Raw genomic sequence first — 57,671 nt, forward strand, 5'->3', positions numbered from 1 at the left:
AAGGCGTTGCTGCCGCCGGCCTTGGCGAGGATGTCGTTGTAGATGCCCTTGGCGACGACCGAGCTGAAGTCGTTGCCGCCCATGACCATGTTGGAGAACAGGACCATGACCTTGGGCTGCTTCTCGCCGTTCACCTTGGCGGAGACGTCGGCGATGTGCTTCTCCGAGGCAGCGATCAGCTTCTCGGCCTGGGCGCTCTTGTCGAAGATCTTGCCCATGTCGCGCAGCAGCGTGTAGCTGTCGGCGATGGTCATCTTCGTCGTGTCCTGGTCGCAGCCCTGCGGGGACACGTAGGTGTGCGCGCCGACCTGCTTCAGCTGCTCGCGGGTGGCGAAGCCGTTCTTCTCGTCGAAGCCGTACGCCGTCGTGGACAGCACCAGGTCCGGGCGCAGCCCGATCATCGCCTCGCGCGGGATGTCGTAGGCGTCGTTGAGCTTGACGTCACCGGTGGGCAGTGCCTTGATGGCGGCGGCGCGGCCGGAGACCTCCGACATGCCGTAGCTCTGCTGGTTGGCGACGATCTTGTCCTGGACACCGAGGGCGAGCAGCGTGGAGACCTCGGCGACCGAGGCGCCGTTCATGACGACGACCCTGCTGGGCTCCTTGGTGAACTTGTCGGACTCCCCGCAGTTCTCGAGCGTCACCGGGTAACCGGACTTCGCGGCAGCCGCCGACGCCTTGTCACCGCTTGCTCCGTCCTGGTCGGTCGAGGAGTCGGCGCAGGCCGCCGTGACCAGACAGAGAGCGCCGGCCAAGGCGATGGCGACGGGCCGTTTCTTCGACATGCGTGCTCCTTGCAGCGGAATGTTCGTGACGCGACGGGCTCTGTCGCAGTAGTCGGGGGGCGGAGCCGGTGAGTTCCCGGAAATCCCCAACTACTTTGTGGGAGTTGCGAGATGGGCTTGTCGCCCGGCTGGAGCGGGCAGCGCGCCCGTGGTGACGCAGTGGTCGAGGTAGCGGAGGACGAGGTCCCGGTCGGCGGGCGGGCAGGTGATGCCGCTGCCGTGCAGGCCGGTCACGACGTTGTCGGATCGGATGCGTCCCAGGCGCAGGTCGGGGGCGGCGGCATCGCCCGGGTCCGCGTCCCGGGAGTCGAAGAAGGCGAGCGTGGTCGCCGCCACGCCGGGGTCAGCGCGCGAGCGCGGGAGCTCCGCACGCCACTGGGCCAGAGGCATGCGGCGCAGCGGATAGCCGTACTCCTCCAGCCAGTCGTACACGTCACCCAGCCGCACCGGTGTCGTGGCCGCGTGGTTGAACACCGGCGCGGTCGGCCGGCGTGAGCCGAGGGAGAGGTGTACGACGGCCTCGGCGACGTGGTCGACCGGTGTCCAGGTCTCCTCCTCGAACAGCTCCGGGACGATGCCGGCGGGGACCCCGGCACGCAGCACGCTCCACAGGAAGTCCCGCTCGTTCACATAACCCGTGGTGCGCGGGCCGACGATCCGGCCGAGCCGGTGCACGGTGACGGGCAGACCCCGCTCGGCGGCCTGCTCCATCAGGCGCTCGGCCGCCCACTTCGACTGCTGGTAGCCGTACCGCAGTCCCGGATGGGGCGGGAGGAACGCCTCCGGTACTTCGGAGGCGAGGGCGAGCGGCGGGGCGACGGAGAGGGTCGAGACGAAGTGCAGGGGGATCGAGCGCAGGGCCGCCAGGCGCAGCAGCTCTCTGGTCGACTCGGTGTTGGCGGCGCGGAGGGTGGCGTACTCGCGCAGGATGCTGACGGTCGCCCCGTTGTGGAAGATCGCGCCGCAGGTGCGGGCCAGTTCGGCGAAGAGCGCCCCGTCCAGGCCGAGGCGGGGGCGGGCGAGGTCTGCGGGAAGGGCCGTGATGCGCTTCTTCGCCGCATCCGGGAGGTGGAGCAGATGAGCTTCCAGGGCCTGGTGGACGCGGGCTGTGGCCTCGTCGGAGTTCGGGGCCCGGACGGTGCAGACGACCTCCGCGTCCGTGCTCGTCAGGAGCCGGGCCAGCAGGTGGACGCCGACGAATCCGGTCGCGCCGGTGAGCAGGATCCGGGCCGGTGTGCCGCTCGGCCGGGGCCCGTCACCGGGGCGGATGTCCGCGTCGAGGACGGAGTCGGCGAGCAGGTTCTCGGGGAGGCCGGGCGGTGCCGGCCGTGCCTGCTGCTGCTGCTGCTGCTGCTGAAGGAAACGCGCGAGTTCGGCGGGGGTGGGGTGCTGGAAGAGCCAGGCGACCTTCACGTCCCGGCCCAGTTCGACGCCGAGGCGGTTGGCCACCTGGATGACCTGGAGGGACTGGGCTCCCAGGTCGAACACGTCGTCCCGCGCGGAGACGACGGCCACCCCGAGCACCCGTTGCCAGGCGGCGGCGATGCTGTGCTCCAGCGTGCTGGACACCGCGGTCCGAGGGCCGGGGGCCTTCGTCGCGAGCGCGTTCCGGTCGGTCTTCCCCGAGCTCGTGCGGGGCAGGCGGTCCAGGAACTCGATCGCCGACGGGATCATCGCCGCGGGCAGCGTCGACCGGAGGCGCTCCCTGATCCCGGCCACGGACGGAGCCGGTCCGTCCGGAACGACGTACGCGGCCGGCCGCCGCGTCCCGTCGTCCAGCACCTGTCCTACGACGGCGGCGTCACGGACTCCCGGGCAGGCGAGGAGGGCGCTCTCGACCTCGGCGGGGTGCACACGATGTCCGCTGACCTTGAACTCGGCGTCCGCGCGGCCCAGGTAGCGCAGTTGCCCGTCATCGCCGATGCGGACCAGGTCGCCGGTGCGGTAGGCGCGGGGCGCGCCGGGCAGGGCGTCGAGGGGCGCGAAACGGGAGGCGTCCGGCGGGTCTCCTCGGTAGCCGAGGGCCAGGTTGCCGCCCAGGAGGTGGAGTTCGCCGTCGACGACCGCCGCGCGGGTGCCGGGCAGCGGCAACCCGATCGGTACGTCTCCCGGGGCGAGAGCGGGGTCGTGGAGATCGGCGACCGTGGCGACCACGGTGGCCTCGGTCGGGCCGTAGGTGTTCAGCAGCCGCACGGACGGGCCGACGGCCTCGCGCCAGCGGTCGACCCGCTCGGGGAGGGCGGCCTCGCCGCCGATGACTACGGTCCGCACATCGGCGGGCAACGAGGCCGTGCCGGTCGAGACGGTGTAGGCGACTTCGTGCCAGTAGGCCGTGGGCAGGTCGAGGACGCTGATGCGCAGCCGGGCGCAGGCGTCCAGGAAACCGGGGACCGAGTCGGTCATGTCGTCGCTGCGGACGACGAGCGTGGCGCCCGCGCACAGGGCGAGGAAGATCTCCTCGACGCTGGTGTCGAAGTGCGGCGGGGCGAACTGCAGGACGCGGTCGCCGTGTTGGAGGCCGTAGCGGTGGGTGGCGCCAGCGACGAAGTGGGCGAGGGCTCGGTGGCCGATCTCGACGCCCTTGGGGCGGCCGGTGGAGCCCGAGGTGTGCAGGACGTAGGCGACGTCGTCCGGCGTGGGTACGGTCGGTTGGGCTGTGCCGGGCTCTGGTCGGTCCAGGGTCATTACGTCGGCGTAGGCGGGCGGCGTCAGGACGAGTCCGGGCCGGACGTCCTCCAGCAGCTCCGCCCTGCGCGCCGCCGGTGCCGACGGGTCGAGGGGGCAGTAGGCCGCCCCGGACAGCAGGACGCCGAGGATGGCGGTGACCGCGTCGATGCCGCGCGGCAGGGCCATGGCCACCAGGTCACCGGTGCCCACACCACGGGCGGCCAGTCGGCGGGCGAGGTCCCGCGCCGCGCCGAAGAGCTCCGCGTACGTGACGCTCCGCCCGTCGTGCTCGACGGCGACGGATCCGCCGCGCCGGGCCACGTGGTCGGCGATCAGGCCGAGGACCGGGCGCGCGGGACCCGGCAGCGGCCCGCCGTCCAGGACGGGGACGGGCTCGCGCGCACGCAGCTCGTCGAGAGGGCGGTCGGGGGCGGCGACGGCCTCCCGCAGCAGAGCGAGCAGTCCCTCCTGGAACGCGGCGGCATCCGCCTCGTCGTAGAGATCGGGGTTGGCGTCCACGGCGATGCGCAGGCCCGCGCCCTCGGAGCGGTCGTAGACGTTGACGGACAGATCTTCGACAGGACCCGCGGAGACGTTGTGGACCGTGCTGCGGTGTCCGGCGAAACGCAGGTCGTACTCGAACGGCATGATGTTGACGCCCGGCCCGGACAGCCGGCGCTGTCCGCCGACGAGCCGCAGGTCGCGGCGCAGTTGTTCGTAGCGGTAGCGCTGATGCGGCAGGCCGGCGCGGAGTTCGTGGGAGACCCTGGCGGCGAGATCGCGCAGGGTGTCCGACGCGGCGACCGGGACGCGCAGGGGCAGGATGTTGCGGACCGTGCAGGGCACGCGCAGCGAGACGGAGCCGAGGCGGCCCATGGCGGGCAGGCTGAGGACGATCTCCGGGGCGCCGGTCGCGTGGTGCAGGTGGGCCGCCGTGACCGCCAGCAGGACCTCGGCCCAGGTGACCTTGAGGTCGCGGGCGAGAGCGCGCAGGGTCTGTGTCTGTGCCGCGTCGAGGTCGACGACCCGGCGGTGGAAGGTGCGGGCGGGCAGGACCGCGCGGCCCGCCGGGGTCGCCGCGGGAGGGCGGTCCGCGTACCGGTCCGTCCAGTAGGCGCGGTCCTTGGCGAAGCCGGGCGACTCGCGGTAGGCGCGTTCCTCGTCCCGTACCGAGGCCAGGGTGCCGAAGCCGCTGTCCGCCACCGGCTCGCCCGTCGCCAGGGCCGTGTAGACCTCGGCGACCCGACGGGCGACCAGGGACAGGCCGAAGCCGTCGAGGGCGATGTGATGGACGCGGTGGTACCAGAGGTGTTCCTCCGGGGCGATCCGCAGCAGGGCGTGGCCGAAGAGGGGGCGGCGGGACAGGTCGACGGGGCGGGCCATGTCCTCGTCCATCCAGGCCAGGGCCGCCGCGTGCGGGTCGGGTTCGGCGGTGTGGTCCGCCGTGTGCAGGCGCCAGTCGCGGGCCGGGGCGTCCGTTTCCCAAGGGCGGCCCTCGTCGTCGACGACGTAGGCGACGTTCAGGGCCTCCGTCTCCGCGACGACGTGGTGCAGGGCCGCGTCGAAGACGTCCGCGTCGACCGGTCCGTGGATGTGCACGTACTCGGCCGTGTTGTACGCGGGGCTGTCCGCATCGAGCAACTGGCCGGTCCGGACGCCTTCCTGGGCAGCCAGCAGGGGACGGCGCACCGCCGTCACGTGGTTCCCTCCTGGCGCGCGGAGAGGAGTCGCCACCACTGGGCGAACGAGGTGCACTCGGCGAGTTCGACGAAGGTGATGTCCACGCCGGTGGCCCGCCACCGTTCCATGAGGGTGGTGATGCGCAGGGAGTCCAGTCCGGCGTAGAGGGGGTTGTCGTCGAGGTCGACCTCGTCGGGCTGCTGGTACAGGTACTCCGCCAGGTCCGCGCGGAAGCCCTCCAGCGTGAGGGGAGCAGGCATGTCGTTCTCTCTCGATCCGGCCTGATGGAGGGCTAGTTGACTTTGCGTGTGGCGTCGTTCCAGAAGCGGTCGCGCAGTTCGCGGCGCAGGATCTTTCCGCTGGGGTTGCGCGGGACACTGCCGACGAACTCGTAGCGGGCGGGCAGCTTGAAGCCCGCCAACTGCGGGACGAGGAAGGTGTGCAGGTCCCGGGGGCTGGGCCGCCGCTCGGGGTTCGGGACGATGAAGGCGTGCACGTACTCGCCCCAGCGTTCGTCGGGGGCCCCGACGACGACGGCCTCGCTCACGCCGGGGTGGCCCTCCAGCACGTTCTCGATCTCGGCCGGGTAGACGTTCTCGCCGGCGACGAGGATGGCGTCCTTGATGCGGTCGCGGATGAAGACGTAGCCGTCCTCGTCGACGTATCCGGCGTCCCCGGTGTGGATCCAGCCGTCGACGAGGGTCTCGGCGGTCTTGTCGGGGAGTCCCCAGTACTCGACCATGTGGGCGGGCGTGGCCAGGCACACCTCCCCGACCGCGCCCGTCGGAAGTTCGCGGCCGTCGCCGTCGATCACCTTGCTCCGGACGCCCGGATACGGCCGTCCCGCCGCCTGCATGAGGGAGCCGCCGGGGACATGGGCGGCCGGGGGCAGGCATACGGCCGTGTTGCCGGTCTCCGTGAGGCCGTAGATCTGGGCGAACTCGCAGTCCAGGACGGCCAGGCTCTCCTCCAGCAGAGCTTCGGAGATCGGGGAGCCGCCGTAGACGGTCTTGCGCAGGGTGGTGAAGTCCTTGGCGCCGACGCCGGGTTCGGTGAGCATCATGCGGAGCATGGCCGGGACGACGCAGGCGGTGGTGATGCCGAGGTCGCGGATGAGGCCGACGGCCTGGCGGGCGTCGAAGGCACGCATCGCGACGACGGTCGTACCGGCGTTGAAGTTCTGCGTGGCCCACCACAGTCCGCCGATGTGGAAGCCGGGGATGCCGACCAGCGCGATGTCCCCGGCCCGCCAGTCGATCCAGTCCAGCCCCTCGCTCGCCAGGGCGTCACGGATCGCGAAGAAGCTGCGGTGGGCGAGCACGACGCCCTTGGGCAGTCCGGTGGTGCCGCTGGTGTAGAGCTGGGCGACCGGTGTGTCCGGGGTGGCGCTTTCCGGCAGTTCGGTGTCGGGGTGGGGTGCCTTCCAGGTGGCGAGGGACTCTCCGAGTGCGACGACCGTCTCCGGGGGCGCGGTCGGCATCTTCTCCACGATCGGCCCGAACTCCTCCTCCAGGAACAGGAGTCGGGTGCCGGAGTCCTGGAGGATGTGGCTGGTCTCGGGTGCGGTGAGCCGCCAGTTGACGGGGACCAGGACGGTGCCGCTCTTGGCGCAGGCGAAGAGGATCTCGTAGTAGTGCTCGGACTCCTTGCCGAGGTAGGCGACCCGGTCGCCCGGTGCGAGTCCGGCGGCCCGGAGGGCGTGGGCGATGCGGTTGCTCTCGCGGTGCAGTTGCTCGTAGGTCAGGGTGCGGCCCTCGCACAGGACCGCGGGAGTGGCGGGCCGGTGCCGTGCGTGGAAACCGGTGGTCTGGACGAGTGTCCGGAGTTCCGGGTGGTGGAGCCTGTCCATGGTCATGGGTCTCTCGCCTCGTGTCAGGGGACGTTGACGAACGCCAGAGTCGCCTCGCCGTCGCAGCGGCCCGACTCGGCGTCCCAGTAGCGGAATGCGGTCTTGGCGTGCAGGAACGGGCCGCCGCCTGCCGGGGCGCGCCGCGTGACGGACCGGAACTCCATCTCCCCGGAGAAGGCACGGGGATTGACCGGACGTCGGAAATTCGATGCGAAACGGGCGATGAGAATATCCGGGAGCTGGTGCTTGAAGAAGTCGTCCAGCGTCCAGGACTCGAACCCCGTACCCAGCCCTTCCTGCACGGACTTGGCGACGAGGTAATACATCATCTGGTTGTAGCAGATGTTCACCTCGACGGAATTCAGATGGCCGGTGTCGTCGATGTAGCACGACTCCGGGATCGCGAACTCGCAGCGGGCGAAGGCGTGTCCGGCCTCGGTCTCCGTCACGACGGCCGAGAGCAGGTACTTGCAGTGCCGTTTGTAGGGCTCCAGTACACGGTCGAGCAGATCCTCGTCGGTCACGCCGCCTTGATCCCGTCGTGCAGCCTGCGTTCGTCGTGCACGGTGACGCGGAAGGAGACCGTCGGCTCGGGGGTTGTGGTGTGCCGGGCGCGGTGGATGAGGCTGCGGTTGTCCCAGACCAGCAGGTCACCCTGCTCGAAGCTCTGGAGGTGGATGCCGTCGTGCTCGAAGGTCTCGTCGAGCTGGCCGGTGGCGTCGAAGAGCCGCTTGAGCAGTTCCTCGTCGAGCGGGTTGCCGTCCCGGTCCTCGATGCCGACGGTGAAGCCCTCGCTGATGTAGAGGACCGTCTCGCCGGTCATGGGGTGGGTGAAGGTGGTCGGCTGGACGACGGCCGGCGCCTTCTGCTCGACCTCGTCGATGATCTCGGAGAGGGGTCGGTAGACGTCGTTCGGCCGTATTTTGAAGTACTTGCGCACCGAATGCCTACAGTGCGTCCCGGCGATTTCCCTCTTGAGGTCCTCGGGCAGCTTCTCGTAGGCCTTGCCCATGTCGATGAAGTAAGTGCCGCGGTTCTTCTCCGGGATGACCTGAGGGTAGATCAGGGTGAGACCGAAGGGGTTAGGCATGAACTGGTAGTCGGCGTGCCAGAACTTGCCCGTCTTCGGTACGCCGATCTGCTTTCCGTCCTTCGGCACGTTGGAGGAGACGAATATCTCCGGGACCTCCGGGTGCTTGTACATCGGTTCGTAGTACGTCTCCGGGCGGCCCAGGCGCCTGCCGAGGGCGAGGAACTCCTGGGGGGCGAGGTCCTGGCCCTTCAGGACGGCGATCTTCTTCGTGTAGACGGTGTGCTTGAGCGCCGCGATGTCGGCGTCGGACGCGGTGACGTGGTCGAAGCCCTCGACCGTCGCGCCGATCTCGCCGATCTCGCCGATCTCGCCGCCGGACCGTTCCTTGATCTGCATGGCGTACTGCCTTTCGTGACGTGCGGATGGGGCGAGGAGGTCAGACGGACGCCGGTCGGGCGTCGATGAGTCCGACGACGTCGGCGAGGGTGAGGTCGGGCTGGAGTTCGTCGTCGCCGACCGTCACGCCGAGGTCGCGCGCGATGCGGATGCTGATCTCGACCGTCGTCAGCGAGTCGACGTCCAGTTCGCCGAGGGTCGCCTCGGGGCGGATCCGGTCGGCCGGGGCATCGTGCAGCTTCGCGAGGATGTCGACGAGTCGCTCGTAGGTGGTGCTCATGACGTCGTCCGTTCTTGTCGAGAGAGCGAGGGCCAGGTGAGGAGGCAGGAGCCCCAGGTGAGGCCGCCTCCGAAAGCGGTGAGCAGCAGCCGGTCGCCGGACCGGACGGCCTGTCGGGCGGCCGCGTCGGCGAGGGCGAGCGGTATCGACGCGGCGCCCCGCGTCGCCGACGGACTCGACCTGGCTCACGCACCGCTCCCGGGGCAACCCGAGGTCGTCGGCCACCGAGCGCAGCATCCGCAGGTTGGCCTGGTGGGGTACGAAGTGGTCGACGGCGCCCGGCTCGTCGGGGTGCCCGGCGCGCAGGACGACGGCTCCGGCGCCGTCGCCGAAGATGATCGCGTTGGCCCGGTCCAGGGGTCCACGATCGTGGAGTAGGCGTCCGCGCCGATGAGCAGCACCCGTTCGGCCGGCCCGCACAGAACGGCGGCCGGAGGAGCGGAAGGACCGTCGGCAGTAGGAGACATGGGGGCACTCCAGGCATGACGGAGGACGGACCGGACGTGGGGGAGAAAGACACAAAGGGAGGGAGACACCTACGGACTTGTGGTGCCGCTGGTGCCACGGCGGAGCAGCAGCGCGAGCGCGCCGCAGCCGATACCGGCCGCTGCCGCGAAGACGGCCGTACGGATGCCGTCGAGCAGCCCCGGGCCGGAGGCGCTCTGCCCGACACCACCGGCGAGCGCGACCAGGACGGCGAGACCGACCGCGCCGCCCACCTGCAGGGTGGTCGACGCGAGGCCGGAGGCCACGCCCTGGTCACCGGGGGCCACCCCGGCCGACGCGGCGATCCACATCCCCGTCCACGCGGCGCCCTGACCGAGACTCAGCAACACGATCCCCGGCAGCAGCCAGGCGTACGAGCCGTCCGAGGTGAGCGCCAGGCCGAGCGCCGCCGCCCCGGCGGCGCCCAGTGCCATTCCGCCCACCAGCATGCGGCGCACACCGAAGGCGGCCACGGCCCGTTCACCGGCCTGAGTGCCGACGGCGACCACTACGGCGGGCACCAGGAACGCGAGACCGGTCGCGACCGCGCTGTATCCGTGGACGGTCTGGAAGTACAGGGTCAGGAAGTACGGCATCGAACTGAACGTGGCGCTGAACAGCGCGGTCATTCCCATGGCCACCAGCAGTCCCCGGTGGGCGAACAGCCGTGCCGGTACCAGCGGTTCACGGGATCGCCGCTCCACGACGGCGAAGAGCGCCAGCAGGCAGACGGCCAGCGCCGCGCTCGAGAGTGCCGCGGGGGTGGCCCAGCCCTCCGCCGGGCCCTGCACCAGCAGGAACACCAGCAGCGTGATCCCGCCCGTCGCGGTCAGCGCGCCCGTCACGTCGAAGCGCCGTGAGCGGTCCCACGGCCCGTCCGCCGGAAAGAGCAGCCACCCGGCCACCGCGAGGACTCCCGCGATCGGCACGTTGACGAAGAACACCGACGACCAGCCGAACGCCTCCACCAGAACCCCGCCGAGCAGGGACCCGAAGCACAGGCCGCCCGCTCCCGCCGCGCCCCACACCGCCAGGGCGCGGTTCCGTGCGGGGCCTTCCTCGTACAGGGTGTTGATCAGGGACAGCGTCGCCGGGAACAGCAGCGACCCGCCGATGCCCTGCACCGCCCTGACGGCGACCAGGACACCAGCACTCTCCGACAGGCCGCCCACCATCGACGACCCCGCGTACAGCAGCGCCGCGAGGACGAACATCCGGCGCCGGCCCAGCAGATCCGCTGCCCGGCCGCCCAGCAGCAGGAAGCCTCCGGTGGCCACGACGTACGCGCTGACCACCCACTGCAGGTCGTGGTCGGAGAAGCCCAGCCCGGCGCCTATGTCGGGCAGCGCGACGTACACGATGTTGTAGTCGAGCGAGATGACGAGCTGCCCGAGCGCCAGAACCAGCAGGGACATCATCCATCACCCCCCTCAGGGTCACAGGTATCCGGAATTCCATGGAAGAGAATTCCGGAAGGCCGATTATTTTCCGTCACGGTAGCAGTCCGATTGCGGCTTGGGAATGCCCGACTTCTCGCCCCGCATTACGGGTTGGCAGAACGCCTGGGCAGCACTTCCACCCGACAGTCGGAGACTGCCGGGATTGAAGTACCAGCGATGCCGGATAAAGCCGGATCGATTTCCGAGCTTTATCCGGGACTGCTGCTTTCCTGGACTATTTCCTTCCGGTCATCCCTCCCCCATGAGCCGGCGGATCTCGCGGATCTCAGTGATGAGGGCGACCAGCGCCCGGCGCTCCGGAACGGTCGTCTCGGGATGCCGGAGGTCGATGAGCAGGCAGGTTCGCGGCCGGGCGCCCTCGTCGCGGGCCTCGTGCTCGAAGGGGTGGTCGAAGAGCAGGCACTTTCCCTCTTCCCAGGAGCACGCCTCCCGGGCGACCGTGATGCCGCACCGTCGGAAATGTCCACGGCGAGATGCAGGTTGATGCTGAAGTTCCACAGGTCGCAGTGGGGGACAATGGCGGAGCCCGCCAACAGGGTGGAGAAATGGAATTCCAGGAGAGGCAGATCTTCTCCGTGTCGACGGCGAAGAGGGCGGCGGCCATCGCCACGGAGGACTGCAACAGACGTCTGCGTTTCACGTGTGCCGAACCACCTTCGCCCGAAGTTCCGCGCTCACCCCCGGCTGCCTCGCGTGGCGGTCTGCCGGGCGTCGAGCTGAGCTGTCGGACTGGTAGTCGGTCGAAGGTGGGCTTGAGTTCCCGATGTCTTCGGGTCAATTTCCTTTGCTGTGGCTGTAGTTGTGAACCCGGCCCGGTCCGGTCACCCGGCGGACGGTGTGGTCGTCACCCCTCTCCGGCGTACCCCCGCCCAGCCTCAGCCCGCCGCGATCCGCGCAGTTCCGTAGGCCGCGTTCGATCCGGGCTCCGCGGGAGTCCGTCCCCGCCACCGCAGGACGGAACCGGCCAGCTCGACATGGGCCGGGAACCAGCCGGGTCCGCGCCCCGACCACTGGCACATGGAACCGAGAAGCCTGCCGCGGGTACTACGCCGGACGCGGAACGCGCCGTTCACCAACGTCCTGTGGGCCGTCGCGCCGCCGTTGGGCGCTTCCTTCGGCGCGCTGGCCCTGCTGGTGGCCTACACCGCGACCGGCGCGGCAGGCGATCCGCCGCCGAGGATCAGAGTCGTCGACGCGCGCATCGTCGCGGCGGCCTCGGACCCCGGCTCCGGCTCCGGCTCCGCCACGGCGTACTTCGAGATCCGCAACACCGGCCCGTCGAAGGACACCCTGCTGTACGCGGACTCACCGGCACTGGGCATCAGCATGCTCCGCCGTACGGTGAGCCTGAACGGATCCGAACGCACGGACCGGGTCGGGGCCGTCGACGTTCCGGCGGGCGGCACGGTGCGCATGACACCGGGTGGACTCGAGGTCGCGATCCTGGATCCGCCCGTGCTGAAAGCCGGGCAGAAGGTGCCCTATCTGCTGTGGTTCCAGGAGAGCGGGAAGGTGTCCGTCCGGGCGACGGTGGCCGAGGCCGCGAGGTGAGCCTCGGTGGCGGCCAAGGCCGCGCGGACCCCGGGGAGGGGTGCCGGTGAGGCACCGGCACCCCTCCCGTCACGCGGCGACGGCAGCCGGAACCGGAGGCTCCTCGGCTTCGTCGAGAAGCGCGACGAGGGTCGCCCGGGCTCGTGCCACGCGCGAACGGATCGTCCCGACAGGGCAGCCGCCGGCCTCGGCCGCTGCCTCGTAGGGCAGTCCCGTCAACTGGGTGAGGACGAACGCCTCACGGCGCTCGGCGGGCAGCGCGTCCAGCAGGTCGAGCAGGGCCACGCCCTCGTCGAAGCCGGGCAAGCCGCTCGGCTGGGCCCGCTCGGCCCAGGCCGTCCAGTCGTCGACGTCGGCCGACCGCGGCCGGGTGGCGGCGTACCGCAGGCTGTCGACGAACGTGCGGCGTGCGATGGACAGCAGCCAGGTGCGCGCCGACGAGCGCCCCTCGAACCGGTGCAGGCTGCCGAGCGCCCGCAGGAACGTGTCCTGTGCGAGGTCGTCGGCCAGTTGGCGGTCGGCGGAGAGGTACGTGACGTAGCGGACGACGTCGGGACGCAGGGCACGCACGAAGCGGTCGACGGCGTCGGGATCGCCGGTGCGGGCGGCGAGGGCCCAGGCGGTGGCCGGGTCGTCGGGCGACGCCGTCGCACCGGGCTGGTCCGCCGTCATGTGTCCCGCGTCGCGCTTCCTGGACGACAGGGGGAGGACAGGAGTGATCACCTGATGTCCTTCTCGGGTGGTCCGGGACCGCTCCGGCGCGGCGGCACGCACGCGAGCGTGAGTGGGAGCACGCCGGGCGTGGGGTGCGCCGTTGCGGAAGTCCCGGGACGGGAGTGGGAGCGGGTCGTACGACGTGCACGACCCGTGCCCGAAGCCCCCCGGCACCGACTGACGCGGCGACCACGGGACGGCCTCGGGAAACCGGCTGTCTCAGACGACAGCGGTCCCGGCCGGAGGCCCCCGAGAGATGATCGTGTGCGTGAGCGTCAGCCGCGGCACGCGCTCCGAACGCTCGCGCGTCGGCCGCAGCCGGGGCCGACGCGGCGGGACGGGCAGGGCGGCGAGGGGCAGCCGAAGCGGAGCGGCCAGCCATCCGGCGACGGCCCGCAGAAGGCGGAACGCGGCCTGCTCGCCGTAGGCCAGCCACAGACCGCTCAGCAGCGCGGCCAGCGCGTGGGCGGCGAGCATGCCGAGCGACGACGTGCCGCCCGTGCCGTGCGCCAGGTGACCGAGGTGCCCCGCGTGCGCCGAGTGGCCCATGTCCATGGACCCCATGGATCCCACGGAGCCCATCGACACCATGGAACCCATGTCCATCGCGTCCATGGGCATGGGCATGGGCATGGAACCCATGGACATGCCGCCCATGTCCCGCGCCACGGAGCCCGTGCCGGCTCCCGACGGCGCCGACCGGGCCAGTGAGAAGGCGGAGTGGAGCGCGCCCTGCGCGACCACCGCGACGGACACCACCAGCGGGAGGCCGCGTTCACGGCCCGCCAGGGTCCACCCGACAGCGCTCGTGGCGGCGAACCCGGCGCCCATCGCCCACCACGCCACGGTGGAGCCGGACATCAGGACGTGTCCGAGGGCGGCGAGCAGCACACAGACGGCCGCGAACACCGCGGCCCGTACCGTGCGCGCACCCCACCCAGCAGTCATGACGGCCTCATCCTCGCATCCGGGCTCCGCCCGTCACCGGTGGGTACGCACCGGACCCGGACCCGCCACTCATCCCGAAGAGAGTGATACAGGACACAGCGCCCCACCGGAACTCGACGGACGGTCCGGCCGACCCCTACAGGTGAGGGCTCATGTGCCGTCCTGGCCCGGCCGGACCACCACCGCGAGGGTCTTCACGGCCCCGCTGTGCTCGAAGTGCAGCGTGAACGAGACGAGATCGCCCGACTGCCAGTCCGGCTTCGCCGGCACTATCACGTCGAGGCCGTCCGGAGACATGGCGAGGCTGCCTCCGGCCGGTACGGCGACAGAGGCCACCGTCTGGTCGGAGGCCGCGTTGCCGCCGGTCATGACGTGACGGCTCAGTGTGGGCGTGCCCTCGCCGGCCTCGGCGGACGTCACCTTCAGCAACCGGTCGGCCGAGCCCCCGCTGTTGGTGATCCGGAAGAAGGCCGCCGTGACCGGGGTGTCCCCGGAGGGCGCGAACACCTTGCCGTCGGTGACCTTGATCAGGGCCGGGCTGCCGGCGTTGCCGTAGGCGGTCCACGTGCTCAGCCCGCCGAGCGCGAGGCCGCACGCGGCGACGGGCGCGAGCGCGGCGAGCAGGGTGTCGGTGAGCCGACGGCCGGTCGGCCGCCAGAGGGGCTGTCCGGTCATCGGGCGTTCCTCCGAACGCGCGGCTGCGACGGCTGCCAGGCGCGCAGCCGCAGGCTGTTGGCGACCACCAGCACCGAGCTGGCCGACATCGCCGCCGCCGCGAGCATCGGGTTCAGCAGGCCCACCATGGCCAGCGGGACGGTGACGAGGTTGTACCCGAAGGCCCAGACGAGGTTGACGCGGATCGTGCCCAGCGTGCGCCGGGCGAGCAGGACCGCGTCCGCGAGGGCCTCGATGTCGCCGCGCACCAACGTCACATCGGCGGCACCGATGGCCACATCCGTACCGCTGCCCATGGCGATGCCCAGGTCGGCGCCGGCCAGCGCGGCGGCGTCGTTCACCCCGTCGCCGACCACCGCGACCCGGTACCCCTGCTCCTTCAACTCCCGTACGAGATCGGCCTTGCCCTCGGGCGTGCAGCGGGCGTGCACCTCCTCGATGCCCAGCGCCTGCGCCACGGCGCGGGCGGGCGCCGCACGGTCGCCGGTGGCGAGCACCGGCCGCACACCGAGACGCCGCAGCCGCTCGACGGCCCGGTAGCTGCCGGGTCGTACGACGTCCCCGACCTCGATCAGCGCCGCGGCCACCCCGTCCACGCGGACCAGGACCGACGTGTGCGCGGCGGCTTCGGCCGGCAGCAGCGCGTCCGCGAGCGCCGGAGGCAACTCGTCGTCCGGCGCGAGGACTTCGACGAGCCGCCCCTCGACCCGGCCGCGCACACCCCGCCCCGGCAGGGCGCTGAACCCGTCCACGTCCGGCAGCCGCCGCTCGCCCGGCTCCCGCCGGGCGTACGCGGTGACGGCCCGCCCGAGCGGATGCTCCGAACCCTGTTCCACGGCCCCCGCCAGCCGCAGCACCTCGTCGCGGCCGAACCCGTCGGGTACGGCGGTGACCCTGGCGACGGTCATGTGGCCGGAAGTGAGCGTGCCGGTCTTGTCCAGGACGACGGCATCGATGTGCTGAAGCCCCTCCAGCGCCTGAGGGCCGGTGACCAGGACACCCAACTGGGCACCCCGGCCGGTGGCGGCCATCAGCGCGGTCGGGGTCGCCAGGCCCAGCGCACACGGGCAGGCCACGACCAGGACCGCCACGCACGCGGTGACAGCGGCCTGCGGATCAGCCCCGGCGCCCAGCCAGAACCCGAGCGCGGTGACGGCCAGCGCCAGCACCACCGGCACGAAGACCCCGGCCACCGAGTCGGCCAGCCGCTGCGCCCGCGCCTTCCCGGCCTGCGCGTCGGTGACCAGCCGGGTGATACGGGCGAGCTGTGTGTCCGCACCGACGGCGGTGGCCCGTACGAGCAGCAGCCCTCCCGCGTTGACGGCCCCGCCGACCACCGGGGTCCCCGGTCCGACCTCGACGGGCTCGCTCTCCCCGGTGACCAGGGACAGGTCCACGGCCGAACTGCCCTCCGTCACCTGCCCGTCGGTGGCGACCCGCTCCCCGGGCCGCACGACGAAGACCTGCCCGGCCCTCAACTCCTCGATCGGGACGAGCCGTTCGGAGCCGTCGTCCTCGCGAACGGACACCTCCTTGGCCGCGAGCCGCGCCAGCGACCGCAGCGCCTCCCCCGTCCCGTGCCGGGCCCGAGCCTCCAGAAACCGCCCCGCCAGCACGAACAGCGGTACGCCGACGGCCGCTTCGAGATAGATGTGCGCGACGCCGTCCGAGGCGGTGGGCAGGAACGTGAACGGCATCCGCATCCAGGGGTCGCCGGCGCCTCCGAGGAAGAGCGCGTACGCCGACCACGCGAAGGACGCCACCACACCCAGCGACACCAGGGTGTCCATGGTCGCGGCGGAGTGCCGCAGCCCGCGTACCGCGCGCTCGTGGAAGGGCCAGGCGCCCCACACCGCGACGGGCGCCGTAAGCACGAAACACAGCCACTGCCAGTTGCGGAACTGCAGTCCGGGCGCCATCGACAGCACAAGCACGGGAAGTGCGAGCAGGGCGACGACGGCCAGCCGGTGCCGCGCCTGCCGGTCGGCCTCGGACGCACCGTCGCCGCCGTCACCGTCCGCGGGCTCCTGCTTCGTGGGCGGCTCGGGCAGGGCGGCCGTGTAGCCGGCCTTCTCGACGGTCGCGACGAGTTCGTCCGGGCCGATGCCCGCCGGATGACTCACGCGTGCCATCCCGGTGGCGAGATTGACGGTCGCCGTGACCCCGTCCAGCTTGCCGAGCTTCTTCTCGACCCGCGTCACGCAGGCCGCGCAGGTCATACCGCCGACGGTCAGATCGGTCGTCACGAGGACGGCCCCGGGTTCAGCGCCCATCAGCCGTGCCCTCCCTGCATGTCGCCCATGTCGCCCACACCTCCGCCACTGCCACCTTCCCCGCCACCGTCGCGGCTCGTGCCGTTGCCGTGAATACCGGGCGCGACAGGGCCGGCGCCGACACCCACGGCGTACGACACCGTGAAGATCAGAACCAGCAGCAGGAGGAAACCGCAGAGCGCGGGCGGAGGTGCCGCTTTCCGCAGTGCGGCACTCGTGCCGCCCAAGGAGGATTGCCGGGACTCGTCCATCAACCGCGTCTCCAGGTCACGTCGTACGGCGTCACTCGGATCGCGCCGTACCGATTCAGTAGTCGGCCCGGAGACCGTCCAAGTTCCGGAGCACCTATGTGGCGCGCGTCACATGAAAGGTGGGGGCGGGCGGCCGACACCCGCCCTGCCTCCGACGGTCCGACGGCAGGGCGGCAGGGCGCTTGGCCTACTCGGCGGACCGGGATCCGGCGGAGCGGCTGCGCACGGCGGCGAACACCGCGGCGGCCAGCCCCGGCACACCCACGATCAGTCCGGCGACGCCGAGCCCGCGGGCGGTCGAGTCACTGCTCGACGCCGTCTCCGTGGACCTGTCGAAGCTCTTCGTGGTCGTCGTCCCGTCACCTTGGCGGTCCAGCCGTCCTGCGGCGAGACGAGCACCCCGAGGACGGGAGGGTCGATGGGGAGGAAGACCTGCACCTTGTTGGTACTGGCCGTGTCCTCCTCGTTGGGGACCCGGAAGGTGAGGACGCAGTCCGTGGCGCCCTTGGCGTAGCTCTCGGGGTGGACGGTGACGTGCGCGGAGGCGGCACCGGCGGCGGCCAGGGTGGCGACAAGGCCGGCCCTGCGCAGGGCGGTGGTGCGAGTCGTGGACATGGGTGAGTTGATCTCCGTACTCAGCCGTCGCCCCACGGGGCCGCACCCATGAACGCCCGTCCGGCCAGCCCGAGGACGACCGGATACAGTGCGCGAGACGGCAGCCTGGACAGAGAGGGGAAACGTGACCGACACCAGCAACACCCGACCCGCCGACAGCGAAGTGAAAGCTCCGCGGCAGAGCCGACTGCACCGCCTGATGCGCTACATCCCCCTGATCGCCCCCGTCCTGCTGTGGGCCGTGCCCTGCTGGGTGCTCCTGTACACCGGCCAGCACTGGCCGCTGCCCGTCACGCTGGTCGGCACCGCCCTGTTCGTCCTCGGCCTCGTTGGTATGCCGCTCGCGATGGGGCGCGGCCACGGCCGGCGCCAGCAGGACCGGGCGGCGATCGTCGGTGACACCCTGCTGGGCGCCAGTTGGGTTCTGTTCACCTGGTCCGTTCTGCTCGGCGTCCTGTTGCGGCTCGCCCTGACCGTGGCCGGCGTCGGCGAGGGTCAGGACAGCGCCCGAATCGTCACGTGGGCCGTCCTCGGCGTAACCGCCGTACTGCTCGCCTGGGGGTACGCCGAAGCCCGCCGCGTGCCGCGCGTGCGCCGCCTCGACGTGCAACTCCCGCGGCTGGGTGCCGGGTTGGACGGCACCCGCGTCGTCCTCATCACCGACACCCACTACGGCCCACTCGATCGGGCCCGCTGGTCGGCGCGGGTGTGCGAGACGGTGAACACCCTGGAAGCCGACCTGGTCTGCCACACCGGCGACATCGCGGACGGCACGGCCGAACGGCGCCGCGCCCAGGCCGTCCCACTCGGCACCGTCCGAGCCACCTGTGCCCGGGTATACGTCACCGGCAACCACGAGTACTACAGCGAGGCCCAAGGCTGGGTCGACCTGATGGGCGAGCTGGGCTGGGAGCCGCTGCGCAACCGCCATCTGCTGCTCGAACGCGGAGGCGACACCCTCGTGGTCGCCGGCGTGGATGACGTCACCGCCGAGTCCTCCGGCCTGGCGGGCCACCGCGCCCACCTCGCCGGGGCCTTGAACGGTGCCGACCCCGGCCTACCCGTCCTGCTCTTGGCGCACCAGCCCAAGTTCGTCGACCGGGCGGCAGCCGACGGCATCGACCTCCAACTCTCCGGCCACACCCACGGCGGCCAGATCTGGCCCTTCCACCACCTGGTCCGCATCGACCAGCCCGCCCTCGCCGGCCTCAGCCACCACGGCACCCGCACCCTCCTCTACACCAGCCGCGGCACCGGCTTCTGGGGCCCGCCGTTCCGCGTCTTCGCCCCCAGCGAGATCACCCTGCTCGTGCTCCGCTCCCCGCACCTGCCCACCTCGCTGTAGCACTGGGCGGGCCAACACATCCGCTTGGAGCAGTCCACGAGCCGAGGGGTGCGGCGTCGACAGAGGACCAGTCCCGTCTCGCTGAGGACAAGATCTGGACCATTCCCGGGCCGACGGCTCCAACGAGCCATACGTGGCCACGTTTTACGCAGGTCAGCGACGCGTGACGCCTGTACCGCCGGCAGACCAAGAGTCTGCCGGTACATCGGCAGGAAGACTCGTGTCGTTGCGCCGGCCATGTCCTACGGCAGGCGCCACTCCACCGGCTGCGCACCCTGCCCGACCAGCAGGTCGTTGGCCCGGCTGAACGGCCGCGAACCGAAGAAGCCACGGTCCGCCGACATCGGCGACGGATGCGCGGACTCGATCGCGGGAAGATCCCCCAGCAACGGCCGGGCATTGCGGGCATCCCTGCCCCACAGAATCGACACCAGCGGCTTACCGCGCGCCGCCAGCGCCCGGATCGCCTGCTCCGTCACCTCCTCCCACCCCTTGTCGCGATGCGCGCCCGGTTTGCGTGGAGCGGTGGTGAGCGCCCTGTTGAGCAGCAGCACCCCCTGCTGCGTCCACGGCGTCAGATCCCCGTTCGACGGCCGGGGCAGCCCAAGGTCGGAATGCATCTCCCGAAAAATGTTCTCCAGACTGCCCGGCAGCGAACGCACCTCCGGCGCCACCGCGAAACTCAACCCGATCGCCATCCCCGGCGTGGGATAGGGATCCTGGCCGACAATCAGGACGCGGACGTCGTCGAAGGGCTGCTGGAAGGCCCGCAGGACATTCGCCCCGGACGGAAGGTACGTCCGGCCCGACGCTATCTCCGCCCGCAGGAAGTCCCCCATCGCAGCGATACGTTCCGCCACGGGCTCGAGTGCCTTCGCCCAGCCGGCTTCAACAAGTTCATTCAAAGGTCGTGGTGCCACGCCGCGTCACTCTACTGGCACACACAGACGTTCCGCAGAGACAATGATCCCTGTACACAGGACCCCTCCCCCAGGCGCTATTCTTCCTCCTCCTCGAGATCCGCGAGCCGTTCCAGCAGATCAGACAACCGGTCACCGGGAAGGAGGGGAGCCTGTCGCATCCAGTGATCAAGCCACTCCGTCACAGTCATCATTCCTGGTCAACTCACACCGGCCTGGGCCTGCCCCAGCCGTCCAACCGCGGCTTCTTCGGCTCACGGCCGTTCAGCAGGGCCAACGACCTGCTGGTCCGGCAGGGAGCTCAGCCGGTGGACTGGCGCCTGCCGTGACCGCCGACATCAACCCCGGCGACGGCCCCGGTACCGACTCCGGCATCCTCGCCGTGGATTCGGGTGGCTCCGGGCTGCGGGTCGCCCTGGGAACCGCCGAGCGCGGCGCCCTCGCCCGACGCTCGTCCCAGGTGCCCGTGCGCACCGGCGCGCGGGGCATCGACCCGGATCACCTGATGGCCCAACTGGTGCCACTGGTCCGGGCGTTGACGGACGAGACCGGTGTCCCGCCGCCGGCCACGGCCGTCGTGGGCGCGGCCGGTCTCGGCACGCTCGGCCACGCCCTGCGCGCCGAGCTCCCGGGCGCCCTGGCCCGCGAGTTCGGGGTCCGTACGACCGCGCTGGCCGCCGACGCCGTCACCGCCTACGTCGGCGCGCTCGGGGCGCGGCCGGGCGCGGTGGTGGTCGCGGGCACGGGCCTGATCGCGCTCGGCACGGATCTGACGGCATGGCAGCGGGCGGACGGCTGGGGCCACCTGCTGGGCGACTGCGGGGGCGGCGCCTGGATCGGCCGGGCCGGACTGGAAGCCGCCCTGCGCGCGTACGACGGGCGGCCCGGCGGGTCCGCTCCGCTCCTGGCCCGCGCCGAGGAGCGGTTCGGGCCGACGCCCGGGCTGCCCGGGCAGCTCTACCCGCGCCCGGACCGCCCGGCCGTCCTCGCCTCCTTCGCGCCGTACGTGGCCGGTTGCGCCGCGGACGACCCGGTCGCCGCCGGCATCCTGCGCACGGCGGCCCGGCACCTGGCCGAGTCGGCGGCCGCCGTCTGCCCGCGAGGCGGCGAGCCCCGGATCGCTCTCACCGGGGGCCTGTTCAAGATCGGCGACCCCCTCCTCGTCCCCCTGGAGGGCGAGTTGGCGAGACGGCTGCCGCACGCCCTGCGGGTGCCCGCCGAGGGCGATCCGCTGGACGGCGCCGTACGCATCGCCACCGCACTGGCGACGGGCGCGCTCACACTGCCGGGTGAGGAGAGCCTGCTGTCGGTGGTGCAGCAGACGTAATGCAGGGGGCGTAGGGAACGTACGTCAACGTACGGCATGTTACGAAAAGGGAGATTGCTCCCTTCGAGGGCAAGTCGCCCGGTAAACACGCTGATCACTTCTGATCCGCACGTAACTCATCAGACAAAACCGGACGGATACCGCTCACCTGCACCCTCCCCGAACAGGGGAGCCCAAGAAGCCAGTAACATGCGTCGCCATGAGCTCCCCCACTGGGCCCGCGTCCGGCCTGCCAGTACGAATGCCGCGACCTCGCCAGCCCGGGCGGCACCGCCGACCCGAGCCGCTGGCGGCTCCCGAGGGCGCGCCCGCGCTCGTTCTCGCGGTGCCGGGCACGCCGAGTGCCGCCGTGCGCAGTCTCGCCGAGGAGATCGTGAGCATCGCCCGCTCCGAGCTCCCCGGCCTGGACGCGCGCATCGGCTACCTCGACGGGGACGACACCGAGTTCCCCACGCTGCAGTCCATGCTCGTGTACGCCGCCGAGGAGCGCACCGCCCGCTTCGAGCACGCCCGTGCCGCCGGTCTGGACGTCAAGGAGCCCGACGGCCCGGTCGCCGTCGTCGTGCCGCTGCTGGCCGGCCCCGACGGCGCGCTGCTGCGCCAGGTCCGCCAGGCCGTCATGGAGAGCCGGATCGCGGCCGAGCTGACCGATGTGCTCGGCCCGCACCCGCTGCTCGCCGAGGCCCTGCACGTGCGGCTGTCCGAAGCGGGGCTGGCCCGCGCGGACCGCGCCCGGCTGTTCACCGTGGCGACGGCCGCGGACGGCATCATCCTGGCCTCCGTGGGCGGCGAGGAGGCCGTGCAGGCGGCCGGGATCACCGGCATGCTGCTCGCCGCGCGCCTCGCCGTGCCGGTGATGGCGGCGGCCCTCGACCAGGAGGGCTCCATCGCCTCCGTCGCCGAGCAGCTCCGGTCCTCCGGCTCCCAGCAGTTGGCGCTGGCGCCGTACCTGATCGGCCCGGAGATCAACGCCACGCTGATAGACGCGGCGGCCGAGGAGGCCGGCTGTGCCGCCGCCGAGGCGCTCGGCCCGTACCCGGCCATCGGCAAGCTCGCGCTCGCCAAGTACACGACCGCCCTCGGCATCGCCCCACCGCAGCCGCAGGGCGCACCGGTCCGTTGAGACGACCCTCAGGACGCGGTACGCAACGAAGGGCCCGCACCGGCTGGGACGCTGTTGGCGAATCCACGGGCGGCCGGGTACCAGTTCTGCAAATGTGACACTCCCACTAGGAAGTGTCACAGTTCGCGGCCGACAGCACCCCGGATCTCCAGCACGGACTCACCCTCACCCGGCCCGGATCGCCCAGGCGGAATTCGCCGACAGCATCCGGCTGGGTGCGGGCCCTTCGTCGTGCGCGCGACAGGGGTTCGGCGGGGTCAGCCGAGGATCACGCAGGAGGCGGCGGGGACCGCGATCGAACCGCCGCGCCGGGGCAGGCCGGTGGCCGGGTCCAGGGTGAACCAGGTGACGTCGCCGGAGCGTTCGTTCGCGACGTAGAGGAAGCCGCCGGTGCCGTCGACGGCGATCGCGCGCGGCCAGTGCCCGGCGCAGGGCACCGTCCCGACCAGCCGCAGGGCCTCTCCCCCGCCCTCCACCGCGAACACCGAGAGGACGTCCTCGCCGCGGGTGGCGGTCCACACGAACCGGCCGTCGGGCGAGACGACGAGGCCCGAGGGGTAGGCGTCGCCGGCCGGGGCGCCGGGCAGGACGGCCGTCTCGGCCAGGGGCTTCAGCGAGCCGTCGGAGGCGTCCCAGCGGCAGGCCGTGACGGTCGGGGTGAGTTCGTTGACGACGTAGGCGTACTCGCCGCCTGGGTGGAAGGCCAGGTGGCGTGGTCCTGAGCCGGGGCGCAGCGCGTGCTCCCCGTGCACGACGGGGCTGCCGTCGCGCAGGGCGCACACCCGGACGGAGTCCGTCCCGAGGTCCACGCTGACCGCCCACCGGCCGCTCGGGTCGGGCTGCACCTGGTGGGCGTGCGGGCCCTGCTGGCGTCGCGTGTGCGGGCCGGAACCGGTGTGCCGCAGGACGCCGGAGGCGACGCGGGCAAGGGTGCCGTCCGGGCGGAGCGGGACGGCGGTGACGCTGCCGGAGCCGTAGTTGGCGGTGAGGACGTGGCCGTCGAACACGCTGAGGTGGGTGGGGCCGCTGCCGCCGACCGGCACGGGCGGCCCGGTCGGCTCCGGGGCGTCACCGGTGACCCGGTAGGCAGCGACCGCGCCGTCCGTCGTCTCGCTGACCGCGTACAGCGTGTCGCCGGCGGCCGACAGGGCCAGGTAGGAGGGGTCGGGGACGCCGTTCACGCTGCTCAGGACGGTCAGCGCGCCGTCGGCCGGGTCCACGGCGGCGGCCACGATGCCGGGCCCTCCAGCCGCCGTGAACGAGCCGATGAACGCCCGCTGTCGCCTTCCGCCGAGGTCTGCCACCGCTGTCCCCTCCCGGGTCGCCGCTGCCGCTGCTGACGCTGCTGCTCGGGGTGACCGTAGCAGTCGATCACGAACGGTCTAGACCAGGCACGCTCGCTCGGCGACGCCTCAGGCGCCGAGCGGGACCCGGTGGGCGCCGCGCAGGGGCCCGGCGAGTTCGAGGAGGGCCTGTTCCAGGGCGTGGAGGTGGGCCAGTACCGGTTCGGCCGGTGCAGCGCTGCGCGGCGCGGCGGCGGTCTCCCCCGCGTGGCGGGGCGGTCCGTCGGCGGGCGGAGCGGTGAGCGTCTCGACGGCGGCCTCGACGCGCCAGCAGGCGGCGACGAGGCGGGCGTCGTGCGAGGCCTCGGGGTCCGCGGCGACCGAGGCGAGTCCGCGCACCTCGCGGGCGCAGTCGTCGAGCAGCGCGAGGATGTGCCGGGCCCGGCCCTTGCGGGCCCGCAGCGGGCTGAGCGGATGCACCAGGGGCGCCAGGGACTGCCGGACCCGGGCGAGGATCTGTTCCAGCTCGGCCGCCCGCCGGGCCGGGTCCGCCGTCGGGGAGCCCGCGAGCCGGGCGGCGGCCTCGGCGGTGCAGGCGTGCACGCAGCGCAGGGCGCGCTCCACCCACGCGTCGGTGACGGAGTGCGTGGTGACCGGGAGCACCAGCAGCACCGCCAGTCCGGCGCCCAGCGCGCCCACGGCCGTCTCGGTGACCCTCAGGGCGAGCAGGGCCGGGTCCAGCAGTCCGAGCAGTCCGTACAGCGCGCTGGCCAGGACCGTGACGGCGAGCATCATCCACGTGTAGGAGACGGCGGCGGAGTAGAAGATCCCGAAGACGGCGACCGCGACGATCACGGCGGTCGCCACCGGCTCCCCGTGCAGGGGCACGGCCACGACCAGGCCCAGCGCGATGCCGATGACGGTCCCGAGGAACCGCCGGAAGCCCCGGATCAGCGTCTCGCCGCGCGAGGTGGTGTTCACGAACACCCACCAGGTGGCGCCGACCGCCCAGTACCACCGCTGGTCGGACAGCGCCTGCCCGACGACGAGGGCCATCCCGGCGCCCGCGGTGGCCTGGATCGCCTGCCGGGTCGTGATCCGCGCCAGTCCCGTACCGCCGGTCGGCGGCGCGACCGCGGTGGTCGCTACCGGTCGCCGCCGCTCGTAGCACCACATCCCGAACCGCACCGCCGACGACGCCGCCAGCGACAGCGTCACCGCCGCGTAGAGCTCGGGCAGTTGGCCGGGGACGGTGTGCAGGAACTGTGCGGCGAAGAAGGTCATGAACGCGAACACCCCGAGCGAGTGCCCGCGCGGTCCCCAGCGCCGGGCGTACGCACCGGCTCCCACGACGGCGAGGAAGGCCAGGTCACGGGCGACGGGCAGGTCGTGCAGGACGGCCGCGAGGCCGAGCACCGGCAGCCCGACGGCCGGGAGCAGCGCGGTCGTCACGGCCTGCCCGCGCACCGTCGCGTCGGTCACCGTGAACAGGGCGAGCAGCGCCGCCAGGCCGCCGGTGATGGCCGCCGTCATGGAGTGCCCGGCCAGCGCGCACAGGGCGACGGCGAGCCCGATGCCGAGCACGGCCCGGGAGGCGAACCGCAGCCGTGCCTTGCCCGGATCCGGTGCCACGAACGCCCTCTTCAGCAAGCTGCCCCGCCCTTTCCCCACCCTGGTGCACCGCGAACGAGCCACGGCATGAGAAAGGCGCCGCGGAGTCCGCAGCGCCATCGATACGACCATCTCAACACCTGGGGGAGTGATGGTTCAACCGGGGACGGGAACACTGGGCCAATGGCCCAGTTCAGATGCACCCTTCTCGGCCACCGGTCGGCCAACGGCCCACCCGACCTGCGCGGCCCACGCAGCCCAGTCGTCTCAGTGGCCCAGTCCGGCTCCCCCGTCGACCGGGATCACGGCGCCGCGCACGTAACCGGCGCCGGCCAGGAACGCCACCGCGTCGGCGACCTCGTCGGGGTGGGCCAGGCGGCCGGCCGGGGTGCGGGCGAGCAGGTGCCGGCGCTGCTCCTCGGTGAGCGCGCGGCTCATGTCGCTCTCGGTCAGCCCGGGGGCCACGACGTTGCAGGTGATGTCCCGGGCGCCGAGTTCCTGGGTCAGCGACCGGGCGAAGCCGACCAGCCCCGCCTTCGCCGCCGCGTAGTTGGTCTGGCCCGCAGCCCCTTGCAGTGCCGCCGTGGAGGAGATCAGCACGATGCGGCCGTGGCCCTGCCGCAGCATCCCGCGCACCGCGCGCCGGACGACCCGGAAGGCCCCGGTGAGGTTGGTGTCGATCACGGAGGTGAAGTCCTCGTCGCTCATCCGCAGCAGCAGCCGGTCGTTGGCGAACCCCGCGTTGGCGACCAGGACGCCGACCGGACCGTGCGCGGCCTCGGCCTCCTTGAAGGCCTGGTCCACCTGCTGACTGTCCGTCACGTCGCACCGTACGGCGAGGAGGTTGTCGTCGGCGGGTGGCGCTTCGCCCCGGTGGGTGACCGCGACCCGGTCTCCGGCCGCCGCGAAGTGCCGGGCTATGGCCAGCCCGATCCCCCTGTTCCCGCCGGTCACGAAGACCGACCGGGCCGCCGGGTGTTCGCTGGTCCCTGAGATTTCGGTCATTCCGAGTCCCTGCCGTTTCCGTTTCCGCCGGTCTCACCGGCTGCTTTGCGTGCGCGCAGGCCCACGGTGGCCACGACGAACCCGACGAGGGCCAGTACGGCGGTCCAGAACGTTGCCGCGTACATGGCGTCGAGGAAGGCGCGGTCGGCCGTGGCCGCCAGTTCCGGCAGGCGCAGTGAACCGGCCAGTGAGCGGGCCGCCTCGGCCGAGGTGCGGGCCTGTTCCTGCGCGTCCGGGGAGAGCTTGCCCGCGGCGCCGGGCAGCGGGGCGTCCGCCATGCGGTCCCGGTACACCGCGGAGAGGATCGAGCCGGTCATCGCCACCCCGAGCGTCCCGCCCACCTGGCGTGTGACGCTGTTGAGGGCCGATCCGGCGCCCGCGAGCTGCGGCGGCACCCCGCTCATCATCACGGCCGTGACCGGTGTGCCGACCAGGCCCATGCCGAACCCCTGCACCCACAGCAGGACGACGACGACCGGGATCGGGGTCCCGCCGTCGAACCACAGGTAGCCGACGTACGTGGCCGCCGTGGCCAGGACGCCGACCGCGACCGTCCACCGGGCCGACAGCAGCCTGCTCATCGCCGGGGACGCCTGACTGCCCAGGACGATGCCGACCGCGGCGGCGATCATGACGGTGCCGGCGTCGGCCGGGGAGAGCCCGCGGGGTCCCTGGAGGTAGAACGCCGCGTAGAACAGATGCCCGGCCAGTGCCATGAACGCGATCAGCAGCACCACGCTCCCGGCCGTGAACCCGGGCTGCCGGAAGAGCCGCAGGTCCAGGCTGGGCGCCGGGGACCTGCGCTGACCGGCCACGAAGGCGGTGAGCAGCGCGCCGCCCAGGACGAGGGGCAGCAGGACGTGCCCCCCGTGCCAGCTCTGTCCGTTGCCGAGTTCGATGACGCCGTAGACCACACCGCCGAGGCCGAGCACCGACAGCGCGAGGCCCGGCAGGTCGAGCACCCGGCGTGCGGGGCCCTTGAGCGCGGGCACCACGGCCACCACGCCGGCCATGCACAGGAGGACGATCGGCACGTTGACCAGGAACACCGAGCCCCACCAGAAGTGGCTGAGCAGCGCCCCGCCCACGACCGGGCCGACGGCCACGCCGAGGCCGCTGGACGAGCTCCAGATCGCGATGGCCCGCGTGCGTTTCTCCGGCGGGGTGGTCTGCACGATGACCGACAGGGTCGCCGGCATCAGCAGCGCGCTGCCCGCGCCCATGAAGCCGCGCGCCACGATCAGCCAGCCCGCGCTCCCGGCGAACGCTCCGACCCCGGAGGCGGCGCCGAACAGCGCCAGACCGGCGAGGAGTGTGGTGCGCGGGCCGAAGCGGTCGGCGAGCGCGCCGCCCGCGAAGAGGGTGCCGGCGAAGACCAGGGTGTAGGCGCTCGCCACCCACTCCAGCTCGGCGGGGGTCGCGCCCAGTCCGCCGGCCGGGTCGGCCAGCGTGGTGACCGCCACGTTGAGGATGGAGGTGTCCAGCCAGATCAGCATCTGGGCGCAGACGACGACCAGGAGGACGGGCCAGGACCGTGGGGCCGTGGCCGGTGTCGCGGTCTGCTCGGTGCGGCTCACGGCGCTCATCGGGCACCCCCGTCGCGCGTCGGGACGGTGTCGTCGGACGACGGGGCGGTGTCGTAGGCCGACGGGGCGGTGCCGTCGTCTGTCGGGAGGGTGCCGTATCTGCGCAGCGCCCGTTCGACCAGCGCGTCGGCCGCGCCCGTGTAGCGGGCCGGGTCGAGGAGTTCCGCGAGCTGGTCCGGGGTGAGGCGGGCGGACAGGTCGGGGTGGGCGGACAGCACCTCGGTGAGGGGGCGGCCGCTGCTGTCGGCCTCGGCCGTGGCTGCGGTCAGCAGTTTCTTCGCCCGTGCCTTGCCGAGCGCCGGGGCGAGCGCCACCGTCAGCCGTTCGGTGACGATCGCGCCGCCGGTCAGCTCCAGGTTGGCGCGCATCCGTTCCGGATGGACGACCAGCCCCTCCGCGAGCTCGACGGCGGTGTGCGCGGCCCCGCCTGTCAGGCGCAGCGCCTCCCGCAGCGGCTGCCACTCGGCGTGCCACGCCCCGGCCGGCCGCTCGTCCTCGGCGAGCATGCACTGCGCCAGGACGAGGGCGTGGGCGGGGACCTGCCGGGCGGCCGACACGATGAGCGTGGCGAGTGCGGGGTTGCGCTTCTGCGGCATCGCCGAGGAGCCCCCGCGCCCGGCCGCCGCCGGCTCGGACACCTCACCGATCTCGGTGCGCGACAGCGTCTGCACGTCGAGCGCGAACTTGCCGAGCGCCCCGGTGACCAGTTGGAGGACCGCTCCGAGGTCCGCGACGGGCGTGCGCGCGGTGTGCCAGGGGATGACCGGTTCGGCCAGGCCGAGCGCCTGCGCGAACGGCTTCAGCAGTTCGACCCCGCCCTCGCCCTTCCCGCCGTCCAGTGCCGCGTACTCGCCGTAGGCGGCGAGGGTGCCGGCCGCGCCGCCGAGCTGGGCCGGGAGGGCGGCCGCGACCGCCTGTACGCGGGCCAGGGCGTCGGCGACCAGGTGGAGCCAGCCGGCCGCCTTGAGGCCGAAGGTGGTGGGGACCGCGTGCTGGGTCAGCGTGCGCCCGGCCAGCACGGTGTGGCGGTGGGTGTCGGCCAGGGTCGCGAGGGCGGCGCGAACGCGGTCCAGGTCGGCGGCGATGAGGGCGAGCACCCGGCGGGCGACCAGCATGGCCGCCGAGTCGAGGATGTCCTGGCTGGTGGATCCGCGGTGCACGTACTCGGCGGCGGCCGGGTCGGCGGCGGCGACCACCTCGGTGAAGGCGGTGACCAGGGCGACGACCGGGTTGGCCGTGGCCCGGGCCGCGCGGGCGAGGGCGACCGGGTCCAGCCGGTCCGCGCGCGCCGCCGAGGCGATCGCCTCCACCGCGGCGGCCGGGGTGAGGCCGACGGCGCACTGGGCCCGTGCCAGGGCCACTTCGGCGTCGAGCATGGCCTGTAGCCAGGCCTCGTCGGTCGCCTCGGCCGCGGCCGGCGTGTCCGCCCAGGTGGGGGCGAGCAGGCCCGCGTCGGTGCCCACGGACAGCGCGTTCACGCTCATCGACTCCCTATGTTCCCTGTGTTCCCTGTTGCTCATATCTGATGCACCGTCACCTGATGCGTAGTCAGACAGACGTCGGGAGACGCTGCTTCGGCCGCCGGGAGCAGCAGTGCCGCCCGGGCGATCGCGTCGGAGTCCTCCAGCGTCACCGAGCCGACGCCGGGCCTGACGCCGACCGCCGTCACCCAGCGGACGCCCTCCGTCGGCACGCCGAACGCGAACCGGCGCGGGTGCGCCCGGCCCGAGGCGTCCACCAGCCGGGGCGCGCCGCCGGTCACGGCCAGCCCGCCCGTCTCATGACCGCCCAGCCGGTACGGGACACAGGCGCCGGCCGCGAGGAGCGCCCTGAGCAGGGGGTTGGCGCTGCGCCGCAGATCGACGTCGGGCAGCCGGGCCTCGATCAGCGCGTCGACCCGCACCGGCGGCTCGGGCACCTGTTCCGCGTCCACCAGGAACCCGCCCTCGTCCGCGCAGGGCCGTACCCGCATCCCCGGACCGACGATGTGCAGGGTCCCGGACTCGACCAGCGCGATGAGTTGCTCGATCCGGAAGGCGGGCGGGCCGATCGAGGTGAAGGCGTTCAACGGCGTGTACCAGCCGTCCAGTTCGCCGGCGTACGACGCGCCGGAGACCCCGCCGTGGTCGACCACCAGCCTGATCTCGTTGCGCAGGTCCCGCAGCGCGTCCAGCGCGGCCTTCAGCGGCCCGCTCACATTGCCGAGCCGCGCCTCGGCGAGATCCCGCCGCAGGTACTCCAGCAGCCAGTGCCGGAAGTCGTCACGGCCGGTGAAGTCGCGCTCGCCGTAGGGGCGTTCGATCCGCTGCCAGTCCCAGCGCGCGTCGGGCGGCACCGCGTACCGGTCGAGCAGGTCCTCGTCCGGGCATCGGCCCGCGAGCGTGAGGCGTACGAACTCCTCGGCGGCCCAGGGCCCGTGGGCGGCCCGGATCCACGCCTCGTGGTAGACGGCGCGCACCTCGCGGTCGATCAGCGGCCAGATCGCCTCGCGGAAGGTGACGGGCCGGCCGTCGTCCGCCAACCGCCGTAGCCCGGCGATGACTTCCGGGGTGAGGAAGCGGGGGTGGTGGCGGCCGAACGCGCCCTTCTCGTTCTCGCCCCGGGCGTGGAAGGGCACCCCGCGCCGCGAACCGGCGTACAGGATCGGCTCGTTGCCGCTCGGGAGGTAGACGAGGCCGGTCTCGCTGTCCTTGAACGTGCCGCCGCGGCCCTCGGTGAGCAGAGACAGGTGGTCGAAGAAGTTCAGCCCGAGGCCGCGCAGGGCGACCGGGGTGCCCGGTGCGATCGCGGCCAGGTCGACGTCGGCCGGGTTGGCGGGTCCCACGTAGGCCAGACCGTGCCGGCCGGCGAAGTCGGCCAGCTCGCGTTCCTCCTGGCCGGGGACCGACTCCCCGTGGCCGAGGGCCAGTACCACGGTGTCCATCCCGGCCAGCCGGCCGCCGTCGGCCAGCGTCACCGTCTGCCGTCCGTCGGAGGTGTCGTCCAGCGCGAACGCGGTCGAGCGGTGCGTGTGGACCGTCACCTCCCCGGGCGCGGTGCGCAGCAGGTGCCCGAACACCCACTCCAGGTAGTGGCCGTGGAACGCCCGGGTCGGATAGGTGTCCGGGCCGAGCCGGCGGGCCTCGGCCAGGATCCGGGCCGGGTGGTCGCCGGAGCCCTGCCCGATCGTGCGCGCCCATTCGTAGAGGCTGGGCCCCGGCACGGACGGGCCCGCGCAGTCCACGCTGTCGTCGGTGAACAGGGTCACCTGGGAGGCGACCGTGTTCATCAGCAGCTCGCCCGGCTGGCCGGTGCGCCACACCGCGCCCGGACCGGGCGGGTACGGGTCGACGAGGTGCACCGCGACCGGCCGGCCGGTGCCGGCGGCGTTGGCGCAGATCCGCTCCAGGACGGAGAGCCCGCGCGGACCCGCACCGATCACGCAGAGGGCGAGGGCGCCCGCGGGGTGTGTCATTCCCGGCCCAGCCCGTCGCGCCAGTCGGGCCGCAGCGGCTTCCAGCCCAGCGCCGTACGGGCCCGGTCGCCCGACGCCCCGCGGGCTTCGGTCAGTTGATGGGTCATGAACCAGCCCAGCAGCCGGGGCGCGAGGGCCGCCGGGAGCGTGCGCGGAGGCGGGGCGCCGAGGCTGCGGGCGTAGTGCGGCAGCCACTGCGCGGCCGTGGCGGGTTCGTCGTCCGTCACGTGGAAGACACCGGTGGCCTCCGACTCGACGGCGGCGACGGCCGCCCCCACGGCGTCCTCCACGTGCAGGAAGGACGTGACGCCGGCCCCGCCCTCGGGCAGGGGCAGCTTCCCGGCCAGCACCCGCTGCGCGGTACCGCCGTCACGGGCGTACGCGGTGCCGGGGCCATAGAGGGTGCCGTACCGCAGGACCGCGCCGGCGAGGTCCGGGCCGGCGCCCAGCACGAGCCGCTCCAGTTCGGCGACGGCCCCTACGGTGGCGGCCCAGCCCGGGTCAGGGGCGTCCACGTACAGCGGCGCGTCCTCGTCGAGGACCTGCGGCCCGGCGGGGGCGGCGGCGAAGGCGATGGACTGCGCGACCAGGCGCCGGGCACCGGCCGCGCGGGCCGCGTCGACCAGGTGGGCGGTGCCCTCCGTGCGCAGCCGCGCGGTCTGCGCGAAGGCCTCCGGAGGGTCGTCGCGCAGCAGCCGCAGCGCGGACATCTGGTGGACGACCACCTCGGGCCGGGCGGCCGACACCGCCGACAGCAGCGCCTCGCGGTCGAGGGCGTCGGCGACCACGATCTCGTCCGCGTCCGGCGCGTCGGCCCCGGGCCGCTCTCGGACCAGCGCGCTCACCTCGTGGCCGCGTGCCCGCAGCGCGCCCACCAGGGGGCGTCCGATCACTCCGGTGGCGCCGGCGACGAGTACCCGCACGGCTCAGCCCTCCGTCGGGGACGCGACGGGGCAGGCGACCCGCATCACCAGACGGCACGCCTTGTCGCCGTCGCGCAGGCAGCTCTCGGCCCGGTTCTCCGTCAGAGTCACCCCGAGCCCCTCGGACCAGCCGGCGTGGATGTCGGTGCACGGGCACTGGTAGCCGTCCAGCGAACCGGCCATCCGCACCATGGTGACGGCGAAGCTGCGCCGCAGGGTGAGCACGATCGTGTCGTCGTCCTCCACCTCGGTGGAGGCGTTGCGCAGCTCCGGCGGGAACATCCGGTCACCGCAGTCATCGTAGCGGCGCCGCAGCTCCTCCAGGTCCTTTCCGGTGTCCCCGCTGTCGGGGAGCGCCCCGGAGAGGCGGCTCACGCGCTGTCCGACGTGCAGGGCGACCTTGCGCAGCGCCTCGGCGTTGAGCTCGTTCGCGACCTCCTGTCCGAACCGCGCGGCCACGCCCTGGTACCAGTGGGCGTCGTGCTGCCACCACAGCCGGTACGCCTCCCCCGCCCGGGCGCGGTGGTTGACACCGTCGGTGTCCGTGTTCGTGCTCATGCGTGCTGCTCCTTGGCGGCGAACCTGTCGCGCATCACTCGTTTGAGAACCTTGCCGGTGGCGCCCTTGGCCACGTCGTCCGGCTTCATCCGCAGGGCCCGGGTCACCGGGGGGTAACCGGCGTTCGCCAGCACGGTGTTGACCCGCCCGGTCCACGTCTCGTCCCCTTCGTCGCCCTCGTCCTCCTCCGACTTGCCGTCGTCGTCGGCGAGTTGGAGGAGGGCGTAGGCCTCGGCCTCTCCGTCGCCGTCCCAGTCCGCGCGGACGCCGTCCGGGGCGACCCCGACGACCGTACAGTCCGCCAGTTCGGGCAGTTCGGCCAGGAGGAGTTCCTCGGTGCGGGTGCTGAAGACGATCCCGTCGCGGGTGCGGACGGCGTCCGGTGCCCGGTCGAGGTGGTAGAAGTTGCCGTCCTCGTCCTGGTGGGCGAGGTCCCCGGTGAGCCAGTAGCCGCCGAGCCGCATCCGGTTCCAGGTCAGCGAGTCGTTCCAGTAACCAGGCGTGAGGGTGGGCGACTTGAGGCCGAGGCGGCCGATCTGGCCGGGCGGCAGCGGGGTGCCGTCCTCGGCGAGTACGGCGGCCTCGGCGAAGCTGATCGGCTTGCCGACGCAGCGCGAGTAGGCCGAGGTGTCCTTGGTGTGCCGGTTGTGGAAGACGGAGTAGCCGGCCTCCGAGGAACCGAGCCCGTCCACGAAGACCGAGCCGTCCACCCGTACGCGGCTCAGGTCGCGGCGGATCTCCAGGTGGCCGCCGTGCCGGACGAGCTCCCTGATGTGCGCCTCGTGCGCCGCGTCCCCGGTGTTGAACCACACTTGCACGCTGGACAGGTCACGCTTCGTCAGGTCCTCGGCGGCCATCTCGCCGAACGTGCCGGCGAAGGCCAGCACGATGGTCGGCCTGAACTCCTCGACGGCGTCGAGCACTTCGGCGCCGCGCTGGCTGGACAGGAGCTTGAGGTCGGTGCGCAGCAGCAGGCAGTACAGCAGCGTGGCCACCATGGCGTTGTGCGCGCCCGGCAGCCCCACCAGGGTGCGCTCCATGTCGGTTCCGGTGGAGTAGCGAAGCCGGTGCAGCTGCGCGTACATCAGCGTGCGGTGGGTGTGCGGCACGCCCTTGGGCATGCCGGTGGTGCCGGAGGAGTGCGAGATGAGCACCGGGTCGGTCGGGTCGTGCCGGTAGGGGTACGCCGGCGGCAGCGACGCACGGTGCTCGGGGCGTATGTCGTCGGCGGTGACGAGGAAGCCGAGCCCGGAGTCCGCCAGCACCTCCCGGTGGGCCTGGTCCGTGAACGCGCCGACCGCGCCCTGCCGGCGTATGTACGCGCCGGCGGTGTCCGGGGCCAGATTGCCGTTGACGAAGGAGGGGATCGCGCCGAGGGAGGTCAGCGCCAGGAAGTTCACCGCGAACTCGGTGCTGCAGAAGGAGTGGACGGCGACCGGGTCGCGGGGCCGCACGCCCTGCGCCGCGTACCAGCCCGCGTACGTCTCGACCGCCTCGTACAGCTCGCCGAGCGTCAGCGTCTCGGGGTGGCTGCCGTCCGGCGCCCGCCAGCCGCCGTCCGTGCGCAGCACGGGTTCGTCGAGCGGACGGCCGTACGCCTTCAGGCGCTCCAGGACGTTGCCAGCGCCCAGTTCGGTGTCGGAGCAGATCCGGGCCCGCTCCTGCCTACTGATGAGCATGGGTCTCGCTCTCGTTTCTGTCGGCGGTGAGGAGGAACGCGGAGGGCTCCAGGCGGTGGCTGCCGCCGCCGCGCAGCAGCCGCCGGTGTGCGGCGGCCAGCTCGAACAGGCCCTGGATGCTTCCGGGATGCAGGACGTGGTCGCCGTGCGGGGAAGCCTGGTCCGCGGTGACGGTCACCGGCGCGCCGGCGTCGGCACGGCCGAGCAGCACCGCCGCCGCGAGGCCCGCGGAGGCGGGGAGGTCGGGCACCGGACGGCCGCTGTCGGCGGTCAACTCCCGGTGCACGGCGGCCGTTCGCAGGCCGCCGCCCAGCTCCACGCCCAGCACCAGGACGCGGTCCAGCTCCGGGTCCTCCAGCAACAGGTCGGCCAGGGCGAGGAGTTCGGCCACCGGGTCGTCGAAGGTGGAGACGCTGAACATCTGTCCCGTGATCCCGAACTCCCGACTGGTGTGGCCCAGCACGGAGTTGGGGGTGGCCTGCATGAACAGCAGCGGGTTGTGGACCCGGCCGGAGACCATGCGGCTGCTGGCCAGGTCGGCGGTGGTGGTGTCACCGGCCAGGCTCGCCAGCGCGACCGCGGTGCGGGCGCCGTCGCCGGGCCGCTCGGTCAGACACCGGGCGGCGACCTCGTACGCGAGCGGGCTGAAGGCGGACTCCACGAAGCCGGGCAGTCTCGGCAGCGGGATGTCGTCGGCGCGCCCGGTGCCGTGGGTGGCGGTGGCCGTGGCGAGGACGCCGAGCGCGGAGCGCAGCGGGGGCTTGGTCGTCACGGCCGCTCCAGGACGAGTGCGGTGTTGGCGCCCCCGAAGGCGGCGTTGATGGTGAGGGCCCGGCGCAGATCGGCCTGGCGCGGCCGGTTCGGCACGTAGTCGAGGTCGCACTCCGGGTCCAGCGTGGTGTACCCGGCGGTGGGCGGCAGGACGCCGTCCGTCAGGGCCAGCAGTGTGATCACGAACTCCACGACGCCCGCCGCCTCCAGGAGGTGGCCGGTGGTGCTCTTGGTGGAGCTGACCGGGATCGACTCCGCCCGTTCGGGGAAGGCGGCCCGCAGTCCGCGGGTCTCGGCCCCGTCGTTGTACTTGGTGCCGGTGCCGTGGGCGTTGATGTAGCCGAGGGCCGCCCCGTCCGGGTCGCCGGCGAGCCGCATCGCCTGCCGTGCCGCCAGGGCGAGTCCGGCGCCCTGCGGGTGCGGCTGGGCGATGTGGTGGGCGTCCGTCGCCGCGCCCCAGCCCACCACGGAGGCCAGCGGCCGGGCGCCGCGCCGCCGGGCGTGTTCGGCGGACTCCAGGACGACGACCGCGACCCCGTCGCCCAGCAGCAGTCCGCTGCGGTCGGCGCTGAACGGGCGGACCATGCCGTCCCGGGACAGCGCCCGCCCGGAGTCGAACTTGCCGAAGGTCTCCTCCTCCACGAGGTAGCCGCCCGCGCAGACCGCCACGTCGGTCCGCCCCGAGGAGATCAGCCGGCAGGCGTGGATGATCGCGGCGGCGGAGGCGACGCAGGCGTTGGTGAAGGTCAGCCGGGGCCCGCTCAACGCGAGGTCCGTGGCCAGCAGTTCGGCCAGTCGCGCGGGGACGGCGTCGGCGAACGGCACCTTCCCGGCGGCCGGCGTGCCCGCCTCGGTCCGCCAGTGCCGGGTGACGGCGGTGTGGTCACCGGCGATGCCGAGGAGCACCGCCGCCTCCGTGCCCGGGCGCAGACCCGCCATGTCGAGGGCCTGCGCGCCGCACCGGTCGAGGGCGTGGCGCAGCGCCCAGTCCTCGACCGCGTCGGGGCCGTCGGGGGCGGCGGCCGCCATCGGCGTCCGGTACGGGCCGGTGTCGAACCTCGTGGTGGGCGCGAACGAGGGAACGCCCTCGAAGACTCCGCGCCGCAGGGCGTCGGCGCCTGTGCCGAACGCGGTGCGTACGCCGAATCCGGTGACCGTGACCTCGCCGCTCATCGCGGTCGCCCCCCTTCGGCCGGGGCCGGCGCGGCGGCGCTGAGGTAGTCGGTGAGCCGCCGCAGCGAGGTCAGTCCGGCTATGTCCTCGTCGCTGGGTTCCACGATCAGGCCGTAGCGCTCCTCCACCACGTGGAGGAGCCACACCAACCCGAGGGAGTCCAGGACCAGTTCGGCGTCCTCACCGAGGTCGTCGGGCAGCCCCGGGAAGACGTTGCGGTCGGTCAGCAGTTCCCGGACGGTGTCGGTGGTGAAGGTGCTCGTGCTCATGCCTTCGCACCGCGTCGGACGACCTCGGCGACGAGCCCGCCGAGGGTCAGGGAGGCCAGGGGCTCGATGTCGGTGTCCGGGATCTCCACGCCGAACCGCGACTCCAGCCGCAGGGAGAGCTCGATCAGGCTGAGTGAGTCCACCTCCAGCCCGCCGACGGTCACGGGGCTCTCGTCCGTGATGCCGTCGCGGCTCATCAGGATGTTCATCTCGTCGATGACCGCGGTCAGGACGAACTCGCGGATCTCGTCTTCGAGGGTCGACGTACTCATGATCGGTGTCTCCACGTGAAGGGTCGGAAAGAGAGGTTCAGCAACAGAGGTTCGGCAGGAGAGGTATGCAACGGGGAGGTTCGGGGCGGGAGTCAGGCGCCGCCCGTCGCGGCGGCCTGGAGGGCCGCCGCCTGGCGCAGCAGCTTCCCGTTGGAGGTGCGGGGCAGGGTCTCCAACAGGCGGATCACACGCGGCAGTTTGTAGTCGGCCAGCCGCTCCCGGCACCAGCGCAGCAGTTCCTCAGCGGACGGCTGCCCGGCCCCGGCGGTCACCGAGACGTACGCCTCGGTCACGCCCTCGTTGACCAGGACCGCCTGTTCGACGGCCGGATGGTCGCGGAGCACGTTCTCCACCTCGACCAGGTCCACCTTGAGGCCGCCGATGACGACGAGGGAGTCGGCGCGGCCGTGCACCGTCACCGCCCCGGAGGCGTCCGCGGTGGCCCGGTCCCGGGTGTGCAGCCAGCCGTCCGCGTACTGGCCGCCGCCGGTGTCGAAGAGGTACGGCGACCGGTCGAGGGCGACGTCCAGTTCGCCCCGGTGCTCGCGCACCACGACGCCCGGGGCGGCCCGGCCGACCGAGGGGCGCAGGGTGCCACCGGTGTCCATGGCGACCACCCCGGTCTCGGTGGTCCCGTAGGACTCGCCGACGCTCACCCCGTAGCGTTCGGCGAACCGTGCCGCTACCGCCGGGGGCATCAGCTCGCCGCCCGACACCGCGACCCGCAGGTCGGGCAGGGCGGGGGGATCGATGGCGGCGGCCAGCAGTTCGTAGTGCATCGGCACCCCGAACAGGGCGGTGATCCGGTGGTCGACCGCGGTGCGCAGCATGTCGCGGGCGGAGATCCGGGGGGCGAAGACCACCGAGACCCCGGCCGCGAGCGAGTGCAGCAGCCCCGCGACCAGACCGAAGCTGTGCGCCGTCGAGCTGAGCAGCAGCAGCCGGTCGCCCGGGCCCGGCATGCCGGGGATCCGGGTGAACCGGTCGACCTCGGCGGCGAGCGACCGGGCGGTCCGGCCGATCACCTTCGGCCGCCCGGTGGAGCCCGAGCTGAACTGGACCAGCCGGTGGTCGGTACCGGCCGGCCGGCCGCCGCCCTGGCGTTCGGTGACGACCTCGTACTCGGACCGGAAGCCGAAGGTGGCCTGGACGTTGGTGCCGGCGCTCACCATGAACTGCGGCCGGCAGGAGGCGCACAGCGCGGCGACCTCGGCCGGTTTGAGCCTGAAGTCGAAGAGCAGCACCTGCGCGCCGAGCCGCCACAGCGCGAGCAGCACCTCGACCTGGGTGAAGCTGGGCGGGGTGCGCAGCCCGACCGTGGTGGCGGGGCCGATGCCGTATCCGGCGAAGACTGCGGCCTGTTTGGCCACCCGCTCGCGCAACTCGCCCCGGGTGACGGTCTCCTGACGATGATTCAGGTAGGGGAGACTGTCGTCCTGTGCCTCGAGGAGACGCCCGAGCAGCGATCCCATCCCGTCGTCGCCGCTCTCGTCCGTGCCGGGGACCGGCAGGTGCTCGCCCATCGGGCCTCAGACCTCCTTGCAGAACTCGCCGATGGGCAGGCCGACATGGCGCTTGTCGGCGGCCAGGTAGCCGAGCAGTTCGTCACCCGCCTGGAGTTCGGTGACGTTGAGGACCTTGCCGCCGGGGCCGAGCACCCGTACGTGCCAGTCGTCCTGCACGGTCAGGCTGACCAGCCGGCCGTCCTCGGCGTGGGTGCGGATCTCCAGCAGCGGGCGGGACTCCAGTTTCGCCCGGCCGACCACCACCCGCCGGGTGCGTCCGTCCGCGCCGACCGCCAGCAGGGCGCTGCCGGAGCCGACCTCGCTGAGGTAGTTGGTGCGGTTGTCGGGTCCGAGCGTGTACGAGTGCAGGGCACCGGCGTTGACCCGGAACGGCCTGGTCGGCATGTAGGGCAGCGGGTGGGTCTCGCTGCAGCACAGCACGAACCCGGAGGAGTAGGAGCCGACGAGGATGCCCTCGTCCTCCTCGAAGTGCGAGCAGGTGTCGACGCAGACCCGGTCGCCGAGTCCGACGTGCCGGATGCTCTCCACGGTCAGCGTGGACAGCTCCAGCTGGGGCGTGGTGGCCTCCAGCAGGCGGGCCAGGGCGAACACGTCGTCGGCGTTGCGGGGGGTGAACAGGATGCCGTCCGAGCCGCGTTCGAGCACGTCGAAGACGATCGCGGCCTCTTCCAGGCCGTCGACGACGGTCACCAGCTTGCCCTCGGCGGACTCGGCCGCGGCGAGCACGATCTCCAGGGGGATCTTGGTCGGGTCGGCGAAGTGGATGACGGTGTAGGGCAGCGCCATGGCGCCCGAGCACGACAGCCGGAGGGTGCGGTCGTCCCGTACGCCGATGAAGCCGACGACGGGCGTGGCGCTACCGGTGCCGGTGCCGGTCGTGCGGTTGGCCGCGGCGAGGGCGTCCAGGTCGTCCTGGGTGGTGAACTTCCGCAGCAGGAGGTCGATTCCGGTGGGCTTCCCCTCCTTGGCGTCCTTCGCGCCCGCACCGTCCTTCGGGCTTCCGGCGTCCTTCCCCTCCTTGTCGCCGGGCTTCTTCCCGCCGGCCGTCACCGTTGCCGTGGGCACGCTGTCGGCGGCCAGGACCCTGGTGATGGTCGGGGGGAGCGTTCCGAGCAGCTCCGCGTCGGCGGAGAGCACTCCTGCCATCCGGGCGTGGATGGCTGCGTCCACCACTGACTGGAGCTGCGGACGGGGGACTTCACGGAGATCGATCCACGCGAACCTCATGCGACACCTGCCACGATCGTCGGGTAATTACTGGTTGATTGGGTCATGCTCATGTCCGCGGCCATCCCGCCCGCGCCGTGCACGACGGCGGAGAGTCGGGAGACCAGGGCGTAGGGGGAGGGCGAGGAGAAGATCCGGCGGCCGATGGCGAGCCCACTGCAGCCCGAGGCCATCACCGCGGTGCCGTACTCGACCAGGTCGGAGCCGTCCGGCGGACCGCCGGCCGCGAGCACCGGAAGGGGGCTGTTGGCCACCACTTCGGCCATCCGCTCCACCGGCAGCGCGACGGAGGTCTTCACCATGTCCGCGCCCAGGTCGGCGGCGACGTTGACCACATGGGCGAGGAGGGCCGGGTCACGGGGGTCGTCGATCCGCGGGCCGCGCGGGTAGATCATCGCGATCAGCGGCATGCCCCACGCGTCGCAGGAACGAGCCACCGCCCCGAGATCGGCGAGCTGCTGCGCCTCGGTGTCCGAGCCGATGTTCACATGGACGCTCACCGCGTCCGCCCCGAGCCGCAGCGCCTCCTCGACGTCGCCGACCAGCACCTTGGCGTTGACGTCGCTGGAGCAGGCGGTGCTCGCGCTCAGGTGCACCACCAGCGCGCAGCGTTTGAGGATGTCCGGCGCGAAGGCCCGGGCACGTCCCTTGTGGACGATGATCCCGTCGGCCCCGCCGTCCACCAGTGCGCGCAACAGGTCGTCCCACTTGTCGGCGGGGACGATCGGGCCGTCCGAAACGCTGTGGTCGAGCGGCACGAACAGATGCCGGCCGTCCCCCGCCAGCGAAAGTCTTCTAATGCGCAATAGCTTGCCGGTTTTCAGCACGGGTAATACGCCTTCCCAGCCTGGAGACCGCTTTTCAGGAAAGCCGGACCGGAAGCAGCTCCATGCGGTCGCCATGTCCGAAAAACGATGGTTGTAGAACTTTCAAGTTCCCCCGCCCAAGCATTCCGTGGGTGATCAGTGATTGGCAAGGTGTGACCGCTTTAAATATTCATACGGTCCAACGCATGAGTATTTGACAGCGGGTTGACAGGTCAGACGGGTTGACGCGGCCGGATGGTGCCGTTCGGGCGTTTTCTGCGCTTTATTGCCGATGTCACGTGTAAAGAGGCCGTGATTTAGGTCGAGAAGCCTTCTCGGCCTAAATTGAATTCCGCGACGAGGTGACAGGGGCACCCCTGTTCGTGTTACATGCGAGGCCTTCCCTCCCCATTCGTGCCCGGCCCGTGCGACCGCACGGACCGGGCGTATCGGAAGCGACTCCCCATGCGCGAATTACCGCCCAATACCGTCCTCAAGGCCGTTTCCCCGACGGCGGCGGCCACCACCGGAACCGAGGCCGCCACCGGAACCGAGGCGACCACCGGAACCGAGGCGCCCGCCGCACCCAAGGTGCCCGGCAAGGCCACAGCGCCGCGGGTCGCCGTCGCGAGCCTGGTCGGCACGACGATCGAGTACTACGACTTCGCCGTGTACGGCACGGCCAGCGCGCTGGTCCTCGGCCCCGCCTTCTTCCCCTCGGGCAACGCCACCGTCTCCTCGCTGGCCGCGTTCCTCACGTTCGCCGCGGCCTTCGTCGCCCGCCCCCTGGGCGTCGCCCTGTTCGGGACGATCGGCGACCGGCTCGGCCGGCGCCGGGCCCTGTTCCTCTCGCTCATGCTGATGGGCGTGGCGACGGTCGGCGTCGGACTGCTCCCGACGTACGAGACCGCCGGACTCCTCGCCCCCGTCCTGCTGGTGACGCTCCGTCTGCTGCAGGGCGTCAGCATGGGCGGCGAGTGGGGCGGGGCGGTGCTGCTCGCCGCCGAGCACGCGCCGCCCGGACGCCGCGCGCTGTACGCGTCCATCCCGAACGCCGGCCCCTCGCTCGGCTTCCTGCTGTCCACCGCGGTCATCCTGCCCACCCTGAACATCGGCGGCCGGGACGCCTTCACCGACTGGACCTGGCGGATCCCGTTCCTGCTCAGCGCGGTGCTCGTCGTGGTCGGCCTGTGGGTGCGTGCGACGGTCTCCGAGTCACCGCTGTTCAGACCGTCGGACGACCCCGCCACGCCGGCGGAGGCGCCCGCGCCGAGTCCCGACGGGACACCGGCCGCCGAGTCCCGCTTCCCGCTCGGCACACTGCTCACCCGGTACCCCGGCCGGCTGTTCCTCGGCATCGGCGCGGCACTGGGCGGCTCGGCGGTCTACTACCTGACGATCGTCTACAGCCTGTCGTACGCGCCGCAGGCACTCGGCATCTCCCGGAACACGATGCTGACCGCCGCGAGCGTCGGCGCGGCGGCCGGCATCGCGGTCACCCTTCCGGCCGCCAGGCTGGCCGACCGGATCGGCCGCCGCCCGGTGATGCTGACCGGAGCCGTCGGCAGTGTGCTCTGGGCGGTGCCGATGTACGCCTCGCTGAGCTCCCGCGACGGCTGGGTGATCACCGGGGCCTACACGGTCGGGCTCGTGCTGCTCGCGCTGATGTTCTCGCCGGTGGCGGCCTTCCTGCCCGAGCTCTTCCCGGCCCGGCTGCGGTACACCGGCGCCTCGGCGGCCTTCATCCTCGCCAACACCTTCGGCGGCGGCTTCGCCCCGCTCGTCGCCACCTGGCTCAACAGTCACTGGGGGTCGCCGCTGGTCCTCGGCTTCTACACGGGCGGACTGTGCCTGGTGAGCCTCCTGTGCCTGCTGGCGCTGCCGGAGACCCGCGATCACGAGTTCGCCGTCTGACGTACAGTCGGCGCTGGTCACGTACGTACGAGGAGGCCGGGCCCATGCCCGTGGACGAGCTGGACACCCGCATCCTGCGCCTGCTGCTCGAGCAGCCGCGCACCAGCGTGCGGGAGTACGCCCGGCTCCTCGGCGTCGCGCGCGGCACCCTGCAGGCCCGCCTCGACCGGCTGGAGCGCGACGGCGTGATCACCGGCACGGGTCCGTCACTCTCCCCCGCCGCGCTGGGCCACCCGGTGCTCGCGTTCGTGCACATCGAGGTCACCCAGGGCCACCTGGACGACGTGGGCGACGCCCTGGCCGCCGTACCGGAGATCGTCGAGGCGTTCTCGATCACCGGCGGCGGCGACCTCGTCACCCGGGTGGTGGCGCGCGACAACGCGCACCTGGAGGACGTGATCCAGAAGCTCATCAGCGTGCCCGGCGTGGTCCGCACCCGCACAGAGGTGGCCCTGCGGGAACGGGTGCCGCACCGACTGCTGCCGCTGGTGGAGTCCATCGGGCGGGCCGGCGCCAAGTAGCCTTCCCGTTCGCAACTCTCGGTCCTGTCAGGACCGTTGACGTGCTTCCGTCGCCCCTCTACCGTCTGGTCGACCATCCGCACGCCGTTCGTGATTTCGAACAGCGTGATCCCGAACGCCACCTCGATCCAACTGTGGACCGGAGGAACACGCACATGGCACCGCCCCTCAGCAGACGGACCCTTCTCCAGAGCGCGATACTCGCGGCGGCAGTCCCCCCACTCCCCCTCACGGCGGCCACCCAAGCCGCGGCGGCCGTCCTCCCGCCGCCGGCCGCCTGGTCCCTCCAGCCCTTCCCCCTCCAGGACGTCTCGCTCGGCCCCGGCGTCTTCGCCGCCAAGCGCCGCCTGATGCTCGACCACGCCCGTGGCTACGACGTGAACCGCCTGCTCCAGGTCTTCCGCGCCAACGCCGGCCGCTCCACGCTCGGCGCGGTCGCCCCCGGCGGCTGGGAGGGCCTGGACGGGGAGGCAGGCGGCAACCTGCGCGGCCACTACACCGGGCACTTCCTCACGATGCTGTCCCAGGCGTACGCGAGCACCGGCGAGCAGGTGTTCGCGGACAGGATCCGCACGGCGGTCGGCGCGCTGACGGAGGTGCGCGAGGCGTTGCGCCGCGAGCCGACCGTGCTCAGCGTCCCCGGCCGGTTCGGTACGGCGGCGGAGAACGTGCGCGGCTCCTACCAGTACGTCGACGTGCCGTCCGGCGTCCTGGGCGGCGCCGCGGAGGTCACCCTCGCCGCCTGGGTGAAGCCCACCCATGACGCCGGCTGGACCCGGATCTTCGACTTCGGCAACGACACGACCCGGTATCTGTACCTGGCCGCGCGCAACGCGAGCGGTGTGCCCCGGTTCGCCGTCACCACCGGCGGGGCGGGCGGCGAGCAGGGGCTCGACGGCACCGCCGCGCTGCCCCTGAACCAGTGGAGCCACCTCGCGGTGACCATCGCCGCGGGCACCGGGACCCTGTACGTCGACGGCACGGCCGTGGCCCGCAACACCGCCATGTCGCTCACCCCGGCCGCCCTCGGCACCCTCACCGGCAACTGGCTCGGCCGGTCCCACTACGCCTCCGACCCGGTCTTCGCGGGCGCCTTCGGCGGCTTCGACGTGTGGTCGCGGGCGCTGACCGCCGCCGAGGTCACGGAGTTGCAGAGCCGCCGGACGCCCGGCGACCTGGCCTCCTACGCCTTCGACGAGACCTCGGGCGGCACGTTCGCGGACGCCTCGGGGCGCGGCCTGACCGCCACCCTGCGCCGCACCTGGGGCGGGCCCAGCCACCCCGGGTTCCTCGCGGCCTACCCGGAGACCCAGTTCATCCAACTGGAGTCGATGACCGGCCCCGACTACACCAAGGTGTGGGCGCCCTACTACACCGCCCACAAGATCCTCCGCGGTCTGCTGGACGCGTACCTCGCCACCGACGACGAGCGCGCGCTCGACCTGGCGTCCGGGATGTGCGACTGGATGTACTCCCGGCTGTCGAAGCTGCCCGAGGCCACGCTCCAGCGCATGTGGGGCATCTTCTCCAGCGGCGAGTTCGGCGGCATCGTCGAGGCGGTCTGCGATCTGCACGCGCTGTCCGGAAAGCCCGAACACCTCGCGCTGGCCCGGCTGTTCGACCTCGACAAGCTCATCGACGCGTGCGCGGCGAACACCGACACGCTCGACGGGCTGCATGCCAACCAGCACATCCCGATCTTCACCGGACTCGTGCGGCTGTACGACGCGACGGGCGAGACGCGCTACCTCACCGCCGCGAAGAACTTCTGGGGCATGGTCGTACCGCACCGCATGTACGGCATCGGCGGCACCAGCCAGGGCGAGTTCTGGAAGGCGCGGGACGTCATCGCGGGGACGATCGACGGCGCCACCGCCGAGACGTGCTGCGCGTACAACCTGCTGAAGCTGAGCCGGACCCTGTTCTTCCACGACCAGGACCCGGCGTACATGGACTACTACGAGCGGGCCCTGTACAACCAGGTCCTCGGCTCCCGGCAGGACACCCCCGACGCGGAGAAACCGCTGGTCACGTACTTCATCGGGCTCACGCCCGGCACGGTGCGCGACTACACGCCCAAGCAGGGCACGACCTGCTGCGAGGGCACCGGCATGGAGAGCGCCACCAAGTACCAGGACTCGGTGTACTTCAAGGCCGCCGACGGCAGCGCGCTGTACGTCAACCTGTACAGCCCGGCCACGCTCACCTGGGCCGAGAAGGGCGTCACGGTCGCGCAGAGCACCGACTTCCCGCGCGAGCAGGGCAGCACGCTGACGGTCCGGGGACGGACCTCGACGTTCGCGTTGCGGCTGCGGGTGCCGGCCTGGGCGACGGCCGGGTTCCGGGTGACGGTCAACGGGCGGGGCGTCAACGGGACGCCGGCGCCCGGCAGTTACTTCTCGGTGTCCCGGACCTGGCGGGACGGGGACGTCGTCCGGGTGGCGATGCCGTTCCGGCTGCGGGTGGAGAAGGCGTTCGACGACCCGTCCCTGCAAACGCTGTTCCACGGTCCGGTCAACCTGGTCGCCCGCAACTCCGCCACCACGTGTCTGGAGTTCGGCCTCTACCGCAACGCGGCCCTCTCCGGCGACCTGCTGCCCTCCTTCACGCCGGTGAGCGGGAAGCCGCTGCACTTCACGCTCGACGGCACCGGGTTCGCCCCCTTCCACGAGGGCACCGAGGACCCGACGCACGCCTATGTGCGCAGGGCCGAACCCCGGGTGGTGTTCGGGAACAGCGACTCGGGCGTGGCCAACCCGGCGAAGGCGGACCGCACGACCCTGCTCGACGAGGTGTGGGCGGGGGCGCCGTTCGCGTCCAAGGCCGCACTGGTCACGCGCGTACGGAGCGTGGTGGACGCGTGGGTGAGCGCCGGGCTGCTCGCACGGGCCGACGGGGAGAGGGTGGTGAGTACGGCACGCGGGGCGACCTTCGTGCCGTAGACCCGGCGGACCTGCGGACCTGCGGGCCTACGGACCTGTAGGCCTGCGGGTCGCTACGACCGGCGGCGGGGCTTGCCGCCGCCGGTTCCGCGCCGGCCGGCGCCGCCGCTCTTCGCGCCGCCGCCGGCCCGGCCGCCGGCGCTGTTGCGGGGCGCGCCGCCCGGCTGCGCCTTACGCGGCTGCCGCTCCTTCGCTTCCTTCGTCTCCTTCGCCGGGGCCTGCTGGGCGCGGCCCCGGGTGCTGTTGACGGTGCGGCCGCGGACGATGCCGATCAGGTCCTCGACCAGGTCGGTGGTCGCCTCCTCGGGCCAGGAGAGGGCGATGTCCGACCGGGGGGCGTCGACGACCGTGCGGTAGGTGAGGTCGCGGCGGTGGTGGAGGCGGGCCAGCGACTGGGGCACGACCAGGACGCCGATGTTCGACGCGACCAGCTCGATCGCGTCCTCGGTGGTCGCCGGGCGCTCGAAGGCGGCCTCGCCGGGCGGCTGCTCCCAGCCGATGACGTCGTCGAGGGGGTGCAGGACCACCTCGTCGGCGAGGTCGTCCAAGGTGATCTCCTCGGCCGCCGTGATCAGGTGATCCTTGGGGACCACGACGACGGTCGCCTCGGTGTAGAGGGGGATCGCGCTGAACACCGTACGGTCGACGGGGAGGCGTACGAAGGCGGCGTCGGCGGTGCGGTCGCGCAAGACGTCGGAGGCTTCGGCGGGGGTCACCTGGAGGAGGGTGAGGGGCGTGTCGGGCAGGCGCTCCCGCCAGATCCGCACCCACTTGGCGGGCGTCACTCCGGGGACGTACGCGAGCCGGAACGAGGGGGAATCCGCCGAGTCGGTCATCCCGCCAGGTTACCGGCTGTGGTCGGAGGTCTCGTCGGCGGCCGATACCCTGGACCGTATGAAGTCGCAAGCGAGCACCCAGACGATGAAGGCCGCCACCGCGGCGAAGAAGCTGGGTGTGTACCTCCCCGCCACGCCCGCCGAGTTCCAGGAGGGCGCCGTCTCGCGCGCCGAGCTGAGCGAGCTCCAGGCGAACCCGCCCGTATGGCTGCGGACGCTGCGCGAGACCGGTCCGCACCCGCGTCCGGTGGTCGCGGCCAAGCTGGGCGTCTCCATCGCGGGCCTGGCCCGCGGCGGGGTGAGCGAGGCGCTCACCACCGAGCAGATCGAGGCGATCAAGGACGCGAAGCCGGAGTGGCTGGAGAAGGAGCGCGCCGTCCAGGCCGAGGTCCGCAAGGAGACGGTCCGCATCAAGAAGCGTGACGCGGAGCGCACCGAGTCCTGACGCTCGGTGGCGGTGTCCGGTGCGGGTCGCCCTGAGGCCGTCGTTCTGACTACGATCTGGGCAGGTTCACCGACGTGGGTGTTTCGAGGTTGCTGGGGGTTGGGATGGTTGCTGGTCGTGTGGTGCGCTTCGACAGTCAGCGCGGTTACGGGTTCATCGCGCCCGATGACGGCGGGGAGGATGTCTTCCTGCACGTCAACGACATGCTGATGCCCGAGTCGCAGGTACGCAGGGGCATCGTGGTGGAGTTCGAGATCGAGGACGGCGAGCGCGGCCCGAAGGCGTCCGGGGTGCGGCTCGCGCGCGGGGAGGACGGCAAGCCTCTCGCCGCCGACGACGACGTCCTGTGCGATGTGCTCAGCACGGAGGAGTTCGTCCGGGACGTCACCGAGGCGCTGCTGACGGCGGCGCCCTCTCTCACCGGCGAGCAGATCGTCCAGGTGCGGGCCGGGCTGTCGCAGTTCGCGAAGAACCACGGCTGGGTCGAGGGCTGACCCGACCGAGACGTCGCCTCCTCGACATCCGCCTTCACCCCTGACAGGGCGTGAAGGCGCAGGTCGAGGAGGCCGCCCGCCGTCTCCCGGACCCCGTTGTCAGTGGCCTGTTCTACAGTTCCCGTCACTTGATCATTGCGGGTGCGGGAGGCAGTCATGGGGTGGGTGTCGGCCGGCGACTACGAAGTCGCTCTGGATGACGGCAAGGTGGTGTGCCGCAACGCGGCCGGGCGGCGGTTGAAGTCCGTACCGCCCAAGATCGCCGACGATCCGGCGGTCGTGGGCCTGCGTCAGCTCACCGAGTGGCTGGAGCGGCACGAGCGCCGGTGCCTGGCCGACGTGGAGCGCTGGATGGTGCGCTCGCTGCCGGTGCCGCTCACCGTCGTCGCGCGGGTGTGGCCCGACCCCGCCTGGCAGGCCGCCCTCCGTGACCTCGTCGTCACCGGGGCCGACGGCGAGGTGGCCGGGTTCCTGCGGGACGCCGACCCCGAGCGCGGCCTCGGCCTGGTCGACCTCGACGGCGACACCGTCCGCATCGCCCCCGAACTCGTCCGCCTCCCGCACCCGGTCCTCCTCGAAGACCTGGAGGAGCTGCGGGAGTTCGCCGTCGAACTCGGCGTCGCGCAGCGCGCCCAGCAGCTCTTCCGCGAGGTGTGGCAGCGGCCCGTCTCCCTCGACGCGGAGGGCACCGCCGTGGAGGAGTACGCCGGCGGAGCGTTCAAGGAGCAGCGGTTCCTGCACGGCCGCGTCACGCAGCTCGGCTACCGCGTCCGCGGCGGCCACGCCGTCGCCTCCGTCCTGGAGGACGGCCGCACGGTCGAGGCCCGGGTGTGGGTCGGCGACTACGAGGGCTACGAGCAGGTGGAGACCGGCCCCCTGGTGTTCACCGACCCCGCCGGCCGGGCGCTGAAGCTCGGCCAGGTCGGGCCGGTGGCCTGGTCGGAGGGCATGCGCATGGCGGCCGCGCTGTATGCCGGGCGCGACATCGAGGACGAGGAGCGGGCGGCATGACGACCTACGACGAGACCACCGCGGCCGCCCTCCTCGACGCGGGCGCCGTCCTGCCCCCGGGCAGCACGAACCGCGAGGACGCCGACACGCTCACCGTCCGCACGTACACCCATCCCGCGCTGGACGACCGGCGGATCGTGCGGCTGGTGCCGGGCACCCTGGGCGAGGCGGAGGATCTCGCGCTGGACTTCCTCGGACTGGCCCGGGACGCGCAGGTCCCCGAGGTGGGTCAGGTGCGCCGGGAGACGCTCGGCTTCCCCGCCTGGGCGCTGGTCCACGACCCGGCCAACGGCCATCACGCGCTGGCGCTGGTCAAGGACGTCGAACGGCTCGCGCGGCAGGCCAAGTCCCGCCCCGGCGCCGCCAAGGACGGCTTCGAGGAGCTCGGCACCCGGCTCGGCCGGGCCGTCCCGCACTTCCTGCCGACCTTCTACGAGCAGGCCGCCCGCGTCTTCCTCGAGCACGAGAACACGACGTACGCCTCCGCGTTCTTCGGCAAGGCCCGCGAGGCCGAGCGGGTGCACGCGCTGGCGGTGGACGAGGAGCGGCAGCGGGCCGTGTTCCTGGAGTTCGCCTTCGCCGGGGCGCTGACGGTCAAGGCGCTCAAGGAGCACGTCAAGGATCTCGCGACACGCCTGGACCCGGCCGCGGCCTGGGCGCATTTCCGGCAGCTGACCGTGGAGCGCTGCGCGGCCGGGATGCCGCCGTACGCGTCGCTGCCGCAGGACGCGCGCGGGCTGATCAGGGCGGCGGGGCTGGACCGGGGCACCGAGGAGTGCGCCCTGGTCGCCGATCTGCTCGCCTCGCCCGCCGCGGTCCGGGCGCCCGCGTCCTTCTGGAACTTCTACCGGCCGACGCTCGCCGTCCTGGCGGAGCAGCGTCCGGAGGTGCGGGGGCGGCTGCTGGAGATCATGCCGGCCGGTCTGGAGCGTTCCGTCGAGGACGACGAGTTCTGGCTCGCGCTGCTCACGGAGTGCGGGGCGGATCTCCTCCTCACCGGCGAGGCGGCGGGTGGGTCGACAGGTGGGGCGACGGGTGAGCCGGGGGCCGAGGTGGACCCGGCGGACTGGCTCGGCCGGTGGGCCCTGCACCGCAAGCACGGCGGCAACGTCAGCGACCGTTCCCCGGCCACCCTCGCCCTCGTCGAGCGGATGGCGCCCCGGCTGCGCGAGCGGGGCCGCCGCGTCGACCTGTGCACGGGCCGCTGGCACACCGGCGCCGACCTCGACCTGCTCGACCTGTGCGTGGCGCAGGACGTGCCGCTGGAGCTGCCCGGCCCCGACCAGGTCGTGTACCTCTCCCTCGACCGCTGGCTGCGCGAACCCCGGCCCGGCCGCCGCGATCTGACGGCGACCGCGGCGGACCCGTGCCTGCGCCGCCTGTTGTACGCCGGCATCGGCAGCGTCAGCGGCTTCCGTCCGGAGGCCGAGGTGCTGGAGGGCCTGGCCGCCCACCCCGTCCTCGGTGACGTGCTGCGGGAGTGGCTGGACGACGCGGCCGGGGAACTGACCTCGGCGGTCGGCCTGCCCGCCGCGCGGGCCGCGCTGGAGCGGCTGCGTCCGTTCCGCACGGTGGCCGCCCGGGTGAGCCCGGCGGCCGTCGCGAAGGTCGCCGCGCACGCGATCGCGCCCCTGCTCGGGCACACGCTGCGCGCCGGAATCCTGGACGAGCTGGGCTGGCCCGCGCTCGACGAGGCGCTGCGCCGGCTCGACGCCGAGACGAAACGCGACAGCGACCGGGACGACACGCTGGCCGTCAGCGAGGCCTGGCCGGCGCTGATCCTCGCCCGCGCGCACAAGGTGTTCGTCGTCGGACCCGACGAGATCCTGCTGGAGCACGACCTGCGGCTGCCCGTCACGCTGGACCGCTGGCAGCGCCCGCGCTACCGCTACACGGACGGCGAACTGCTCGTCATGTGGCGGCAGGAGGGCAAGCAGTTCGGCTACTGGTCCGCCCGCCCGGCCGACGTGTTCCCCCTGGGCGGCGAGCAGATCCCCCACTGGTACGGCGGCAACGACGCGGGCGAGCCGTCGATCCCGCTGCCCGGAGGCGGTCGCGCCACCGGGGGCCGCACGCTGCACGCCGGTGACACCGTCGTGCCGCCGAGCCGTCGCGTCATCGGCGACGGCACGTCCTACTGGCGTCAGGGCAGGCAGGGCGTGCAGCAGGTGTGGCTGGAGTACGACCCGGCCACCGGCACGCACGGGCGGGCCTCACTGCCCGCGTTCCTGCGCTCCGGCATCCGCGAGGACACCACCCTGCTCCAGCAGCAGTGCGAGGTGCTGCCGCTCCAACCGGGCCTGGAACAGAGCCCGTTCGGCACGGACGGCACGGTCCTGGGCCGCTGGGTGCGCACGGAGGGCGAGGGCGCCGAGACCCGTACGGTCGCCGGAACGCCGGACGGCCGGACCGTCGCCCTCCCCTGGGCCGACGGCCGGTCGCCGGGCGTCCTGCTCGGCGCGCTGCGGCTGCCCGGCGGGGCCGAGCCCGTCGCCGTCGGCCTGCACCGGCAGATCGCCCTGTACGCGGGCGGCGACCCGTCCGCCGCCGGGGAGCTGGGCCGGGTGACGCCGATGGAGCGCGGCGGCGAGTTCGCCGCCGGCACCCGGTTCGTCCCGCCGGTGGACTTCTGGCACGCTCTTCGCCCGCGCGACGAGCGTGCGTCGGCCGTGCTGCGCGCGCTGACCGACGAGCAGGCGGCCGAGGTGCTGCGGGCCGCGGCGCAGGCGCTGGCGGAACGGCAGGCGAAGCTGGCTGCGGCCGGTGCCGTCCAGGAGACCACCCGCCCGAAGCGCTCCACGGGTGCGAAGCGGTCCATCTCCCCTGCGGCGACGGCAGCCGGAGGCACCGGTGGAGCCACCGCCCCGGACCAGCCCGCCGTGCCGACCGCGGACGAGGTGCTCCAGGACGTCGTGTCCCGCTGTCTGCCCGCACTCGGCGACCCGCGGCTGCGGTCCGGCGTCGCCGCCCTGGTGCACGCGGTGCTGCGGCTCGCGGAGTCCACCGCCTCGTTCGTGGCGCCGCCGGTCGAGCGGACGAAGGCGGAGAGCCGCCGCGTCGACGGCATGTTCGCCGACTTCAGCCCCGAGTACGGCGACGACGAGACGCTGCGCGAGGCCACCACCGGCCTCGTCGAGCTGCACGGCTGGTGGGGCAGCGAGACGCGCTGGAACGCGCTGAGGCAGATCCGCGCCGTGAACCACGTGCTGTCCGGGAAGCCGGCCGACGGCAAGGCCCTGCCCGACGCCTCCCGGTCCACCGGCGCGGCCGGCGGGTGGCGCAGCGACGAGTTCACCGTGCCCGGCATCGGTCTGGTGTGGCCGGCCGTGCTGGACGCGCTGCGCCCGCTCGCGTACCGCGCCGCCTCCCCGACGGTGACCGAGGCGCACCGCGAAGCGCTGCTCCTGCTGTGCGAGGCGATCACGGACGGGCCGCTGGCCGCACCCGGGGGCGCGGATGCGGGTGCGGGTGCGCTGCGCGAGGTCGTGCTGAGCGAGCCGCACGAGAAGCAGGAGCGGGTCGGTCAGGTGCTGCGCCGCGGCGACGGCCGCATCGTCGTCGTCCTCGGCTGCCAGAACGTCGACCGGCAGGCCGGGCGGGTGCACTGGCTCGCCCTGGACCACGACCCGGCCGGCGTGTTCGGGGCGATCGCCCACTTCACCCTGGAGCGGGAGAGCGCGCACCCGGCGGTGTTCCCCGCCGACGCGCTGACCGCCGTCACCGCGCTCGTCCGGGACAAGGGCCCGGCGCCCTGGCTGCCGGAGGCGCCCGCCGCCCTCGCTACGGCGTCGCGCGACGGGCTGGGGCCGGTGCAGGCGGCGCTGCTGCTCGCCGCCGGGCCGAAGCAGCTCACCGCCGAGGTGATCGCCGCGACCGGCCTGAAGCCTCGTCAGAAGCAGCTCGGCGACGCCCTGTTGGGCACGGTCGGGAGCGGCGACCGGGCGGCGCTCGTCGGCGCGCTGCTGCCGCACCAGCCCGGCGACCTGTGGACGGCGGGGCCGGACACGGAGGCGGCGGGCCGGGTGTGGGCCGAGCGGCTCGGCGCGGTCGTCCGGCTGCCCGAGGAGCTCGCCGGGGAGCTCACCCTCGACGGCCTTTCGACCGGCTCAGTCGAGGAGATCCTCAACCCCGCGCGCACCCCGTGGATCAGCCGCACCACGGTCCAGCGGCCGGACAAGGACGACAACCTGGTCGCGGCGGACCCGGCGGCGCTGCCCGCCCGCCGCCACCTGACGGGTGCCGTGGCCGCCCTGGCCGGGCTCGCCTACTCCCTGCCGTACGGGCATCCGCTGCGGGCCGTCCTGCCGGGGAGCCTGGCCGCGCTGCGCCGCCGCGTCGCCGATCCGGGGCTGCTGCTCGACCTGGACGTCGAGTGGACGGACAAGGGCACCTCGACCGCCGTCGGGCTGCGCAAGGCCTACGGGCTGCCTGCCACCGGAGGCGCCGACGCGGACGGTCTGACGCACGTGGGCGAGGCTCTGGTGCTGCGCCCGTGGTACGGCGACCAGGAAACCGTCCTGGTCCGGCCGGGGGCGCTCGGCGCCCCCGACGACCCGGTGTTCGGGCTCGTCGAGGGGCTCGTCGGGCTCGCACGCGGTCAGGGCATGTGGGCCCTGCGGACGATCCTCGACGAGGAACTCGCCCGCGCGCTCGGGGCCGGGACCGACCCCGAGGGGCCTGCCGGGTACGCCCAGGACCCGACGTTCAGCGTGCCCGAGCTGGTCGCCGAGGTCGCCGCGCGGCACGGGCTCGGCGAGGACGCGGCGGCGCTCTACCTCCAGTTGCTGGCCCTCCCGGACCCCACGGACCGCAACTGCGCCCGCTGGACCGGCTGGAAGCCCGCCCGCACGAAGAAGGCCCGCGCCGAACTCGCGGCGACCGGCCTGGTCGTGGAGGCCAAGCGGCCGCGCGCGGGGCGCACCTTCTTCCTGCCGTGCGGCTGGCTGGACCTCAAGTCCCCCGCACTGCCGGTGGAGATCTGGAAGGAGGGCCTCTACCCGGTGCGCGCCTATGGGCGCACGGTGCCGGTGGTCCCGGTGCCCGAACTGTTCACGCGCGCGTGGGACCGCGTCCGCGCCGGTGACGCCCCGGCCTACGAGGAGCTCACCACCCGCGCCACCCGCAAGGGCCGCCGCCGATGACCACCCTCCCGCCCCACCTGGAAGAACGCGCGCCGATGACCACCACCGTCCGGTCCACCACTGTCGGGTCCAGCACCGTTCCGTCCCCCGACCCCGTCCGCCAGATCGTCCCGCCCGAGGACCGGTACGCCACCGAGCTGGCCTTCCTCGCCGCGTACGACGACGGGCCGCGCCCGCCCGCCTGGCGGCTCACCCCGCGTGCCGTCGTCACGTTCGTCATGGGCAGCGACGGCCGCGCCCTGAAACTGCCCGAAGGCAAGGGCAAGGGCGAGGGTGAGGGCGTCGAGGTGCCCGACGGGGTGCCGCGCCGACTGGTGGTGGAGGGCAAGTTCGTCGGCGACCGGGCGCTGGTGGAGCGGTGTGTGGTCACGCTGGCCGGGGAGCGCGGGCTGCTGCTCGTCGGCGAGCCCGGCACCGCCAAGTCGATGCTGTCCGAGCTGCTGTCCACCGCCGTGTGCGGCACCAGCGGCCTGGTCGTGCAGGGCACGGCGGGTACGACGGAGGACCAGCTCAAGTACGGCTGGAACTACGCCCTGTTGCTGGCGCAGGGGCCGAGCCGGCAGGCGCTGGTGTCGTCACCGGTGCTGACCGCCATGTCCCGGGGCGCCATCGCCCGGGTCGAGGAGGTCACGCGGTGCCTGCCCGAGGTGCAGGACGCGCTGGTCTCGCTGCTGTCGGAGCGGCGCATCGCCGTACCCGAACTGGCGGGCACGGACGACGCGTTGGCGCACGCCGCGCCCGGCTTCAACCTGATCGCCACGGCCAACCTGCGCGACAAGGGCGTCTCGGAGATGTCCGCGGCCCTCAAGCGCCGCTTCAACTTCGAGACGGTCGGCCCGATTCCGGACCTCGACGCGGAGACCGCGCTGGTGCGCAGTCAGGCGCGGGCCTCGGTGGAGCGGGCCGGGGCGCCCTTCCAGGTCGACGACGCCGTGCTGGAGGCCCTGGTCACCGCGTTCCGCGATCTGCGGGAGGGCCGGTCGGCGGAGGGCTGGGAGGTGGAGCGGCCGTCCACGGTGATGTCCACCGCGGAGGCCGTGTCCGTCGCGGGCGCGCTGGCGCTCGCGGCGGCGTACTTCCCCGGCGACCGTGACGTGCTCGGGCTGCTGCCGGGCCACCTGCTCGGTGTGGTCCGCAAGGACGACCCGGCCGACGCGGCCCGGCTGCGCGGCTACTGGGACGGTCCCGTCCGGCGCCGCGCCGAGCAGGGTTCGGCGACGTGGCGCACCCTGTGGGACCTGCGCACGGTCCTGGAGGGCTGACGGCCGTGCCCCTCCACCCCACCGCGCCGGGCACACCAGGCTTCCCGGACTCCCCGTCCTCTCCGGACTCTCCGTCCTCTCCGGACTCTCCGTCCTCTCCGGACTCTCCGGGCTCTCCGGGCTCTCCGGACGAGGCCCTCGCCGCCCTCACCGACCCGGCCGGGCCCTACCTCATCGGCGTACGGCACCACGCGCCGTCGCTTGCCGCCGCCGTGCCCGCGCTGCTGGACGAGGCGAAGCCGGACGTGCTGCTCGTCGAGCTGCCGGCCGAGATGCAGGAGTGGCTGCCCTGGCTCGGGCACGAGGAGACCCGGGCCCCGGTCGCGCTCGCCGCGGCGCCCGGTGACGGGCGGGGCGGCGGGGGCCCGGCGTTCTATCCGTTCGCCGACTTCTCGCCCGAGCTGGCCGCCGTACGCTGGGCCGCCGGGCACGGCGTCCCGGTGATCGCCTGCGACCTGCCCCTGGCAGACCGGGCATGGGGCGAGGGCCGCGACGGCACGCCACACGGCGCTCCTCACAGGCTCACCGACGCGCTCCGCGCCCGCCTCACGGGCCGCCCCGGCGACGACCTGTGGGACCGCCTGGTCGAGGCCACCGCCCCGGGCTCCCCACCCGAGGCCCTACGCCGGGCGGCCCTCCTGACGGGGTGGGCCCTACGCGAAGACGCGGCAGCCTCGGGCGGCGTACCCGAGCTGGACCTACGGCGCGAGCAATGGATGCGCTCCCGCATCACCGAGTCCACCCTCAACGGCGAACGCGCCGCGGTACTGATCGGCGCCTTCCACGCACCGGCGCTGACGGCGGCGTCCTTCACCGGACGAGACGCCGGCGACGACCGGACCAGCGCCTCCCTAACCGCCCGCCGGGGCGAAGCCGCCGAGCCGGGGCGGGTGTCGTGGAGCACCTCGTTGATTCCCTATACCTATGCCCTGCTGGACGAGCGGTCCGGGTATCCGGCAGGGATCCGGGATCCGGAGTGGCAGGACATGGTGGTGCGGGCGGCGGGGGATCCCACGGCGCTGGAGGAGGCGCTGACGCGGGCGGCCGTGCGGGTATGTGCGGAGTTGCGCGGGCTCGGGCATCCGTCCGGGCCGGCCGACGCGCGGGAGATCAGCCGGCTCGCCGCTGACCTCGCCAGGCTGCGCGGGCTGCCCGCGGCGGGCCGGGGCGAGCTGGTCGAGGCGGTGCAGACGGTCCTCGCGCAGGGGGAGCCGTACGGGCGGGGGCGGGCCGTGGCGCGGGCGATGGAGCGGGTACTCGTCGGCACGCGCACCGGCCGACCCGCGCCGGGCGCGCCGCGCAGTGGTCTCGCCCCGGCGGTCGAGGCCGAGGTCACCTCGCTGGGCCTGCCGGGTCCCGAGAGCGCCTCCGATCCGGCCCGGGACCTGCGGCTCGACCCGTTGCGGTCGGATCTCGACCGGCGTCGCGAGCTGCTGTTGCGGCGGCTGACGGTGTGCGGTGTGCCGTACGGGGAGGCGAAGGAGGTCGTCGGCGCGGGCGGCGCCGAGGCCCTCACCTCCCGTTGGGAGGTGCGCTGGACGCCGGCGACGGCGGCCATGCTGACCGCGGCCGGCGTGCGCGGAGTCACCGCGGCCCAGGCCGCCGAGGGCCTGCTGCGCGAACGGCGGCGCACGGAACAGGACGAGGGCGGCTCGACGGCCGCCCAGGTACTCCAAGGCCTCGCGGAAGCAGCGGAGTGCGGGCTGCCGCTGCTCGCGGACGAACGGCTCGACGACGTCGCCGAGGTGCTGCCCCAGGCCGGCACGCTGCCCGAACTCCTCGCCGCACTGGCCCTGTCGGACCGCCTGCGGGCCGGTCACGTGCCAGGGCTCGACGCCGACGAGGACCGTACAGCACGGGCGGCCTCCGTCGCCGAGCCGCTCACCGCGGCGGCGGTGCGGCAGGTCGACGGCCTGACCGGGTCCGAGGACCCCGCCGACGCCCACGCCCTGCTCGAACTCGCCCACCGCGCCGACCTGTTGGGCGGCATCCGGCTCACCGACGCCCTCGCCCGGCTGGCCGCCGACGGCTCCCCGCTGATGCGCGGCGCCGCCGGAGCCGTCCGGGTGCTGCTCGGCCAGGAGGACGCGCGGGCCTTCGGCGACCGCGTCGCCTCCTGGGTCGACGGGGCCGTCGACTCCGACGCGCGGTCGGCGCTGACCGCCCGGCTGAGCGGGCTGCTGACCGCCGCGGGCCCGCTCCTGGAAGCCGCGGCACCCGCACTGGAGCCCCTGCTCAACCGCGTCTCGGAGCTGCCCGACCGGGAGTTCCTCGACCGGCTTCCCGCGCTGCGGGGCGGCTTCGAGACGCTGAGCCCGGCGGCCCGCGACCGTCTCCTCGCGGCCGTCGAGGAACGTCTCGACACCGGGCACGTCACCGACACCGACGGCATCGACCCGGCCGCACTCGCCGCCTGGACACAGGCCGACCTCGCGGCCCGCGCCACCCTCCGGTCGCTGGGCCTGCTGCCCGCACCCGGCGGCGGCACACAGACGCCTGCACCTACCCCCATCCCCGCCCCCATCCCCGCCCCCGACTCCGTCGTGGCCTCCGAGAAGGAGGACCACCGTCTCGTCCCCGCCGA

45 protein-coding genes and 3 pseudogenes (2 of these 48 cut by a window edge) are annotated in these 57,671 nt (G+C 72.9%); 14 read left to right on the forward strand and 34 right to left on the reverse strand.

Annotation, left to right across the window (positions count from 1 at the left end):
* The 10 genes and pseudogenes from OG352_RS03285 to OG352_RS03330 all read right to left on the reverse strand — a co-directional run.
* Positions 1-785 carry the 5' portion of an ABC transporter substrate-binding protein gene (locus OG352_RS03285; protein ID WP_329214122.1) on the reverse strand. Its footprint begins 259 nt before the window's first position, so the window shows 785 of its 1,044 coding nt (coding positions 1-785); it begins with the start codon at positions 783-785; its stop codon lies off the left edge, out of view.
* A gap of 90 nt (positions 786-875) precedes the next feature.
* A complete protein-coding gene (locus OG352_RS03290; RefSeq protein WP_329214124.1) occupies positions 876-5,150 on the reverse strand; it encodes an amino acid adenylation domain-containing protein in 4,275 nt (1,424 codons plus the stop codon).
* Positions 5,147-5,392 carry a phosphopantetheine-binding protein gene (locus OG352_RS03295; RefSeq protein ID WP_329214126.1) on the reverse strand — a complete coding sequence of 82 codons (246 nt, stop codon included), beginning with the start codon at positions 5,390-5,392 and terminating at the stop codon, positions 5,147-5,149. The genes OG352_RS03290 and OG352_RS03295 overlap by 4 nt, the downstream gene beginning before the upstream one ends.
* A 32-nt stretch (positions 5,393-5,424) precedes the next feature.
* Positions 5,425-6,987 (reverse strand): long-chain-fatty-acid--CoA ligase, encoded by a 1,563-nt coding sequence (locus tag OG352_RS03300; protein ID WP_329214128.1) that lies wholly within the window; start codon positions 6,985-6,987, stop codon positions 5,425-5,427.
* Positions 6,988-7,004: 17 nt separating this feature from the next.
* Positions 7,005-7,505: a (2E)-enoyl-ACP glycyltransferase gene (gene scoD, locus OG352_RS03305; protein ID WP_329214130.1), complete on the reverse strand. Its 501-nt coding sequence runs from the start codon at positions 7,503-7,505 to the stop codon at positions 7,005-7,007.
* Positions 7,502-8,410, reverse strand: a complete 909-nt coding sequence (scoE, locus tag OG352_RS03310) for a (3R)-3-[(carboxymethyl)amino]fatty acid oxygenase/decarboxylase (protein ID WP_329214131.1) — start codon at positions 8,408-8,410, stop codon at positions 7,502-7,504. Before scoE ends, scoD begins: the two co-directional genes overlap by 4 nt.
* 40 nt (positions 8,411-8,450) lie before the next feature.
* Complete coding sequence (locus OG352_RS03315) at positions 8,451-8,690, reverse strand: acyl carrier protein (RefSeq protein ID WP_329214133.1); 240 nt, start codon at positions 8,688-8,690, stop codon at positions 8,451-8,453.
* A pseudogene (locus OG352_RS03320) lies at positions 8,687-9,139 on the reverse strand (3-oxoacyl-[acyl-carrier-protein] synthase III C-terminal domain-containing protein); the annotation flags it as partial. The pseudogene OG352_RS03320 and the gene OG352_RS03315, both read right to left, overlap by 4 nt.
* Positions 9,140-9,226: 87 nt before the next feature.
* Positions 9,227-10,591, reverse strand: coding sequence for an MFS transporter (locus tag OG352_RS03325; protein WP_329223689.1), 1,365 nt, complete (start codon positions 10,589-10,591; stop codon positions 9,227-9,229).
* A gap of 273 nt (positions 10,592-10,864) precedes the next feature.
* A pseudogene (locus tag OG352_RS03330) lies at positions 10,865-11,169 on the reverse strand (aspartyl/asparaginyl beta-hydroxylase domain-containing protein).
* A 484-nt stretch (positions 11,170-11,653) separates the two neighbouring features.
* Here OG352_RS03330 and OG352_RS03335 point away from each other — a divergent pair.
* Positions 11,654-12,187: a copper chaperone PCu(A)C gene (locus OG352_RS03335; protein WP_329214136.1), complete on the forward strand. Its 534-nt coding sequence runs from the start codon at positions 11,654-11,656 to the stop codon at positions 12,185-12,187.
* Between the two features lie 69 nt (positions 12,188-12,256).
* On the opposite strand, the gene OG352_RS03340 is transcribed toward OG352_RS03335, so the two are convergent.
* The 6 genes from OG352_RS03340 to OG352_RS03365 all read right to left on the reverse strand — a co-directional run bounded on the left by OG352_RS03340 (position 12,257) and on the right by OG352_RS03365 (position 17,663).
* On the reverse strand, positions 12,257-12,910 hold the full coding sequence (locus OG352_RS03340; protein ID WP_443072143.1) for a sigma-70 family RNA polymerase sigma factor: 654 nt from the start codon (positions 12,908-12,910) through the stop codon (positions 12,257-12,259).
* A 210-nt stretch (positions 12,911-13,120) separates the two neighbouring features.
* Positions 13,121-13,849, reverse strand: coding sequence for a hypothetical protein (locus OG352_RS03345; RefSeq protein WP_329214138.1), 729 nt, complete (start codon positions 13,847-13,849; stop codon positions 13,121-13,123).
* A 150-nt stretch (positions 13,850-13,999) separates the two neighbouring features.
* Positions 14,000-14,524: a copper chaperone PCu(A)C gene (locus OG352_RS03350; RefSeq protein ID WP_329214140.1), complete on the reverse strand. Its 525-nt coding sequence runs from the start codon at positions 14,522-14,524 to the stop codon at positions 14,000-14,002.
* Entirely contained in the window at positions 14,521-16,797 is a 2,277-nt protein-coding gene (locus OG352_RS03355; protein ID WP_329214142.1) for a heavy metal translocating P-type ATPase, read from the reverse strand. Before OG352_RS03355 ends, OG352_RS03350 begins: the two co-directional genes overlap by 4 nt.
* Positions 16,797-17,048, reverse strand: coding sequence for a hypothetical protein (locus OG352_RS03360; RefSeq protein ID WP_329214144.1), 252 nt, complete (start codon positions 17,046-17,048; stop codon positions 16,797-16,799). The genes OG352_RS03355 and OG352_RS03360 overlap by 1 nt, the downstream gene beginning before the upstream one ends.
* A 267-nt stretch (positions 17,049-17,315) precedes the next feature.
* A complete protein-coding gene (locus OG352_RS03365; RefSeq protein WP_443072144.1) occupies positions 17,316-17,663 on the reverse strand; it encodes a DUF1775 domain-containing protein in 348 nt (115 codons plus the stop codon).
* Positions 17,664-17,787: 124 nt separating this feature from the next.
* Between OG352_RS03365 and OG352_RS03370 the strand changes: the two genes are divergently transcribed.
* Positions 17,788-19,008, forward strand: coding sequence for a metallophosphoesterase (locus OG352_RS03370; protein WP_329214146.1), 1,221 nt, complete (start codon positions 17,788-17,790; stop codon positions 19,006-19,008).
* 242 nt (positions 19,009-19,250) lie between these two features.
* Here OG352_RS03370 and OG352_RS03375 read toward each other — a convergent pair whose 3' ends face one another.
* Positions 19,251-19,928, reverse strand: a complete 678-nt coding sequence (locus OG352_RS03375) for a uracil-DNA glycosylase (RefSeq protein WP_329214148.1) — start codon at positions 19,926-19,928, stop codon at positions 19,251-19,253.
* Between the two features lie 224 nt (positions 19,929-20,152).
* Between OG352_RS03375 and OG352_RS03380 the strand changes: the two are divergent.
* The 3 genes and pseudogenes from OG352_RS03380 to OG352_RS03390 all read left to right on the forward strand — a co-directional run.
* Positions 20,153-20,257: pseudogene (locus OG352_RS03380) on the forward strand (uracil-DNA glycosylase); the annotation flags it as partial.
* Entirely contained in the window at positions 20,254-21,255 is a 1,002-nt protein-coding gene (locus OG352_RS03385; protein ID WP_329214150.1) for an N-acetylglucosamine kinase, read from the forward strand. The pseudogene OG352_RS03380 and the gene OG352_RS03385, both read left to right, overlap by 4 nt.
* Positions 21,256-21,454: 199 nt before the next feature.
* Positions 21,455-22,378 (forward strand): sirohydrochlorin chelatase, encoded by a 924-nt coding sequence (locus tag OG352_RS03390; RefSeq protein ID WP_329214152.1) that lies wholly within the window; start codon positions 21,455-21,457, stop codon positions 22,376-22,378.
* 257 nt (positions 22,379-22,635) lie between these two features.
* Here the strand turns inward: OG352_RS03390 and OG352_RS03395 are convergent, their stop codons facing one another.
* The 16 genes from OG352_RS03395 to OG352_RS03470 form a co-directional block, all read right to left on the reverse strand.
* Complete coding sequence (locus OG352_RS03395) at positions 22,636-23,682, reverse strand: lactonase family protein (RefSeq protein ID WP_329214154.1); 1,047 nt, start codon at positions 23,680-23,682, stop codon at positions 22,636-22,638.
* A 108-nt stretch (positions 23,683-23,790) separates the two neighbouring features.
* Positions 23,791-25,311 (reverse strand): FUSC family protein, encoded by a 1,521-nt coding sequence (locus OG352_RS03400; RefSeq protein WP_329214156.1) that lies wholly within the window; start codon positions 25,309-25,311, stop codon positions 23,791-23,793.
* 228 nt (positions 25,312-25,539) lie between these two features.
* The gene (gene fabG, locus OG352_RS03405; protein ID WP_329214158.1) at positions 25,540-26,277 is read right to left on the reverse strand and encodes a 3-oxoacyl-ACP reductase FabG; all 738 of its coding nucleotides are present in this window, start codon (positions 26,275-26,277) and stop codon (positions 25,540-25,542) included.
* Positions 26,274-27,863, reverse strand: a complete 1,590-nt coding sequence (locus OG352_RS03410; protein WP_329214160.1) for an MFS transporter — start codon at positions 27,861-27,863, stop codon at positions 26,274-26,276. Before OG352_RS03410 ends, fabG begins: the two co-directional genes overlap by 4 nt.
* Positions 27,860-29,347 (reverse strand): class-II fumarase/aspartase family protein, encoded by a 1,488-nt coding sequence (locus OG352_RS03415; RefSeq protein WP_329214162.1) that lies wholly within the window; start codon positions 29,345-29,347, stop codon positions 27,860-27,862. The genes OG352_RS03410 and OG352_RS03415 overlap by 4 nt, the downstream gene beginning before the upstream one ends.
* A gap of 32 nt (positions 29,348-29,379) precedes the next feature.
* Entirely contained in the window at positions 29,380-31,317 is a 1,938-nt protein-coding gene (locus tag OG352_RS03420; protein ID WP_329214164.1) for an FAD/NAD(P)-binding protein, read from the reverse strand.
* Positions 31,314-32,240 carry an NAD-dependent epimerase/dehydratase family protein gene (locus OG352_RS03425; protein WP_329214166.1) on the reverse strand — a complete coding sequence of 309 codons (927 nt, stop codon included), beginning with the start codon at positions 32,238-32,240 and terminating at the stop codon, positions 31,314-31,316. The genes OG352_RS03420 and OG352_RS03425 overlap by 4 nt, the downstream gene beginning before the upstream one ends.
* A 3-nt stretch (positions 32,241-32,243) precedes the next feature.
* Positions 32,244-32,798, reverse strand: a complete 555-nt coding sequence (locus OG352_RS03430; protein WP_329214168.1) for a hypothetical protein — start codon at positions 32,796-32,798, stop codon at positions 32,244-32,246.
* Positions 32,795-34,477: a class I adenylate-forming enzyme family protein gene (locus OG352_RS03435; protein ID WP_329214170.1), complete on the reverse strand. Its 1,683-nt coding sequence runs from the start codon at positions 34,475-34,477 to the stop codon at positions 32,795-32,797. The genes OG352_RS03430 and OG352_RS03435 overlap by 4 nt, the downstream gene beginning before the upstream one ends.
* Positions 34,464-35,249 carry a hypothetical protein gene (locus tag OG352_RS03440; RefSeq protein ID WP_329214172.1) on the reverse strand — a complete coding sequence of 262 codons (786 nt, stop codon included), beginning with the start codon at positions 35,247-35,249 and terminating at the stop codon, positions 34,464-34,466. Before OG352_RS03440 ends, OG352_RS03435 begins: the two co-directional genes overlap by 14 nt.
* Positions 35,246-36,421, reverse strand: coding sequence for a beta-ketoacyl-[acyl-carrier-protein] synthase family protein (locus OG352_RS03445; protein ID WP_329214174.1), 1,176 nt, complete (start codon positions 36,419-36,421; stop codon positions 35,246-35,248). The genes OG352_RS03440 and OG352_RS03445 overlap by 4 nt, the downstream gene beginning before the upstream one ends.
* On the reverse strand, positions 36,418-36,690 hold the full coding sequence (locus OG352_RS03450) for an acyl carrier protein (RefSeq protein ID WP_329214176.1): 273 nt from the start codon (positions 36,688-36,690) through the stop codon (positions 36,418-36,420). The genes OG352_RS03445 and OG352_RS03450 overlap by 4 nt, the downstream gene beginning before the upstream one ends.
* The gene (locus OG352_RS03455; protein WP_329214178.1) at positions 36,687-36,962 is read right to left on the reverse strand and encodes an acyl carrier protein; all 276 of its coding nucleotides are present in this window, start codon (positions 36,960-36,962) and stop codon (positions 36,687-36,689) included. The genes OG352_RS03450 and OG352_RS03455 overlap by 4 nt, the downstream gene beginning before the upstream one ends.
* Positions 36,963-37,054: 92 nt before the next feature.
* Entirely contained in the window at positions 37,055-38,485 is a 1,431-nt protein-coding gene (locus OG352_RS03460) for a class I adenylate-forming enzyme family protein (RefSeq protein WP_329214180.1), read from the reverse strand.
* 6 nt (positions 38,486-38,491) lie between these two features.
* Positions 38,492-39,715 (reverse strand): 3-dehydroquinate synthase II family protein, encoded by a 1,224-nt coding sequence (locus OG352_RS03465; protein WP_329214181.1) that lies wholly within the window; start codon positions 39,713-39,715, stop codon positions 38,492-38,494.
* Positions 39,712-40,542 carry a 2-amino-3,7-dideoxy-D-threo-hept-6-ulosonate synthase gene (locus OG352_RS03470; RefSeq protein ID WP_329214183.1) on the reverse strand — a complete coding sequence of 277 codons (831 nt, stop codon included), beginning with the start codon at positions 40,540-40,542 and terminating at the stop codon, positions 39,712-39,714. The genes OG352_RS03465 and OG352_RS03470 overlap by 4 nt, the downstream gene beginning before the upstream one ends.
* 444 nt (positions 40,543-40,986) lie before the next feature.
* Between OG352_RS03470 and OG352_RS03475 the strand changes: the two genes are divergently transcribed.
* From OG352_RS03475 to OG352_RS03485, 3 genes are all read left to right on the forward strand, one after another.
* Positions 40,987-42,435, forward strand: coding sequence for an MFS transporter (locus OG352_RS03475; RefSeq protein WP_329214185.1), 1,449 nt, complete (start codon positions 40,987-40,989; stop codon positions 42,433-42,435).
* A 44-nt stretch (positions 42,436-42,479) separates the two neighbouring features.
* Positions 42,480-42,956 (forward strand): Lrp/AsnC family transcriptional regulator, encoded by a 477-nt coding sequence (locus OG352_RS03480; protein ID WP_329214187.1) that lies wholly within the window; start codon positions 42,480-42,482, stop codon positions 42,954-42,956.
* Positions 42,957-43,111: 155 nt separating this feature from the next.
* A complete protein-coding gene (locus OG352_RS03485) occupies positions 43,112-45,898 on the forward strand; it encodes a beta-L-arabinofuranosidase domain-containing protein (RefSeq protein ID WP_329214189.1) in 2,787 nt (928 codons plus the stop codon).
* Positions 45,899-45,951: 53 nt separating this feature from the next.
* On the opposite strand, the gene OG352_RS03490 is transcribed toward OG352_RS03485, so the two are convergent.
* Entirely contained in the window at positions 45,952-46,734 is a 783-nt protein-coding gene (locus OG352_RS03490) for a LysR family substrate-binding domain-containing protein (RefSeq protein WP_329214191.1), read from the reverse strand.
* Between the two features lie 58 nt (positions 46,735-46,792).
* Here OG352_RS03490 and OG352_RS03495 point away from each other — a divergent pair, with 58 nt between their 5' ends.
* From OG352_RS03495 to OG352_RS03520, 6 genes are all read left to right on the forward strand, one after another.
* The gene (locus OG352_RS03495; RefSeq protein WP_329214193.1) at positions 46,793-47,179 is read left to right on the forward strand and encodes a DUF5997 family protein; all 387 of its coding nucleotides are present in this window, start codon (positions 46,793-46,795) and stop codon (positions 47,177-47,179) included.
* A gap of 104 nt (positions 47,180-47,283) precedes the next feature.
* On the forward strand, positions 47,284-47,673 hold the full coding sequence (locus OG352_RS03500) for a cold-shock protein (RefSeq protein WP_329214194.1): 390 nt from the start codon (positions 47,284-47,286) through the stop codon (positions 47,671-47,673).
* A gap of 156 nt (positions 47,674-47,829) precedes the next feature.
* Positions 47,830-48,684, forward strand: coding sequence for a DUF4132 domain-containing protein (locus OG352_RS03505; RefSeq protein ID WP_329214196.1), 855 nt, complete (start codon positions 47,830-47,832; stop codon positions 48,682-48,684).
* A complete protein-coding gene (locus OG352_RS03510) occupies positions 48,681-53,825 on the forward strand; it encodes a hypothetical protein (RefSeq protein WP_329214198.1) in 5,145 nt (1,714 codons plus the stop codon). The genes OG352_RS03505 and OG352_RS03510 overlap by 4 nt, the downstream gene beginning before the upstream one ends.
* A 35-nt stretch (positions 53,826-53,860) precedes the next feature.
* Positions 53,861-55,087, forward strand: coding sequence for an ATP-binding protein (locus OG352_RS03515; protein ID WP_329223691.1), 1,227 nt, complete (start codon positions 53,861-53,863; stop codon positions 55,085-55,087).
* A gap of 5 nt (positions 55,088-55,092) precedes the next feature.
* Positions 55,093-57,671: the 5' portion of a vWA domain-containing protein gene (locus OG352_RS03520; protein WP_443072145.1), read on the forward strand. 1,090 nt of this gene lie beyond the right edge of the window; 2,579 of the gene's 3,669 nt are visible here — the first part of the coding sequence; it begins with the start codon at positions 55,093-55,095; its stop codon lies beyond the right edge, outside the window.

Source organism: Streptomyces sp. NBC_01485, from assembly GCF_036227125.1.
GTDB lineage: Bacteria > Actinomycetota > Actinomycetes > Streptomycetales > Streptomycetaceae > Streptomyces.

Coding starts and splice junctions, on each gene's coding strand:
- OG352_RS03295 (WP_329214126.1), bottom strand. CDS start 5,392: ATGCCTGCTCCCCTCACGCTGGAGGGCTTCCGCGCGGACCTGGCGGAG.
- OG352_RS03300 (WP_329214128.1), bottom strand. CDS start 6,987: ATGACCATGGACAGGCTCCACCACCCGGAACTCCGGACACTCGTCCAG.
- scoE (WP_329214131.1), bottom strand. CDS start 8,410: ATGCAGATCAAGGAACGGTCCGGCGGCGAGATCGGCGAGATCGGCGAG.
- OG352_RS03315 (WP_329214133.1), bottom strand. CDS start 8,690: ATGAGCACCACCTACGAGCGACTCGTCGACATCCTCGCGAAGCTGCAC.
- OG352_RS03325 (WP_329223689.1), bottom strand. CDS start 10,591: ATGTCCCTGCTGGTTCTGGCGCTCGGGCAGCTCGTCATCTCGCTCGAC.
- OG352_RS03335 (WP_329214136.1), top strand. CDS start 11,654: ATGGAACCGAGAAGCCTGCCGCGGGTACTACGCCGGACGCGGAACGCG.
- OG352_RS03345 (WP_329214138.1), bottom strand. CDS start 13,849: ATGACTGCTGGGTGGGGTGCGCGCACGGTACGGGCCGCGGTGTTCGCG.
- OG352_RS03350 (WP_329214140.1), bottom strand. CDS start 14,524: ATGACCGGACAGCCCCTCTGGCGGCCGACCGGCCGTCGGCTCACCGAC.
- OG352_RS03355 (WP_329214142.1), bottom strand. CDS start 16,797: ATGGGCGCTGAACCCGGGGCCGTCCTCGTGACGACCGATCTGACCGTC.
- OG352_RS03360 (WP_329214144.1), bottom strand. CDS start 17,048: ATGGACGAGTCCCGGCAATCCTCCTTGGGCGGCACGAGTGCCGCACTG.
- OG352_RS03365 (WP_443072144.1), bottom strand. CDS start 17,663: ATGTCCACGACTCGCACCACCGCCCTGCGCAGGGCCGGCCTTGTCGCC.
- OG352_RS03390 (WP_329214152.1), top strand. CDS start 21,455: ATGAGCTCCCCCACTGGGCCCGCGTCCGGCCTGCCAGTACGAATGCCG.
- fabG (WP_329214158.1), bottom strand. CDS start 26,277: ATGACCGAAATCTCAGGGACCAGCGAACACCCGGCGGCCCGGTCGGTC.
- OG352_RS03410 (WP_329214160.1), bottom strand. CDS start 27,863: ATGAGCGCCGTGAGCCGCACCGAGCAGACCGCGACACCGGCCACGGCC.
- OG352_RS03415 (WP_329214162.1), bottom strand. CDS start 29,347: ATGAGCGTGAACGCGCTGTCCGTGGGCACCGACGCGGGCCTGCTCGCC.
- OG352_RS03420 (WP_329214164.1), bottom strand. CDS start 31,317: ATGACACACCCCGCGGGCGCCCTCGCCCTCTGCGTGATCGGTGCGGGT.
- OG352_RS03430 (WP_329214168.1), bottom strand. CDS start 32,798: ATGAGCACGAACACGGACACCGACGGTGTCAACCACCGCGCCCGGGCG.
- OG352_RS03435 (WP_329214170.1), bottom strand. CDS start 34,477: ATGCTCATCAGTAGGCAGGAGCGGGCCCGGATCTGCTCCGACACCGAA.
- OG352_RS03445 (WP_329214174.1), bottom strand. CDS start 36,421: ATGAGCGGCGAGGTCACGGTCACCGGATTCGGCGTACGCACCGCGTTC.
- OG352_RS03450 (WP_329214176.1), bottom strand. CDS start 36,690: ATGAGCACGAGCACCTTCACCACCGACACCGTCCGGGAACTGCTGACC.
- OG352_RS03455 (WP_329214178.1), bottom strand. CDS start 36,962: ATGAGTACGTCGACCCTCGAAGACGAGATCCGCGAGTTCGTCCTGACC.
- OG352_RS03460 (WP_329214180.1), bottom strand. CDS start 38,485: ATGGGCGAGCACCTGCCGGTCCCCGGCACGGACGAGAGCGGCGACGAC.
- OG352_RS03465 (WP_329214181.1), bottom strand. CDS start 39,715: ATGAGGTTCGCGTGGATCGATCTCCGTGAAGTCCCCCGTCCGCAGCTC.
- OG352_RS03475 (WP_329214185.1), top strand. CDS start 40,987: ATGCGCGAATTACCGCCCAATACCGTCCTCAAGGCCGTTTCCCCGACG.
- OG352_RS03480 (WP_329214187.1), top strand. CDS start 42,480: ATGCCCGTGGACGAGCTGGACACCCGCATCCTGCGCCTGCTGCTCGAG.
- OG352_RS03485 (WP_329214189.1), top strand. CDS start 43,112: ATGGCACCGCCCCTCAGCAGACGGACCCTTCTCCAGAGCGCGATACTC.
- OG352_RS03490 (WP_329214191.1), bottom strand. CDS start 46,734: ATGACCGACTCGGCGGATTCCCCCTCGTTCCGGCTCGCGTACGTCCCC.
- OG352_RS03495 (WP_329214193.1), top strand. CDS start 46,793: ATGAAGTCGCAAGCGAGCACCCAGACGATGAAGGCCGCCACCGCGGCG.
- OG352_RS03500 (WP_329214194.1), top strand. CDS start 47,284: ATGGTTGCTGGTCGTGTGGTGCGCTTCGACAGTCAGCGCGGTTACGGG.
- OG352_RS03505 (WP_329214196.1), top strand. CDS start 47,830: ATGGGGTGGGTGTCGGCCGGCGACTACGAAGTCGCTCTGGATGACGGC.
- OG352_RS03510 (WP_329214198.1), top strand. CDS start 48,681: ATGACGACCTACGACGAGACCACCGCGGCCGCCCTCCTCGACGCGGGC.
- OG352_RS03515 (WP_329223691.1), top strand. CDS start 53,861: ATGACCACCACCGTCCGGTCCACCACTGTCGGGTCCAGCACCGTTCCG.